Origin of the sequence: Cryptosporangium sp. NPDC051539 (assembly GCF_044454545.1) — a bacterium.
Lineage (GTDB): Bacteria > Actinomycetota > Actinomycetes > Mycobacteriales > Cryptosporangiaceae > Cryptosporangium.
The window spans coordinates 1-57,671 of sequence record NZ_JBITDV010000003.1 but is presented as its reverse complement, the minus strand read 5'-3'; the positions used below and the strand labels follow the sequence as shown (position 1 = coordinate 57,671).

General features: G+C 71.4%; 48 protein-coding genes and 1 pseudogene (1 of these 49 running past the window's edge). 26 read left to right on the top strand and 23 right to left on the bottom strand.

What is annotated here, in order from left to right:
- Positions 1-311: the 5' end (the start) of a hypothetical protein gene (locus ACIBZJ_RS10570; RefSeq protein ID WP_395927904.1), read on the bottom strand. 601 nt of this gene lie to the left of the window's left edge; only the first 311 of its 912 coding nucleotides appear in the window; its start codon is at positions 309-311; its stop codon lies off the left edge, out of view.
- A 133-nt stretch (positions 312-444) separates the two neighbouring features.
- Between ACIBZJ_RS10570 and ACIBZJ_RS10565 the strand changes: the two genes are divergently transcribed.
- Both ACIBZJ_RS10565 and ACIBZJ_RS10560 read left to right on the top strand, forming a co-directional pair.
- Positions 445-1,752, top strand: a complete 1,308-nt coding sequence (locus tag ACIBZJ_RS10565) for a M20/M25/M40 family metallo-hydrolase (protein ID WP_395927902.1) — start codon at positions 445-447, stop codon at positions 1,750-1,752.
- Positions 1,753-1,765: 13 nt separating this feature from the next.
- Positions 1,766-2,476, top strand: a complete 711-nt coding sequence (locus tag ACIBZJ_RS10560; RefSeq protein WP_395927900.1) for a hypothetical protein — start codon at positions 1,766-1,768, stop codon at positions 2,474-2,476.
- Here the strand turns inward: ACIBZJ_RS10560 and ACIBZJ_RS10555 are convergent, their stop codons facing one another.
- Entirely contained in the window at positions 2,477-2,680 is a 204-nt protein-coding gene (locus ACIBZJ_RS10555; protein WP_395927898.1) for a DUF5703 family protein, read from the bottom strand.
- 40 nt (positions 2,681-2,720) lie between these two features.
- A complete protein-coding gene (locus tag ACIBZJ_RS10550; protein ID WP_395927896.1) occupies positions 2,721-3,689 on the bottom strand; it encodes an aldo/keto reductase in 969 nt (322 codons plus the stop codon).
- A gap of 90 nt (positions 3,690-3,779) precedes the next feature.
- On the opposite strand from ACIBZJ_RS10550, the gene ACIBZJ_RS10545 reads away from it, so the two are divergent.
- The 6 genes and pseudogenes from ACIBZJ_RS10545 to ACIBZJ_RS10520 all read left to right on the top strand — a co-directional run.
- Positions 3,780-4,844 carry an LLM class F420-dependent oxidoreductase gene (locus ACIBZJ_RS10545; RefSeq protein ID WP_395927894.1) on the top strand — a complete coding sequence of 355 codons (1,065 nt, stop codon included), beginning with the start codon at positions 3,780-3,782 and terminating at the stop codon, positions 4,842-4,844.
- The gene (locus ACIBZJ_RS10540; protein WP_395927892.1) at positions 4,841-5,677 is read left to right on the top strand and encodes an undecaprenyl-diphosphate phosphatase; all 837 of its coding nucleotides are present in this window, start codon (positions 4,841-4,843) and stop codon (positions 5,675-5,677) included. Before ACIBZJ_RS10545 ends, ACIBZJ_RS10540 begins: the two co-directional genes overlap by 4 nt.
- 41 nt (positions 5,678-5,718) lie before the next feature.
- Complete coding sequence (locus ACIBZJ_RS10535) at positions 5,719-6,432, top strand: histidine phosphatase family protein (RefSeq protein WP_395927890.1); 714 nt, start codon at positions 5,719-5,721, stop codon at positions 6,430-6,432.
- Between the two features lie 52 nt (positions 6,433-6,484).
- Complete coding sequence (locus ACIBZJ_RS10530) at positions 6,485-7,012, top strand: DUF3090 family protein (protein ID WP_395927888.1); 528 nt, start codon at positions 6,485-6,487, stop codon at positions 7,010-7,012.
- 101 nt (positions 7,013-7,113) lie between these two features.
- Positions 7,114-7,911, top strand: coding sequence for an SCO1664 family protein (locus ACIBZJ_RS10525; RefSeq protein ID WP_395929078.1), 798 nt, complete (start codon positions 7,114-7,116; stop codon positions 7,909-7,911).
- 118 nt (positions 7,912-8,029) lie between these two features.
- Positions 8,030-8,383 (top strand): annotated as a pseudogene (locus tag ACIBZJ_RS10520) (LysR family substrate-binding domain-containing protein); the annotation flags it as partial.
- Here ACIBZJ_RS10520 and ACIBZJ_RS10515 read toward each other — a convergent pair.
- On the bottom strand, positions 8,380-9,819 hold the full coding sequence (locus ACIBZJ_RS10515; RefSeq protein WP_395927885.1) for an amidohydrolase family protein: 1,440 nt from the start codon (positions 9,817-9,819) through the stop codon (positions 8,380-8,382). The pseudogene ACIBZJ_RS10520 and the gene ACIBZJ_RS10515 overlap by 4 nt on opposite strands.
- A gap of 176 nt (positions 9,820-9,995) precedes the next feature.
- Here ACIBZJ_RS10515 and mshC point away from each other — a divergent pair, with 176 nt between their 5' ends.
- Positions 9,996-11,219: a cysteine--1-D-myo-inosityl 2-amino-2-deoxy-alpha-D-glucopyranoside ligase gene (mshC, locus tag ACIBZJ_RS10510; RefSeq protein ID WP_395927883.1), complete on the top strand. Its 1,224-nt coding sequence runs from the start codon at positions 9,996-9,998 to the stop codon at positions 11,217-11,219.
- 73 nt (positions 11,220-11,292) lie between these two features.
- Here mshC and ACIBZJ_RS10505 read toward each other — a convergent pair whose 3' ends face one another.
- The 5 genes from ACIBZJ_RS10505 to ACIBZJ_RS10485 form a co-directional block, all read right to left on the bottom strand.
- Positions 11,293-13,809: an FtsX-like permease family protein gene (locus tag ACIBZJ_RS10505; protein ID WP_395927881.1), complete on the bottom strand. Its 2,517-nt coding sequence runs from the start codon at positions 13,807-13,809 to the stop codon at positions 11,293-11,295.
- Positions 13,809-14,549 (bottom strand): ABC transporter ATP-binding protein, encoded by a 741-nt coding sequence (locus ACIBZJ_RS10500; protein ID WP_395927879.1) that lies wholly within the window; start codon positions 14,547-14,549, stop codon positions 13,809-13,811. The genes ACIBZJ_RS10505 and ACIBZJ_RS10500 overlap by 1 nt, the downstream gene beginning before the upstream one ends.
- A 79-nt stretch (positions 14,550-14,628) precedes the next feature.
- Positions 14,629-15,279: a response regulator gene (locus ACIBZJ_RS10495; protein ID WP_395927877.1), complete on the bottom strand. Its 651-nt coding sequence runs from the start codon at positions 15,277-15,279 to the stop codon at positions 14,629-14,631.
- A complete protein-coding gene (locus ACIBZJ_RS10490) occupies positions 15,276-16,496 on the bottom strand; it encodes a sensor histidine kinase (protein WP_395927875.1) in 1,221 nt (406 codons plus the stop codon). The genes ACIBZJ_RS10495 and ACIBZJ_RS10490 overlap by 4 nt, the downstream gene beginning before the upstream one ends.
- A 77-nt stretch (positions 16,497-16,573) precedes the next feature.
- Complete coding sequence (locus ACIBZJ_RS10485; RefSeq protein ID WP_395927873.1) at positions 16,574-17,446, bottom strand: PAC2 family protein; 873 nt, start codon at positions 17,444-17,446, stop codon at positions 16,574-16,576.
- A gap of 112 nt (positions 17,447-17,558) precedes the next feature.
- On the opposite strand from ACIBZJ_RS10485, the gene metH reads away from it, so the two are divergent.
- The 4 genes from metH to ACIBZJ_RS10465 all read left to right on the top strand — a co-directional run bounded on the left by metH (position 17,559) and on the right by ACIBZJ_RS10465 (position 24,596).
- Positions 17,559-21,122: a methionine synthase gene (gene metH / locus ACIBZJ_RS10480; RefSeq protein ID WP_395927871.1), complete on the top strand. Its 3,564-nt coding sequence runs from the start codon at positions 17,559-17,561 to the stop codon at positions 21,120-21,122.
- The gene (locus tag ACIBZJ_RS10475; RefSeq protein WP_395927869.1) at positions 21,119-21,784 is read left to right on the top strand and encodes an HAD family hydrolase; all 666 of its coding nucleotides are present in this window, start codon (positions 21,119-21,121) and stop codon (positions 21,782-21,784) included. The genes metH and ACIBZJ_RS10475 overlap by 4 nt, the downstream gene beginning before the upstream one ends.
- A gap of 131 nt (positions 21,785-21,915) precedes the next feature.
- Positions 21,916-22,638, top strand: a complete 723-nt coding sequence (locus ACIBZJ_RS10470; protein WP_395927867.1) for a hypothetical protein — start codon at positions 21,916-21,918, stop codon at positions 22,636-22,638.
- Positions 22,639-22,928: 290 nt separating this feature from the next.
- Positions 22,929-24,596, top strand: a complete 1,668-nt coding sequence (locus ACIBZJ_RS10465; RefSeq protein WP_395927865.1) for a heme peroxidase family protein — start codon at positions 22,929-22,931, stop codon at positions 24,594-24,596.
- A gap of 163 nt (positions 24,597-24,759) precedes the next feature.
- On the opposite strand, the gene ACIBZJ_RS10460 is transcribed toward ACIBZJ_RS10465, so the two are convergent.
- From ACIBZJ_RS10460 to ACIBZJ_RS10435, 6 genes are all read right to left on the bottom strand, one after another.
- Positions 24,760-27,303, bottom strand: a complete 2,544-nt coding sequence (locus ACIBZJ_RS10460; protein WP_395927863.1) for an ABC transporter permease — start codon at positions 27,301-27,303, stop codon at positions 24,760-24,762.
- Positions 27,303-28,076, bottom strand: coding sequence for an ABC transporter ATP-binding protein (locus tag ACIBZJ_RS10455; RefSeq protein ID WP_395929076.1), 774 nt, complete (start codon positions 28,074-28,076; stop codon positions 27,303-27,305). Before ACIBZJ_RS10455 ends, ACIBZJ_RS10460 begins: the two co-directional genes overlap by 1 nt.
- A 178-nt stretch (positions 28,077-28,254) precedes the next feature.
- Positions 28,255-28,986, bottom strand: a complete 732-nt coding sequence (locus ACIBZJ_RS10450; RefSeq protein ID WP_395927861.1) for a Clp protease N-terminal domain-containing protein — start codon at positions 28,984-28,986, stop codon at positions 28,255-28,257.
- A 50-nt stretch (positions 28,987-29,036) separates the two neighbouring features.
- On the bottom strand, positions 29,037-29,720 hold the full coding sequence (locus ACIBZJ_RS10445) for a response regulator (RefSeq protein WP_395927859.1): 684 nt from the start codon (positions 29,718-29,720) through the stop codon (positions 29,037-29,039).
- Positions 29,717-30,985: a sensor histidine kinase gene (locus ACIBZJ_RS10440; RefSeq protein ID WP_395927857.1), complete on the bottom strand. Its 1,269-nt coding sequence runs from the start codon at positions 30,983-30,985 to the stop codon at positions 29,717-29,719. The genes ACIBZJ_RS10445 and ACIBZJ_RS10440 overlap by 4 nt, the downstream gene beginning before the upstream one ends.
- A 520-nt stretch (positions 30,986-31,505) precedes the next feature.
- On the bottom strand, positions 31,506-32,372 hold the full coding sequence (locus tag ACIBZJ_RS10435; protein ID WP_395927855.1) for a RecB family exonuclease: 867 nt from the start codon (positions 32,370-32,372) through the stop codon (positions 31,506-31,508).
- A 159-nt stretch (positions 32,373-32,531) separates the two neighbouring features.
- Between ACIBZJ_RS10435 and ACIBZJ_RS10430 the strand changes: the two genes are divergently transcribed.
- Positions 32,532-33,581 carry a tRNA (adenine-N1)-methyltransferase gene (locus ACIBZJ_RS10430; protein ID WP_395929074.1) on the top strand — a complete coding sequence of 350 codons (1,050 nt, stop codon included), beginning with the start codon at positions 32,532-32,534 and terminating at the stop codon, positions 33,579-33,581.
- On the opposite strand, the gene ACIBZJ_RS10425 is transcribed toward ACIBZJ_RS10430, so the two are convergent.
- Entirely contained in the window at positions 33,578-33,868 is a 291-nt protein-coding gene (locus ACIBZJ_RS10425) for a ferredoxin (protein WP_395927853.1), read from the bottom strand. The two genes, ACIBZJ_RS10430 and ACIBZJ_RS10425, sit on opposite strands and share 4 nt — an antisense overlap.
- Before the next feature lie 364 nt (positions 33,869-34,232).
- Between ACIBZJ_RS10425 and arc the strand changes: the two genes are divergently transcribed.
- The 8 genes from arc (at position 34,233) to ACIBZJ_RS10385 (ending at position 44,338) form a co-directional block, all read left to right on the top strand.
- Positions 34,233-35,948, top strand: coding sequence for a proteasome ATPase (gene arc, locus ACIBZJ_RS10420; RefSeq protein WP_395929072.1), 1,716 nt, complete (start codon positions 34,233-34,235; stop codon positions 35,946-35,948).
- A 135-nt stretch (positions 35,949-36,083) separates the two neighbouring features.
- Entirely contained in the window at positions 36,084-38,636 is a 2,553-nt protein-coding gene (locus ACIBZJ_RS10415) for a hypothetical protein (protein ID WP_395927851.1), read from the top strand.
- Between the two features lie 9 nt (positions 38,637-38,645).
- The gene (dop, locus tag ACIBZJ_RS10410) at positions 38,646-40,169 is read left to right on the top strand and encodes a depupylase/deamidase Dop (RefSeq protein WP_395927849.1); all 1,524 of its coding nucleotides are present in this window, start codon (positions 38,646-38,648) and stop codon (positions 40,167-40,169) included.
- A 60-nt stretch (positions 40,170-40,229) separates the two neighbouring features.
- Positions 40,230-40,442, top strand: coding sequence for a ubiquitin-like protein Pup (locus tag ACIBZJ_RS10405; RefSeq protein ID WP_395927847.1), 213 nt, complete (start codon positions 40,230-40,232; stop codon positions 40,440-40,442).
- A 160-nt stretch (positions 40,443-40,602) separates the two neighbouring features.
- Positions 40,603-41,442, top strand: coding sequence for a proteasome subunit beta (gene prcB, locus ACIBZJ_RS10400; RefSeq protein ID WP_395927845.1), 840 nt, complete (start codon positions 40,603-40,605; stop codon positions 41,440-41,442).
- A gap of 30 nt (positions 41,443-41,472) precedes the next feature.
- Complete coding sequence (gene prcA / locus ACIBZJ_RS10395) at positions 41,473-42,324, top strand: proteasome subunit alpha (protein WP_395927843.1); 852 nt, start codon at positions 41,473-41,475, stop codon at positions 42,322-42,324.
- Positions 42,325-42,336: 12 nt separating this feature from the next.
- Complete coding sequence (locus tag ACIBZJ_RS10390) at positions 42,337-43,347, top strand: helix-turn-helix transcriptional regulator (RefSeq protein ID WP_395927841.1); 1,011 nt, start codon at positions 42,337-42,339, stop codon at positions 43,345-43,347.
- 58 nt (positions 43,348-43,405) lie between these two features.
- Complete coding sequence (locus ACIBZJ_RS10385) at positions 43,406-44,338, top strand: hypothetical protein (RefSeq protein ID WP_395927839.1); 933 nt, start codon at positions 43,406-43,408, stop codon at positions 44,336-44,338.
- Here the strand turns inward: ACIBZJ_RS10385 and ACIBZJ_RS10380 are convergent.
- Positions 44,335-45,873 (bottom strand): FAD-dependent monooxygenase, encoded by a 1,539-nt coding sequence (locus tag ACIBZJ_RS10380; protein ID WP_395927836.1) that lies wholly within the window; start codon positions 45,871-45,873, stop codon positions 44,335-44,337. The genes ACIBZJ_RS10385 and ACIBZJ_RS10380 overlap by 4 nt on opposite strands.
- A 52-nt stretch (positions 45,874-45,925) precedes the next feature.
- Here ACIBZJ_RS10380 and ACIBZJ_RS10375 point away from each other — a divergent pair, with 52 nt between their 5' ends.
- Positions 45,926-46,543, top strand: coding sequence for a TetR/AcrR family transcriptional regulator (locus tag ACIBZJ_RS10375; protein ID WP_395927834.1), 618 nt, complete (start codon positions 45,926-45,928; stop codon positions 46,541-46,543).
- A gap of 34 nt (positions 46,544-46,577) precedes the next feature.
- Here ACIBZJ_RS10375 and ACIBZJ_RS10370 read toward each other — a convergent pair whose 3' ends face one another.
- Positions 46,578-47,570 carry a sporulation protein gene (locus ACIBZJ_RS10370; protein ID WP_395927832.1) on the bottom strand — a complete coding sequence of 331 codons (993 nt, stop codon included), beginning with the start codon at positions 47,568-47,570 and terminating at the stop codon, positions 46,578-46,580.
- A gap of 125 nt (positions 47,571-47,695) precedes the next feature.
- Positions 47,696-49,108 (bottom strand): amidase, encoded by a 1,413-nt coding sequence (locus tag ACIBZJ_RS10365; protein ID WP_395927830.1) that lies wholly within the window; start codon positions 49,106-49,108, stop codon positions 47,696-47,698.
- A 188-nt stretch (positions 49,109-49,296) separates the two neighbouring features.
- On the opposite strand from ACIBZJ_RS10365, the gene ACIBZJ_RS10360 reads away from it, so the two are divergent.
- The gene (locus ACIBZJ_RS10360; RefSeq protein ID WP_395929070.1) at positions 49,297-49,701 is read left to right on the top strand and encodes a VOC family protein; all 405 of its coding nucleotides are present in this window, start codon (positions 49,297-49,299) and stop codon (positions 49,699-49,701) included.
- 6 nt (positions 49,702-49,707) lie between these two features.
- Here the strand turns inward: ACIBZJ_RS10360 and ACIBZJ_RS10355 are convergent, their stop codons facing one another.
- The 3 genes from ACIBZJ_RS10355 to xylA form a co-directional block, all read right to left on the bottom strand.
- Positions 49,708-50,133: a hypothetical protein gene (locus ACIBZJ_RS10355; RefSeq protein WP_395927828.1), complete on the bottom strand. Its 426-nt coding sequence runs from the start codon at positions 50,131-50,133 to the stop codon at positions 49,708-49,710.
- Positions 50,134-50,178: 45 nt separating this feature from the next.
- Positions 50,179-51,636: a dihydrolipoyl dehydrogenase family protein gene (locus tag ACIBZJ_RS10350; RefSeq protein WP_395927826.1), complete on the bottom strand. Its 1,458-nt coding sequence runs from the start codon at positions 51,634-51,636 to the stop codon at positions 50,179-50,181.
- A 126-nt stretch (positions 51,637-51,762) separates the two neighbouring features.
- On the bottom strand, positions 51,763-52,950 hold the full coding sequence (gene xylA, locus ACIBZJ_RS10345) for a xylose isomerase (protein ID WP_395927824.1): 1,188 nt from the start codon (positions 52,948-52,950) through the stop codon (positions 51,763-51,765).
- 178 nt (positions 52,951-53,128) lie between these two features.
- Here xylA and ACIBZJ_RS10340 point away from each other — a divergent pair, with 178 nt between their 5' ends.
- Positions 53,129-54,499, top strand: a complete 1,371-nt coding sequence (locus tag ACIBZJ_RS10340) for an ROK family protein (RefSeq protein WP_395927822.1) — start codon at positions 53,129-53,131, stop codon at positions 54,497-54,499.
- Here ACIBZJ_RS10340 and ACIBZJ_RS10335 read toward each other — a convergent pair.
- Positions 54,489-55,589 carry a TetR/AcrR family transcriptional regulator C-terminal domain-containing protein gene (locus tag ACIBZJ_RS10335; protein ID WP_395927820.1) on the bottom strand — a complete coding sequence of 367 codons (1,101 nt, stop codon included), beginning with the start codon at positions 55,587-55,589 and terminating at the stop codon, positions 54,489-54,491. The genes ACIBZJ_RS10340 and ACIBZJ_RS10335 overlap by 11 nt on opposite strands.
- Positions 55,590-55,831: 242 nt before the next feature.
- Here ACIBZJ_RS10335 and ACIBZJ_RS10330 point away from each other — a divergent pair, with 242 nt between their 5' ends.
- Positions 55,832-57,541 (top strand): MFS transporter, encoded by a 1,710-nt coding sequence (locus ACIBZJ_RS10330; protein WP_395927818.1) that lies wholly within the window; start codon positions 55,832-55,834, stop codon positions 57,539-57,541.
- The last annotated feature ends 130 nt before the right edge of the window (positions 57,542-57,671 follow it).

Genomic DNA, 57,671 nt, shown 5'->3' with positions numbered 1-57,671 from the left:
AGGAACCAGGTGAACGTGTTCGCGTTGCCGTCGGCCCTGGCGATGCCGACCGTCTCCGAGCCGTCACCGTTCCAGTCACCGACGACCGGGACGTCGAGGGCGCTGCCACGCCGGCCGAAGCTGAACGACCGGTCGGCCGAGCCTCCGGAGGGTGTGTCCTTCTCGTACCAGAGGCCCCGGTCGTAGACGACCGGTCCGCTCGGGCCGTCCGGCGTCGCTGCCGACGCCGCCGGAGGCGCGGCCACCGCCGCGGTGACCAGCCCGGCCGCACAGACTGCGGCGGCGAGAGTCCGCCGCAATTTAGTAGTCATATCCCCACCTAGACGTTGGTTTGTGCAGTGCGTGAGCCGGTGTATCCCGATACCGAGAGTGATTCCCAGTCACGGTCCGCATCCGGACAGGTCTGTAACAGCGTGTCTTCGGCCGGACTGGTATCAAGGGCGCATGAGCCCCAACGCCGAAGACGAGGTAGTAGACCTCGCGCGGGACCTGATCCGGATCGACACCACGAATACCGGGGAGACCGCGACCAGCGCGGGGGAGAGGGCCGCGGCCGAGTACGTCGCCGCGAAGCTCGACGAGGTCGGCATCGCCGCCGAGATCTACGAGAGCGAGCCCGGCCGGGCCACCGTCGTGGCGCGCATCGAGGGATCCGACCCCGACCGCGGCGGCCTGGTACTGCACGGTCATCTGGACGTCGTTCCCGCGAACGCCGCCGACTGGGCCGTCGATCCGTTCTCGGGCGAGCTGCGTGACGGCTACCTCTGGGGCCGGGGCGCCGTCGACATGAAGGACATGGACGCGATGATCCTGGCGGTCGTGCGCCGCTGGGCCCGGGAGGGGATCAGGCCGCCGCGCGACATCACGCTCGCGTTCTTCGCCGACGAGGAGGCCGGCAGCACGCACGGCGCGCACTGGATGGTCGACCATCACCCGCAGTGGTTCGAGGGCTGCACCGAAGCGGTCAGCGAGGTCGGTGGGTTCTCGCTCACGGTGACCGACGACCTGCGGCTGTACCTGGTCGAGACGGCCGAGAAGGGCATCGAGTGGCTCCGGCTGACCGCCACCGGCAAGGCCGGCCACGGCTCGTTCACCCACGAGGACAACGCGATCACCACGCTGTCCGAGGCGGTGTCCCGGATCGGGCGGCACCGGTTCCCGCTCGTCCTCACCGACACCGTCCGGCGCTTCCTCGACGAGGCGAGCGACGCCCTGGGCATCGAGCTCGACCCGGACGAGCCCGAGCAGGTCATCGCGAAGCTCGGCCCGATCGCCCGCATCATCGGCGCGACGCTGCGCAACACCGCGAACCCGACGATGCTCGACGCCGGCTACAAGGTGAACGTCATACCCGGGCAGGCCACCGCGGCGATCGACGGCCGGGTGCTCCCCGGCCAGGAGCAGGAGTTCCTGGCGACGATCCGCGAGCTGGCCGGTCCGGACGTCACGGTCGAACCGACGATGGAGCAGATCCCGCTGGAGACGACGTTCGACGGCGCCCTCGTCGACGCGATGGCCGACGCGCTGCGGCACGAGGACCCGGGTGCTCGCGCGGTCCCGTACATGTTGTCCGGTGGCACCGATGGCAAGGCGTTGTCGCGTCTGGGCATTCGATGCTTCGGATTCGCCCCGCTGCGGCTGCCCGCCGATCTCGATTTCGCCTCGCTGTTCCATGGTGTCGACGAGCGCGTGCCGGTCGACGGCCTACAGTTCGGTGTGCGTGTGCTCGATCGGTTCTTGTCGCGTAGCTGAGGAGCCCCAGGCGATGTCTACGGAAGCTCAGATCGACGCGGCGCTCGACGCAGTCGTGGTCGCCGCCCGGCACCACCGCACCGTGCTGCAGGCCGGTGCGGCGGAGGAACAGGTCTGGCGCGCCTACGTCGCACTGAACAACGCGACCGTGCGGTACGACGACCTGATCAGCGACGTCTACGACGAGGTCACCCCGTGGGACTGCGAGTACCTCGAGACCGACGAGGCCGTGGCGGCGGCGTCGGCCGGCGGCAGCGTGCCGACCGGCAGCGCTCCGGTCGGTGACGGTGCGCTGATGGTCTCGGTGCGGCACCGCCGTGACTACGTGATCCCGGAGCCGTCCCGGCTGCTCGCACTGGCCACCGAGACCCGCCGGACGTCGTGGGCCACTGTCGATTCCACTCATGCCGCGCGGCCGGTCACCGACCTCGGCGAGGCCGTGAACGAGCTGGTCCAGGCCGGCGACGGCACGGTGGCCGCGCTCGACGCCTACCCGGAAGACCTGGTGCCCGGTAACGGCGTCCTGCTCGTGAACGCGGTCCGGCGTCCGCTCACGTTCTCCGACGGTCCCGACGGCGCCGACCCGTTGCTGCTCGGCCCGGACGAGGAGCAGCTCTACCGGATGGACGAGGAGATCGTCGACGAAGACACGGTGGAACCGGTCAGCGACTACCCGGCGCCGCGGGGCCCGCTCGTCGATCCCACCGCCAGCAGCCTCTGGTAGTTACGTCGCCAGTGCCGGGGCGGCGGTGCTGTCGGGCCGCCGCCGCCGGCGAAGGACGACCTTCCGGGTGCCGTCGGGGTACAGCCGGACGCGCGCCAGCTCCCAGCCGCCGTACTCGGCCCGGATCGTCAACTCCACCTGTGCCGACACCCGGTCGGTGCCGGGCGGCAACCGCAGTGGCGCGTACTCGTAATCTGGGGGCACCTAGCCATAGTGCCTCAATCCTCGCGGCGAGGCCCTGAACTCAACCACCGTCACGTTCCGGGTACCCGAATTCGGGCGCGGAGACGTCGTCGAGTGCCCGCCGGATCTCGGCCGGGAGGGTGAGCGCCTCGGTCTGCAGCGACTGCGTCAGCTGGCCGACCGTTCGCGCACCGACGACCGGCGCGGCCACGCCCGGCCGGTCCCGGATCCACGCCAGCGACACGGTGAGCGGCGAGACGCCGAGCCCGTCGGCGGCCGTCGCCACCGCTTCGACGACCCGGGCCGAGCGGTGGTCGAGGAAGCGCCCGATGAACCGCTCGAAGTGCGGCGAGGCGCCGCGGGAATCGGCCGGTGTCCCGTGCCGGTACTTGCCGGTGAGCACCCCGCGGCCCAGCGGCGACCAGGGCAGCAGCCCGATCCCGAGATCCAGTGCGGCCGGCACGACCTCCCGCTCGACCCCCCGCTCCAGCAGCGAGTACTCCACCTGCGTCGAGATCAGCCGCGGCCGGCCGTGGGCCAGCTGCCAGGTCGCGGCCTTCGCGGTCTGCCACCCGGTGTAGTTCGACATGCCCACGTACCGCGCCCGCCCGGTGCTCACCGCGATGTCGACCGCGGAGAGCGTCTCCTCCAGCGGTGTGTGCGGATCCCAGGCGTGCAGCTGCCAGAGGTCGACGTGGTCGGTGCCCAGCCGGGCCAGCGAGGCGTCCAGCGCCGACAGCAGGTGCCCGCGCGACGCGTCCCGCCTGCGCAGCGCGGGTACCGCGACGGCTTTGGTCGCGATCTGCACCGCGGACCGCGGCACGACCGGCCCGAGCAGCTCGCCGAGGATCTCTTCGGCCCGGCCGTCGGCGTAGACGTCCGCCGTGTCGACCAGGGTTCCCCCGGCGTCGGTGAACGCCTTCAACTGCTCGGCGGCGTCGTCCGCTTCGGTGTCTCGCCCCCAGGACATGGTTCCCAGCGCGAGGCGGGACACCATCAGCCCGCTGTGGCCGAGGGCACGCAGTTCCATGGCAGCGGACGCTACCGTCGCCCCGGCCCACACCCGAGCACCGACCCGCCGTTACGCTGCGGCCTGACCTCATCCAGACGGGAGTATCAGGTGAAACTCGGGGTGAATCTCGGGTACTGGGGCGCCGGTAACGATGCGGCGAACCTGGCTCTGGCCCGGGAGGCGGACCGGCTCGGCTGGTCCTCGGTCTGGGTGGCCGAGGCCTACGGTTCCGACGCCGCCACGGTGATGGCCTGGGTCGCGGCGCAGACCGAGCGGATCGACGTCGGATCGGCCGTGCTCCAGATCCCGGCCCGAACGCCGGCGATGACCGCGATGACGGCCGCGACGCTCGACACGCTCTCCGGCGGCCGGTTCCGGCTCGGCCTGGGGGTCTCCGGTCCTCAGGTGTCCGAGGGCTGGCACGGCGTCCGCTTCGACAAACCGCTGGGCCGGACGCGGGAGTACGTCGACATCGTCCGGATGGCCCTGGAGCGCAAGCGACGGGTGAAATACGACGGCGCGCATTACCGGCTGCCGCTGCCGGACGGGCCGGGCAAGGCCCTGATGCTCACCGTGCACCCGGTGCGGGACTACATCCCCACCTACCTCGCCGCGGTCGGGCCGAAGAACCTGGAGCTCGCCGGCGAGATCGCCGACGGTCTGCTGGCGATCTTCTTCTCGACCGACTTCGGGCCCGAGCAGCTCGAGATCGTCGCGCGCGGCCGGGAGAAGGCCGGGAAGACGATGGACGGGTTCGACGTCGTCGCGACCGTGCCGGTCGTCGTCGGGGACGACCCTCTCGAGTGCGCGCGGGCGGTCCGCGGTTACACCGCGCTCTACGTGGGCGGGATGGGCAGCCGGGAGAAGAACTTCTACAACCGGCTCGCGGTGCGGATGGGTTACGCCGACGCGGCGGCCGAGGTGCAGGACAAGTACCTGCGGCGCGACTACGAGGGCGCGATGGCCGCGCTGCCGTTCGAGTTCCTCGACCGGACCGCGCTGCTCGGCCCGGTCGACCGGATCGCCACCGGCCTGCGGGCGCTGGCCGACGCCGGTGTCACGACGGTCGCGGTCGCGGCTTTCCCCGGGAAACTCTCCGGGCTCCAGACTCTGCAGGCCGTGGACGAGGCTTACCGCCTCGCCGGATTCTCGAAGGACGCCCCGGCTCAGTGAACATCTTCGAAGCTGTCCTCCTCGGCGCCGTCGAGGGGTTCACCGAGTTCCTCCCCATCTCCAGCACCGGGCACCTGACGATCCTGGAGAAGCTGCTCGGCTACCGCATCGACGACCCGGACATCACCGCGTTCACGGTGATCATCCAGTCCGGTGCGGTGCTCGCGACGATCATCTTCCTGCGCGACACGATCTACCGGATCATCGTCGGGTTCTTCGCCGGGCTGTTCGGCAAGCGGCCGAAGAGCGATCAGGACTTCCGGCTCGGCGTCGCGGTGATCGTCGGTTCGATCCCGATCATCATCGTCGGGCTGCTCTTCCAGGACGCGATCGAGACGACGCTGCGCAGTCTGTGGTTCGTCGGCGCGGCGCTGATCCTCTTCAGCGGTGTGATGTGGTTCGCCGACCGGGCGGCCACCCAGCGTCGCCACGAGGAGCACATCACCTGGAAGGACACGCTGATCATGGGCGTGGCCCAGTGCGCGGCGCTGATCCCCGGCATCTCCCGGTCGGGCGCGACGATGTCGGCCGGTCTGCTGCGCGACATCGACCGGGTGACGATCACCAAGCTCTCGTTCCTGCTCTCGATCCCGGCGCTGACCGGCGCGAGCATCCTGCAGGGCGTCACCGAGTACGACCGGATCTCCGGTGGTGTCGGCTGGCCGGCCACGATCGTGGCGACGCTCGTCAGCTTCGTCGTCGGCTACGTCTCGGTGTCGTGGCTGCTGAAGTTCATCGCGAAGCACAGCTACACGGTCTTCATCATCTACCGGGTGATCCTCGGCACGATCGTGCTCCTGCTGGTCGGAACCGGCGTCATCTCCGCGACGTAGGGTTGGGCCTTCTGCTGTGCTGACGGGATGAGGTTGGACGTATGCCGACGCTGGTGCTGCTGCGGCACGGACGGAGCACCGCGAACACCAGTGGCGTGCTCGCCGGCTGGTCGCCGGACGTCAACCTCGACGACCACGGCCGCACGCAGGCCGACGCGGTCGCGGAGCGGCTGCGGCCGGTGCCGCTGGCCGCGATCGTCTCCAGCCCGCTCGACCGGTGCCAGCAGACGCTGGCGCCGGTCTGGGCCGACCGCGACCTCCCACCGGTCGTCGACGACCGGTTCGGGGAGTGCCGCTACGGCGACTGGACCGGCCGCAAGATCAACGACCTGGTGAAGGAACCGCTCTGGAAGGTCGTCCAGCAGCACCCGTCGGCCGCGGTGTTCCCGGGACCGGAGGGCGAGGGGCTCGCCGCGACCCAGGCGCGTGCGGTCGCGGCGGTCCGCGAGTGGGACGCCCGGGTCGAGGCGTCGCACGGCAAGGACGCGGTCTGGCTCGCGTGCAGCCACGGCGACGTGATCAAGGCGATCCTCGCCGACGCCTACGGAATGCACCTCGATCTGTTCCAGCGGATCGTCGTCGACCCGTGCTCGGTGAGCATCGTCCGGTACTCCGAAACCCGGCCGTTCGTGGTCCGGGTGAACGACATCGGCGGCGACCTGACCGGGTTGCTCCCGGCCCCGAAATCGCCCGGTAACGCGGACGAAGCCGACGCCTCGGACGCCGTCGTGGGCGGTGGCGCGGGCACCTCCTGACCGGGGGACCTCGTGGAGGCGGTACGCGTCAGGACCGCGTAGGGTCGGAGGTATGGCAGGTCAGGTTCACGCGTTCGAACGCCCCGAGAGGTTCGTCGCCGGCACGGTCGGAGAGCCCGGCGACCGCACGTTCTACCTGCAGGCCACCGATCAGAGCCGCACCGTCAGCGTCGTGCTCGAGAAGACTCAGGTGGCGCTGCTGGCCGAGCGTCTCGTCGAACTGCTCGACGAAGCACAGCGCCGGCTCGGCGCCGAAACCGGCGACGAGCCGGACGACGTCGACACCGAGCCGCTCGATGCACCGGTCGAAGAAGAATTCCGGGTCGGCACCCTGTCGCTGGCGTGGGACGCCGAGTCGTCCACGGTCATCGTCGAAGCCACCGCGCAGGCCGACGACGAGGAAGCACCCGAGGACGACCTCGACAGTCTCCGTGTCCGGCTGACCGCTGCCGAGACCCGGGCGTTCGTCGCCCGCGCGGTCCGGGTCGTGGCCGCCGGGCGTCCGCCGTGCCCGCTCTGCGGGTTGCCGCTGGAGGCCGGCGGGCACGTGTGCCCGCGTTCGAACGGGTACCGGCGCTGAGCACTGCGAGGCGGTCGGAGGCGGGTCGGTCGGGCGCGAGTCGGCGGGAGCCGGAGCAGCCCGAGGCAGAGCGGCCCGACGGGGAGCGGCCCGACGCGGGGGTGCTCGATCCGGCGGAGGCGCTCGTCCTGCTGGCCACCGGTGAGATGCAGATCGAGGGGCGTCTGGTCGACGCCAGCAACGCGACGCTGCTCGCGTCGGTCACTGCCGACGGGCTCACCGCGGCCTGCGTGTACAAGCCGGTGCGGGGCGAGCGTCCGCTCTGGGACTTCCCGGACGGCACGCTGGCCGGCCGCGAGGTCTCGGCGTACCTGGTCGACCAGGCGCTGGGCTGGGATCTGGTGCCGCCGACGCTGCTGCGCGACGGGCCGTTCGGGCCGGGGATGTGCCAGCTCTGGATCGAGTCGGAGCCGCTCGAGGAGCTCGTCGATCTGCTGCCGGAGAATCGCGTCCCCACCGGGTGGTTCCCGGTCTTCGGCGGCGTCGACGGCGGCGGCCGGGACGTCGTGGTCGCGCACGCCGACGACGTGCGGCTGCGGCGGCTGGCAGTGCTGGACGCGGTCACCAACAACGCCGACCGCAAGGGCGGGCACCTGCTGCTCACGGCCGAGGGCCACCTGTACGGCGTCGATCACGGCCTGTGCTTCCACGAGGAGAACAAGCTGCGGACGCTGCTCTGGGGCTGGGGCGGCGAGCCGCTCGCCGACGACGAGGTCGCGGCGCTGACCCGGCTGCGCGGCGAGCTCGCCGACGGTGAGCCGCTGGAGCAGGCGCTGTCCGAGCACCTCACGGTCACCGAGGTCCGCACCACGATCCGCCGCGTCGAACGCCTGCTCCGCACCGGCCGCCTCCCGAACCCCTCGGGCCACCGCCACGCCGTCCCGTGGCCTCCGTTCTAGCCGGGGTAGGCGGTGGAGACGCTCAGGTGCTCCCAGGTCGTCAGGTCGTCGGCTTGCCGGGTCTGATGGGCGCGGAGGGCGTCGACGGCGTCCCGGCCCAGGGGCAGCCGCGCGCACCACACTGCGGCTGGCCGATCTCGCCGACGAGCCCTGGGTCCTGACGCCCCGCGATTCCTGGCTGCCCTGGCACCAGAGGTACGACGCCGAGTACGCGGCCGCCGGCTACGAACCCCGGGTGGTGGCCGAGGGCAGCAGCGTGCAGAACCTGCTGGCGCTGGTCGCGGCCGGGGTCGGGGTGACCCGGCTGGCGGCGTCGTCGCGGAGCCTCCGGGGGAGCGGCGTGGTGTACGTGCCGCTGGAGGGCGCGGTCGCCGAGACGGTCGTGACCTGGCGCCACGAGACGCCGCTGATCCGCAACGTGGTGTCCGTGGCCGCGGACCTCGCCGCGACCACGGACCTCACCCGGGACTAGTTTCCGTGCGTCGAGCTGCTGCGGTAGTCGGTGTAGGTGTACGGGTTGTCCAGAACCTTGGTCTCCGGGACGTCGGGGTTCATGCCGGCGGCCCAGGCCTCCTGGCCCAGCGCACCCTGCAGGTACTCGACCGTGTTCTCGATCGCGGCCTTCGCCGCGCCCAGGTCGATCCCGACGAGCTTCCCGTCGTGCTTCACGACCTTCCCGTCGACGACGACGGTGTGGACGTCGCCTCGCTGGGCCTGGAACGCGACGTGGCCGTACGGGTTGAGGATCGGGAACATCACCGGTGAGTTGTCGTTCTTGATCAGCACGACATCGGCCTTCTTGCCGGGCGCCAGCTGACCGACGTGGTCCAGGCCGAGCGCGGCCGCCCCGCCCCGGGTCGCGTACTCGACGACCTGGTCCGCGCGCAGGTTGGCGTGGGTGACCGTGTCGCCGACCTTGTGCGCCTCGAGGTGTTCGCGGGAGCGGTCGGCACCGAGCGTCGCGCGCATGGCCGAGAACAGGTCGCCGCTCCACCAGACGCTGGTGTCCATCGACAGCGACACCGGGATGTTGTGCTTGCGCAGCGCCCAGGTGGGCGGGTAGCCCTGGCCGCAGCTCTGCTCGCTCTCGGTGGAGACCGACACCGAGCCGCCGGTCGCCGCGATCCGCTGGTACGAGTCGTCGGAGAGCGTCGCGGCGTGCACGTAGACCGTGCCCGGCGTCATGAAGCCGTTCTCGTACATCAGCCGGATGCCGTCGTCGTTGGTCGCGCCCCAGACCCCGGCGTGCGTCGTCACCGAGGCGCCCAGGTCGCGAGCGACCTCGAACGCGGCCTTCTCCGGGAACGCCGGGTCGCCGGTGACGTCGAACGCCATCTGGAAGCCGATCATGTCTTTCTTGCCCATCCGGCGGCTGACGAAGTCCCGGAACTCCGGCGTGGTGGCCCACTCCCAGGCGCCGGCCTGGATGTTGCCGTAGGCGAAGACGAACCGGCCCGGGACCGCTTCGAGCGCGTCGACGGCGGCGTCCGCGTGCTGGGTCGTGTGGTTGTTGTGCGACCAGTCGACGGTGGTCGTGACCCCGGCGTCCAGTGCCTCGATCGCGGAGAGCAGGTTGCCCGCGTAGATGTCCTCGGGCCGGAACGTCTTGCCGTGCTGCAGGTAGTAGAAAACGAAGTACTGGGTGAGCGTCCAGTCGGCGCCGTAACCGCGCATCGCGGTCTGCCACATGTGGCGGTGCGTGTCGATCATGCCGGGCATGACGATGCCGCCGGTGGCGTCGATCTCGGCGGTGCCGTCCGGCACGGTCAGCGACGGGCCGATGGCCTCGATCGTGTCGCCGACGACGAGCACGTCGGTGTTCGTCAGCACCGACTTCGCCGTGTCCATCGGCAGCACGGTGCCGCCTCGCAGCACGATCGGCCGTCCGGGCTGGAATTCATCGCTCATGAACTCGACTCCTTCGTCGCGTACAGTGTTTACGGACGGCTGTCCGCAGAGTGGGCGCGGCCGTGTGGGGGCAACACTCGTTCCGTGCGCTCCCGGTGTCAAGAGTCAACGCTTGACGGACGGTTGTCCGCACAGCGGACAACGCTATCCGGCCGCAGGGCAGATACGCTCGGCTCATGCAGAGCTGGCCGCATCCTGACGTCCCCGTCCTCCCCGGAACCGGCATCCCCCTGCGGCTGTACGACTCGGCGGCGCGCGAGGTGCGTGTCACCGCGCCCGGCCCGACCGCCCGAATGTACGTCTGCGGCATCACGCCGTACGACGCCACACACCTCGGTCACGCGGCGACCTACCTCGCGTTCGACCTCGTCAACCGGGTCTGGCGCGACGGCGGGCACGAGGTGGCGTACGTCCAGAACGTGACCGACGTCGACGATCCGCTGTTCGAGCGGGCCGAGCGCGACCGCGAAGACTGGATCGTGCTCGGCATGCGCGAGACCGCGTTGTTCCGCGAGGACATGACCGCGCTGCGGGTGATCCCGCCCGCGCACTACGTCGGGGTCGTCGAGGCGGTGGAGGAGATCGCCGAACTGGTCGAGAAGCTCGTGTCGCTCGGCGTCGCCTACCGGCTGGAGGACGGGTCCGGTGACGTCTACCAGGACCTGTCGAGCGCCGGCCGATTCGGGTACGAGTCCGGGTACGACGCCGGGACGATGCTGAAGTTCTTCGCCGAGCGGGGTGGAGACCCGTCGCGGCCCGGAAAGCGCAACGCGCTCGACCCGCTGATCTGGCGGGGCGCCCGGGAGGGCGAGCCGCGCTGGCCGTCGCCGGTCGGGCCGGGGCGTCCGGGCTGGCACGTGGAGTGCGCGGCGATCGCGGTGAACCGGCTCGGCATGGAGATCGACGTGCAGGGCGGTGGGTCCGACCTGATCTTCCCGCACCACGAGATGTCGGCGGTGCACGCCGAGGCGGCGGCCGACCAGTGGCCGTTCGCGCGGCACTACGTGCACGCCGGGATGATCGGCCTGGACGGCGAGAAGATGTCGAAGTCGCGCGGGAACCTGGTGTTCGTGTCGCGGCTGCGCGGCGATCGGGTCGATCCGATGGCCATCCGCCTGGCCCTGCTGTCCGGCCACTACCGGTCCGACCGCTCGTGGACCGCCGCGGTGCTGGACGAGGCCCAGGAACGGCTGGCCCGGTGGCGCGACGCGGTCGCGCGGGCTGCCGGCCCGTCGGCGGTGGAGCTCCTGGCGGCCGTCCGCGACCGCCTCTCCGACGACCTGGACACGCCCGGGGCACTGCGGGCCGTCGACGACTGGGCGGCGGCCACCGGCACCGAACCCGCCGCTCCCGCGCTCGCGCGTTCGACCGTCGACGCCCTGCTGGGGGTCGCGCTCTGACCAGCGCTCCCCGTGCGCCGGAACGAAGGTTCCGACACACGGGGAGCGCAAGGGCGCACGGGGAGCGCCGCGGTCAGGCGGTGGCCAGGGCCTCCACCGGAGCGGTCCTGGACGCCCGCCGGGCCGGCGGGAGAGCCGCCAGCACGCCGATCACGGCCGCTCCGAGCAGGACGAACACGATCGACAGCACGGGGACGCCGATCTGCAGGCCGTCCTGCCCGCCGAACGCGGCCAGCGTGCCCGCGATCCCCAGGCCGATCCCGAGCACGGTGCCCAGCACCGCCGCGAGCAGGGCCATGATCGCGCCTTCGAGCGTGAGCGTCGCGTAGAGCTGGCCCCGGGTGAGCCCGAGCGCCCGCAGTACCGCGATCTCGCGGCGCCGCTCCAGCACCGAGAGCGTCAGCGTGATCATCACGCCCAGTACGGCGACGATCAGGCCCATCCCGATCAGCAGCCCGCCGACCGCCAGGTAGCCGCTGACCTCGGACTTCAACTCGTCGAGCGACGAGGCCAGGTCCGCCACGTCGACGTCGGGCAGGTCGGCGATCGTGGTGTCGATCGCGGACCGGGCGTCGGCCGCGTCCACGCCGGGCTCGCCCCAGAGCAGGATGCCGGTGGAGGCGCTCTTGCCGTACCAGCGGTCGAAGTCGGCCGGGTCGAACGTGATCGGCCCGAACGGCGAACTGTAGTCACCGGTGACGACCGCGGCGACCCGGAGCGTGGTGTTCCCGACCCGCACGGTGTCACCCGCCCGGACCCCGCCGAGACTGGCCTTCGCGGCCTTGGTCGTGACGACGACGGTCCCCGGGCCGAAGTTCGCCAGGCTGCCCGACGTCACGAACTTCGACGGCAGGTGCGCCCGCAGGTCGTCCGGGGAGAGCGAGACACCGGTCAGCCCGGCGGTCGCGCCGCGCGCCTCGATCTTCTCGATGTCCTTCGAGCGGACCGGCACCGGCTTCTGCAGCTCGGGTTTCCCGCTCAGCGTTTTCGCGAGCCCGGCGGGCAGCGGGGTGTAGCTGCCGTCGGTCGACGGCGACACGCTGGTGAGCGTGTAGTCGGCCGGATAGCCGGCGGTGAGTTCGGCGTTCGCGGTCTTCTCCAGCGACGCGAACCCGACCAGCATGACGGTCGCGAGACCGATGCCGATCGTCAGCGCGTTCGTGACGGCGGCGGTCCGGCGGGGGTGCCGGGCGCCGTTCGCGGCGGCCAGGTGCCCGGCGGCTCCGGCCAGGCGTCCGGGGAAGCCGACCACGCGCACCAGCGGGCCGACGACGACCGGGCCGAGGGCGAGGAGCGCGAGCATGACCAGGAAGCCGCCGCCGATGCCGGCGTACGCGTCGTGCCGGGCGCCCGAGTACCAGGCCAGCGCCGCCCCCGTGGCCAGCAGGGCGACACCGGTGCCGGCCCGCAGCCACCCGATCCGCTTGTCGTCGATCAGTTCCGGCTGGTCACTCAGCGCCCGCACCGGCGCGACCCGGGTCGCCGACCAGGCCGGCAGCACCGCGGCCAGCAGCGACACGCTCAGACCCACCACCAGCGCGACCAGGGCCGCGGTCGGCGAGAACGTCACCGCCAGGCTGTCCGGCGCGACGCCGGTGGCGCGGGCCCCGATCGCGGCCGCCGTCGCCAGCGCCTGCCCGGCCACGTATCCGCCGATCGCGGCGGCGATGCCGACCGCCGCCGCCTCGACGATCGCGGCTCGGAACACCTGGCCCCGGCTCGCACCGACGCACCGGACCAGCGCGAGCTCGCGCTGCCGCTGGGCCAGCACGATGCCGAACGCGTTGTAGGCGACGGCCAGCGCGACCACGACCGCGACCCAGGCGAACAGCTGCAGCCCGCGGATGACGTCGGTGATCCCGCCGCCGAGTTTGTTCGAGGCCAGCTCGTCGGCGTACTCGGCCCCGGAGATGACCTGGGCCTTGCTGCCCAGCGCCGTGGCCACCGCGTCGGGCGTGACCGTGCCCTTGACGTCGAGCGCGTACCAGCCCCGCTCCTCGTTCGTTTGGAGCAGCGACGAATAGTCGGCCGGGAGCAGCCCGGCGGCGCCGTCGGCGACCGGGCTCTCGACCGTGCCGGTGATCGTGAAGTCGTGCTTGCCCCGGGCGGTGTCGAGGACCAGGACGTGCGCCCCGGGCTCGAGGTCCTGGTCCTTCGCCAGCTTCTCCGGGACGACCAGCTCGCCGGCCTTCGTCGGGTACGACCCGGCGGTCAGGTCGCGGTCGCTGAAGTCGGGGTCCACCGGCGCCACGAACGCGGTGAGCGTCGGTTCGCCCGGCGCCCGCACGACCTTGCCGTCCGGCCGCAGCAGCGTGATCGTGCCGAAGTCGATCCGCGGCTGGACGGCGGTCACGCCCGGAAGTTTCCGCACGGCCTGGACGTCCGCGTCCGTGAGCCGGTCCTGGGTCGCGGTTGCCCGGGCGGCGACGTGCTCGGCCTGAGCGGCGGTCTCCTGGTAGACGGCCGTCCGGATGGCGTCCCCCAGAGTGAAGGTCGCGGCGATGAACGCGACGGCGGCCGCCACCGCGAGCGAAACGAGCAACAGGGATCCGAACTGGTACCGGACCCGGGTGAGTGCGACACGCAGCATCAGGCGGCCCGCGTCTCGAGAGAGCCGACGCGCTCGAGCACCGTCTCCGGCGTGGGATGGGTCAGCCGGTCGACGATCACGCCGTCGGCGAGGAACACGACCTGGTCGGCGTAGCTGGCCGCCTTGGGGTCGTGGGTCACCATCACGACGGTCTGCCCGAGCTCCCGCACGCTGGCCCGCAGCAGGCTCAGGACCTCGGCCCCGGCGCGCGAGTCCAGGTTTCCGGTCGGCTCGTCCGCGAACACCACGGCCGGCTGGGTGATCAGCGCGCGTGCGCACGCGACCCGCTGCTGCTGTCCTCCGGACAGCTGGTTCGGCCGATGGTGCATCCGGTCGGCGAGCCCGAGCAGGTCGATCACCCGGTCCAGCCAGTCCCGATCCGGACGCCGGCCGGCCAGCCGCAGCGGCAGCAGGATGTTCTCGGCCGCGGAGAGCGTCGGGAGCAGGTTGAACGACTGGAACACGAAGCCGACGGCGTCCCGGCGCAGGCGGGTCAAGCGGCCGTCCCTCAATCCGCCCAGCTCCGCGTCGCCGATGCGCACCTGACCGCTGCTCGCGCGGTCGAGGCCGGCCAGGCAGTGCAGCAACGTCGACTTGCCGGAGCCCGACGGACCCATGATCGCGAGGAACTGGCCGCGGTGCACGGTCAGCGAGACTCCGCGGAGCGCGCTGACCCGGGTATTGCCGCTGCCGTACGTCTTCGTGAGATCCGTTGCCGTGACTGCCGGGGTTGTGGTCATGGCACTGACGCTAGGAAATCCGCGGTGGTGAATCGTCTGGCGCGGGAGGTGTTCCGAGGTATGACTTCCGGCTGATGCGCTACGACTCGAGGCCTACCAGCCCGGACTGGTAGGCGAGCACGACCGCCTGTACCCGGTCGCGGACGCCGAGCTTGGTGAGAATGCGGCTGACGTGCGTCTTCACGGTTCCCTCGCTGAGGAACAGGGCTTCGGAGATCTCCGCGTTCGAGAGCCCCCTGGCCAGCAGGACGAGCACCTCGCGCTCGCGGGCGGTCAGCTCCGTGAACGCGTCGGTCTTCTGTTCGGTCAGATGGGGCAGGAAGCGGTCGAGCAGGCGCCGGGTCGTGCTCGGCGCCACGACCGCGTCACCGTGGTGGACGGCCCGGATCGCGCTGACCAGCTCGGTGGTCGGGACGTCCTTGAGCAGGAACCCGGCCGCGCCGGCCTTCAGCCCGGCGAACGCGTACTCGTCCAGGTCGAACGTCGTCAGCAGCAGCACTTTGGGCGGCTCGGGGAGCGCGGCGATGCGCTCGGTCGCCCCGACGCCGTCGAGCCGGGGCATGCGGACGTCCATGACCACGACGTCCACCCCGCCGGCCCGGACCCGTTCGACGGCGGCCAGCCCGTCACCGGCCTCGTCGACGACGGCCAGCTCGTCCTGGGCGTCGAGGACCATGCGCAGCCCCGACCGGACCAGCTCCTGGTCGTCCACGAGCAGAACGCGGATCACTGCGTCACCACCGTTCGGCTGGGGAGCCACGCCCGGACGCTGAAACCGCCACCGGCTCTCGGCCCCGCGATCACCTCGCCGCCGACCGCGGCGGCCCGTTCCCGCATCCCGAGCAGACCGAGCCCGGCACCGTCGTCGGCCGCGCCGGCGCCTCGTCCGTCGTCCGTGATGACGACGGTCAGACCCTCGGGGCCGGCCTCGGCCGAGACGTCGGCCGTCACCCCGGGTCCGCCGTGTTTGACGGCGTTGGTCAACGCTTCCTGGACGATCCGGTAGGCCGACAGACCGGCGCCGGCCGGGACGGCGGAGAGGTCGCCGTGGACCGTCAGCGTCACCGGCAGGCCGGACGCACGGACTTGGCTGACCAGCAGCTCGAGCTGGCCGAGGTCGGGCTGGGGAGCGCGGGAGGCCGCCTCCGGGCTGCGGAGGACGCCGAGCAGGCGGCGCATCTCGGCGGTGGCCTCGCGGCCGGTGCGGCCGATCGCTTCGAGGGCGCGGTCGGCGCGTTCGGGGTCGTCGTGCAGGACGTGACGGGCGCCGTCGGCCTGCAGGACCACCACGCTCAAGCTGTGGGCGACGACGTCGTGCAGGTCGCGGGCGATCCGGCCGCGTTCCTCGACGACCGCGAGGCGGGCCAGCGCGTCCCGTTCGCTCTCCAGCCGCGACGCCCGGTCGAGGGCTTCCTGCAGGTACGCGTGGCGGGCGTGGACCACGCCACCCCAGAGCCAGGCCATGACCAGTGGGGCGCCGCAGAGCCCGGTGCTCAGTCCCAGCGCGAGGATCCGGTTCGGCAGGGTGAGTTCGTTGAGGGTGTAGCTCGTGCCGGTGAGCTCGAGGATCAGGTAGCCCCACTTGACGCCGCCGATGATCCCGAACGCGACGCACAGCGCGAGCGCGTACCGGGCGTGCTTGCGGGGGCCGTAGGCGTTCGCCGAGTAGGCCATGACGATGCCGGCGTAGAGGATCGCCGGGTGGGGGAACTGGAACGTGGCCAGCGCGAGCAGCCCGAGCGCGGCGGTGGCGTAGAGCACGCCGACCTGGTGGCGGCTGCGGAGGGCGACCGGGATGACGAACACGAGCGGGAAGGCGGCCTGCCAGTAGTGGCCGCTGCTGACGAGAGAGGCGAGCAGCAGCAGCCAGAAGAGCGCGACGGCGGCCGCCGCCAGCCCGTCGAACACGAGCGGGTGCGCTCTCAGCCACAGGTGCACGTGCCGCATGCCTGCCGAGGTTAGCGTCCTTCAGCTCCGGCGCCCGTCGAGGAGCCGGCCTCCTGCGCGGTGGGCTGGTGGATGGCTCAAACCGCGGGGCCGCCCGGGCCGGCGGTGCCGCCCCGCCGCCGGAGGTACTTCTCGAACTCCCGGGCCAGATCCTCGCCGCTGGCCTGCGGCAGTTCCTCGTCCCCGTCGCGCTGCTCCAGCGTCCGGATGTACTCCGCCATGTCCGCGTCCGACGCCGCCAACTCGTTCACCTGCGACTCCCACGCCGAGGCGCGCTCCGCCAGCTCACCCATCGGCACCCGCATGTCGAGCACGTTCTCCAGCGTGTGCAGCAACGCCAGCGTCGCCTTCGGGTTGGGAGCCTGGGCCACGTAGTGCGGCACCTGGGCCCAGTACGACAGCGACGGGATCTCGGCCCTGACGCAGGCGTCGTGCAGCACCCCGACGATGCCGGTCGGGCCCTCGTACTTCGTCTGCTGGACGTCGTACTTGTTGGCCATCTCCGGGTCGGACGCGCTGCCGGTCACCGGGAACTGCCTCGAGTGCGGTGTGTCGGCCAGCAGCGCGCCCAACAACACCACCTGCTCGACGTCGAGCGCGTGGAACAGTTCGAGGATCTCTTCGCAGAAGCCCCGCCACCGCATGTTCGGCTCGATGCCCCGCACCAGCACGACGTCGCGCTCGGCGCCGGGCGGTGTGCAGGTCGAGACCCGGGTCGTCGGCCACTCGATCCGCCGGCCGCTGGGGTCTTCGGACATCGACACGAGGGGCCGGTTGACCTGGAAGTCGTAGTAGTCATCGGGGTCGATCTCGGCGACCGGCTTGGCCTGCCACTCCAGCTCGAGATGTTCGACGACCGCGGTCGCCGCGTCACCCGCGTCGTTCCATCCCTCGAACGCGGCGATGACGACGGGGGAGCGCAGCACGGGTAGTCCGTCGAACTCGGTCACACCAACCACCCTACGGCGCGCGCAAGTCGAAGGTGGCGGAGCCGCCGACCGCACCCGATATGCCCCGATGCCTTTGCCGGAAGCACCCACCGTTCACGGTAAGCTTGACAACATGGTGTCCATCCTGCGGAGCACGCCGGCCACTGCCCTCACGTCTGCTCTGTCCGAGCGCGTCCTCGTTTCCGATGGAGCCATGGGCACGATGCTCCAGGCCGCGGACCTGACACTCGACGATTTCGAGGGTCTCGAGGGCTGTAACGAGGTCCTCAACGCGACCCGTCCGGACGTCGTCAAGAGCGTTCACGAGGCGTACTTCGCCGCCGGTGCCGACCTGGTCGAAACGAACACGTTCGGCGGCAACCTGGCGAACTTCGCCGAGTACGACATCGTCGATCGGATCTTCGACCTCAACGAGAAGGGCGCCCGGCTCGCCCGCGAGGTCGCCGACGGCTTCAGCACCCCCGACCGGCCCCGGTTCGTCCTCGGGTCGGTCGGTCCCGGCACGAAGCTGCCGACGCTCGGCCACGCGCCCTACGCGACGCTCCGCGACGCGTTCCAGCTCCAGGCCGAAGGCCTGCTCGCCGGCGGCGCCGACGCGATCATCGTCGAGACCTGCCAGGACCTGCTCCAGGCCAAGGCCGCCCTGATCGGCGCCCGCCGCGCCATGGCCAAGGTCGGCAAGCAAGTCCCCCTCATCTGCCACGTCACCGTGGAGACGACCGGCACGATGCTGCTCGGCTCCGAGATCGGCGCCGCGGTCACCGCGCTCGAGCCGCTCGGCATCGACTACCTCGGCCTCAACTGCGCCACCGGCCCGGCCGAGATGAGCGAGCACCTCCGCTATCTCTCCCAGCACGCGCGCACCGGCCTGAGCGTCATGCCGAATGCCGGGCTGCCCGAGCTCGGTCCGAACGGTGCTGTCTACCCGCTCCAGCCGGCCGAACTGGCCACCGCACTCACCCGGTTCGTCACCGAGTACGGCGCCGGCCTCGTCGGTGGCTGCTGCGGCACCACCCCCGAGCACATCCGCCAGGTCAAGCAGGCCGTCGAGAACCTCACCCCGGCGACGCGCCACCACGAATCAGAGCCGAGCGTCGCCTCCATCTACCAGGCGGTCCCGTTCCAGCAGGACGCCAGCGCGCTGATGATCGGCGAGCGCACCAACGCCAACGGCTCCAAGAAGTTCCGCGAGGCCATGCTCGACGGCCGCTGGCAAGACTGCGTCGAGATCGCCCGCGAGGCCACCCGCGACGGTTCCCACCTGATCGACCTCTGCGTCGACTACGTGGGCCGCAAGGGCGCCGTCGACATGCGCGAGCTGGCCGGCCGCTTCGCGACCGCGTCGACGCTGCCGGTCATGCTCGACTCCACCGAGGTCGACGTCATCGAGGCCGGCCTGGAGTCGCTCGGCGGCCGGTCGATCGTCAACTCGGTCAACTTCGAGGACGGCGACGGGCCGGAGTCCCGCTTCGCGAAGATCATGCCGATCATCCGCGAACACGGCGCCGCGGTCGTCGCCCTGACCATCGACGAGGAAGGCCAGGCCCGCACGGCTGCGGACAAGGTCCGGATCGCCGAGCGCCTGATCGACGACCTCACCCAGAAGTGGGGGATGGCCGAGTCCGACATCGTCGTCGACATGCTGACGTTCACGATCGCGACCGGCACCGAGGAGAGCCGCCGCGACGGCCTGGAGACGATCGAGGGCATCCGCCAGCTCAAGCAGCGGCACCCGAACGTCCAGACCACGCTCGGGCTGTCGAACATCTCCTTCGGCCTCAACCCGGCCGCCCGCCAGGTCCTCAACTCGGTCTTCCTGCACGAGTGCCGCGAAGCCGGGCTCGACTCCGCGATCGTGCACGCCAGCAAGATCCTGCCGATCAGCAAGATCCAGGAGGAACAGCGCGAGACCGCGCTCGACCTCATCTACGACCGTCGTCGCGACGGTTACGACCCGCTGCAGCACCTGCTGCAGCTCTTCGACGGCGTCGACGCCAAGTCCACGAGCGCCTCCCGCGCCGAAGAACTCGCGGCTCTGCCACTCGAAGAGCGCCTCCAGCGCCGGATCGTCGACGGCGAGCGCAACGGACTCGAAGACGATCTGGACGCTGCGCTGCAGCAGAAGTCGGCGCTCGACATCATCAACGAGACGCTGCTCTCGGGCATGAAGACGGTCGGCGAGCTGTTCGGGTCGGGCCAGATGCAGCTGCCGTTCGTGCTGCAGTCGGCCGAGGTGATGAAGACCGCGGTGGCCCACCTCGAGCCCCACATGGAACGTCATGAGGACGACGAGGGCAAGGGCACGATCGTGCTCGCCACGGTCAAGGGCGACGTCCACGACATCGGCAAGAACCTCGTCGACATCATCCTGAGCAACAACGGCTACAACGTCGTGAACATCGGCATCAAGCAGCCGGTGAACGCGATCCTCGACGCGGCCGAGGAGCACCGGGCCGACGTCATCGGCATGTCCGGCCTGCTGGTCAAGTCGACCGTCGTGATGAAGGACAACCTCGCCGAGATGAACACGCGCGGCGTCGCCGCGCGCTGGCCGGTGATGCTCGGCGGGGCGGCGCTCACCCGCGCCTACGTCGAGAACGACCTGGCCGAGATGTACGCCGGCGACGTGCGGTACGCCCGCGACGCGTTCGAGGGCCTTCGGCTGATGGACGCTCTGATGCTGGCGAAGCGGGGCGGGACCGCACCGGCCGACAGCGCGGAAGAGGCGCGCAAGGCGGCCGAGCGCAAGGCCCGCCACGAGCGCTCGGCCCGGATCGCCGCCGAACGCAAGGCGAAGGCCGGCCCCGAGATCTCGGTCGACGACGAGAGCGTCAAGTCCGACGTCGCCACCGACAACCCGGTGCCGACGCCGCCGTTCTGGGGCGACCGGGTCGTCAAGGGCATTCCGCTGGCCGACTACTCCGGCCTGCTCGACGAGCGGGCGACGTTCCTCGGCCAGTGGGGCCTGCGCGGCGCCCGCGGCGGCGAGGGACCGTCGTACGAGGAGCTGGTGGAGACCGAGGGCCGGCCGCGGCTGCGCTACTGGCTCGACCGGCTGCTCGCCGACCGGGTGCTCGAGGCCGCGGTCGTCTACGGCTACTTCCCGGCCGTCTCCGAGGGCAACCAGCTGATCGTGCTGGAGTCGTCCGACCCGACGTCGGCGGAGCGGGTCCGCTTCCGCTTCCCGCGCCAGGTCCGTGACCGCCGTCTCTGCCTGTCCGACTTCTTCCGGTCCCGTTCGGCCGCTCTGGACGAAGGGCGGGCCGACGTCGTCGCGTTCCAGGTCGTGACGATGGGCAACCGGATCGCGGAGTACGCGAACGAGCTGTTCGGCGCGAACTCCTACCGCGACTACCTCGAGGTGCACGGGTTGTCCGTGCAGCTCACCGAAGCGCTGGCCGAGTACTGGCACCAGCGGGTGCGTGGCGAGCTCGGCTTCGGCGACCAAGACCCGGGACGCGTCGAGGACTTCTTCGACCTGCAGTACCGGGGCGCGCGGTACTCGTTCGGCTATCCGGCCTGCCCCGACCTCGAGCAGCAGGAGCAGATGTTCGAGCTGGTGAAGCCGCACCAGATCGGCGTCAAGCTGTCCGAGGAGTTCCAGCTCCACCCGGAGCAGTCCACCTCGGCGATCGTCGTGCACCACCCCGAAGCCAAGTACTTCGCCGCGCGATGAACGACCTTCCCGATGCCGTCCTGTTCGACATGGACGGGACGTTGTTCGACAGCGAGAAGCTGTGGGACGTCGGTCTGGAGGAGCTGGCGCGCCACCTCGGCGGGGAGCTGTCGACGGCGGCGCGGACGACGATGATCGGCGCGCCGCTGGCGATGTCGATGGAGATCCTGCACACCGACCTCGGGCGGCCCGACCTCGACATCGCGACCAGCGGCGCGTGGCTCGAGGACTACATGCGCACGCTGTTCACGACGTCGCTGGTCTGGCGGGCCGGTGCCCAGGAGCTGCTCAAGGCCGTGCGGGCGGCGCGGATCCCGGCGGCGCTGGTGACCGCCACCCGGCGGAACCTGGTCGAGGTCGCGCTGGACACGCTCGGGCGCGAGAACTTCGACGCGGTGGTGTGCGGGGACGAGGTCACGCACTCGAAGCCGCACCCCGAGCCGTACCTGCGGGCGGCGTCGCTGCTGGGCGTGAACGCGGGGAACTGCGTCGCGATCGAGGACTCGGTGAACGGCACCGCGTCGGCCGAGGCCGCTGGGTGCCCGGTGCTGGTCGTGCCCAGTGAGGCGCCGGTGCCGGCCGGGCCGCGCCGGGTCCACCGCGACTCCCTGGTCGGCGTCGGCCTCCCGGAGCTGTCCGCGGTGCTGGCCGCCGTCGCCTGACCCGCGAGCGGCCGCTGGGCGCGAACCGGCCGAGTTCGGGTGCGGGCGCACCGGGTGGGGTAGCAACGGTTTACAGTGCCCCCCGGGCCGGATGCGGTCAGTGACGGCCACAGAGGCGACGGGGAGTCGTGATGCAACCTCAGGAGTACGGCGGTCAGGCGCCGTTACCGGCCTACGGGCAGCCGGTGAACGGGTACCAGAGCTACGGGCAGCCGGTGTCCACACCCCCGCACGTCTCGGGTCCGCCGCAGCCGGGCTACGCCCCGCCGGTGAGCTCCGCTCCCCAGCAGCAGTGGCCCGGCCAGCCCCCGCACGGTGCTCAGGCCACGTACGGGGCCCAGCCGGGTTACCCGCCCCAGCAGCAGGGATACCCGCCCCAGCAGCCGCCGTACGGTGGTCAGGCGCCGTACGGCGCTCAGCCGGGGTACCCGCCCCAGGGCGCTCAGCCGGGGTACCCGCCCCAGGGCGGTCAGCCGGGGTACCCGCCCCAGGGCGGTCAGCCGGGGTACCCGCCCCAGGGCGCTCAGCCCGGATACCCGCCGCAGGATGCTCAGGCGGGGTACCCGCCTCAAGGCGGTCAGCCGGGGTATCCGCCGCACGGCGGTCAGCCCGGGTACGGACAGCAGGGGCACGGGTTCGCTCCGCCCGGCGCCGCCACGGCCGCCGGGCTCTGGAACCGGCCCGGTACGAAGCTCGTCGTCGGCAGCGCCGCTCTGCTCGTCGTCGGCATCATCCTGACGATCGTCACGTACTCGATCGCCAACCCCGGTGGCCACTTCATCGTCGCGACCGGTCCGATGATCTTCGGCTTCATCGGCATCATCCGCGGTCTCATCCGGATGGCGAAGGGCTGACCCGCTGCCCCCACGCCGGCCCGCCGGGCGTAGGTCTGAAGGCCTTGACGGAAACCCGACAGCTGAGGGTTCGGCCGGGTTTGCCCGAGGGGGTTACATTCGCTGCCACGGTGCGGCAGAGAGCTACCGCCGCCCGAGCTTCGGGAGTGGCGGCCTCGGTCTCATGAGGACCGTGCTCCCCGCGGAGGCGCCGCCGGGGGCGGTGCGCTCCGGCGGGCCGCGTTCCGGCGGCCCGGCTACACGCGGCCGCAGACGGGCCGCGGACCGCCACGGCCGTTTACGGGGAAACCATGAAGCGACACACACGCGAAGAGTTCTACGTCCTGGGCGAGGGCATCCTCTCCCAAGAGGACGGCAAACCGACCTGCCACCGACCGTCCACAGCGGCCTCGCTGCGGAAGTTCCGGTTCTCACGGCTGGGCCCGCAGGGTGAGGCGACCAGCCCGGGCCTGATCGGCAAGCTCGCCACGGCGATGACCGCCGGGCCCGAGCAGGGTGACGACCACACCGCGAACCGCATCCCGGCCGGGTACACCTACCTCGGCCAGTTCGCCGACCACGACCTGACGATGGACGTCACCCGGGCCGCGCTCGGCACCGACGTCAGCGTCGACGAGCTGTTGCAAGGCCGCTCGCCGGCGCTCGACCTGGACTCGGTCTACGGGCGCGGTCCCGACTCCGACGACCGGATCTTCTACGACTCGGACGGCGTCCGGCTGAAGATGGGCGGCACCGAACCCGCGCCGTTCCCCGGCACGGGCCTGCCGCTGGACGACTTCGACCTGCCCCGGCACGGCATCGGGTCGACCCACCGGGAGCGGCGCGCGCCGCTGATCCCGGACGAGCGCAACGACGAGAACCTGATCGTCGCGCAGACCCATCTGGCGTTCCTCCGGTTCCACAACACGGTGGTCCGCGATCTGGCGTCCGGCGGGATCTCGCTCGACCGCCTGTTCGGCATGGCGCGCGAACGCGTCGTGAAGCACTACCAGTGGATGCTGCGCACCGACTTCCTGCCGAAGGTCGTCGACCCGGCGATCGTCGACGACGTGTTCACCAACGGGCGGAAGTTCTTCGAGGTGGCCGGTGGCGCCGGGGCCGCGGGGCAGGCCGGGCTCACCGAGTCGATCCCGGGCGACCGGCCGACGATGCCGATCGAGTTCTCGGTCGCGGCCTACCGCTTCGGGCACAGCATGATCCGGACGAGTTACCAGTGGAACCGCCTGTTCCGGGCCGGTGGGGTCACGCCGGCCAGCCTGTTCCTGCTGTTCGTCTTCACCGGCATGAACGGCAACTTCAACCCGGGTGCCACGTTGTCCGATCTGGACGACCCGAACTCGGGCACGGTCGACCGGCTGCCCACGAGCTGGATCGCGGACTTCCGCCGCCTGTACGACCTCGGCCGCCCGGAGCTCACCGCTCCGGACGGCGAACTGAACCTCGCCCGTCCGATCGACACGCTGCTGGTCGACCCGCTGTCGAAGCTGCCGTCGGGCGCGTTCGGTCAGCGTGGGGCCGGCCCGGTCGCGCCGATCGAGCGCAACCTCGCGTTCCGCAACCTGATGCGGGGCACGATGGTGAAGCTGGCCTCCGGCCAGCAGCTCGCCGCGCTGTTCGGCGTCGAGGCGCTCAAGCCGGACGACCTGCGGACCGGCAACGGCGGCGCGGTCGTCACCGGGCTCAGCCCGGACGAGGACGCGGAGCTGACCACCCGCACGCCGCTCTGGTTCTACGTGCTGCGGGAGTCGGAGATGAACGGCGGACGCCTGACCGGCGTCGGCGGCCGGATCGTCGCCGAGGTGTTCCACCGGGCGATGGAGGGCAGCCGGCACTCGATCGTGCGCGACCCGTTCTGGCGGCCGTCGCTGGGTCCCAACCCGGGGGAGTTCACGATGCCCGACCTGCTGCGGTACGCGTTCGACGATCGTCCCGAGCTGCTGAACCCGCTGGGGGACTGAGACACGGCGGCCGTCCAGGCGCGAGGGGTGCCCGGACGGCCGCCGCCTTCTCCGATGCCGGGCCGCCCGCCCGGACCGGTGGGTGGGCCGGACAGGCGACGGCCGGGCGGGGAAGGGGATCCCGCCCGGCCGTCGTCATCGTGCCGGAAACAACCTCTGCGACCTACTCGTAGGAGATTGCCGCCAGCACGTTCAATCGGGCCGCACGCAGCGCCGGCAACAGCGCCGCGATCACCCCGACCAGCACGGACGACACCAGGTAGAAGCCCATCTGACCCCACGGCAGCGCGAACTGCGAGAGCCCCTGCGACTTCAGTGCCTGCACCACCGCGGCGCCCAGACCGACGCCGACGACGATGCCCAGCAGCGCACCGAACACCGAGATCACCACCGACTCCACGGTGATCATCCGGGTGGTCTGCGACCGCCGCAGACCGATCGCCCGCAGCAGCCCCAGCTCCCGCGTCCGCTCGATCACCGACAGCGCCAGCGTGTTGATGATGCCGAGGATCGCGATCAGGATCGCCAGGATGAGCAGGACCTGCACGAACAACAGGATCGTGTCGAACTGGCTGGTGATCTGGTCGATGAACGCGCTCTGGTTCTGCACCGTGACCTCGGGGCTGTCGGCGAGCAGCACCTTGATCTCGGCCTCGACCTTGTTCACGTCGGCCCCGTCGTCGACCTTGATGAAGGCCTGCGACGGCTGCGCGATCTGGAAGTTCTTCGCCGCGTCCTCGGAGGCCAGGAAGCCGGTGAACGCGCTGTTCTTCTCGTAGATGCCGGTGATCCGGTACGACTCCGCATTGCCGCGGACCTGCTGGACCTGCACGGAATCGCCGAGCTGGAGGTGCTGGTCCTTCGCGGTGTCCTCGTCGACGATCAGCTCGTTCGGGCCGACCTTGTCGATGACACCGGACTTCACCTTCAGGCCGAGCGTGTCCTTCGTGGCCTGCGGGTTGGTCATCGCGGCCAGGAAGGTCTGGTCGTTGTTGATCCGCGCCGGGCCGGTGTAGAACGCGGCGACTTGCTTGACGCCTTCGGCCTGCTCCATCTTGTCGAGCGTCGCGACGTCGAACGTCGGCGGCTGCGCGCTGGTCTGCTGACCGGCGACGATCAGCTCGGCGTTCAGCTGGTTGCCGATCGCGTCCGTGACGCTCTTGCTGGCCGACGCGAGCACCGTGCTGACGCCGGTGACCAGCGCGATGCTGACCATCAGCGCGGCCGCGGTGATCGCGGTCCGCCGCGGGTTGCGGGCGGAGTTGCGCCGGCCGAGCTGGCCCGGCACCGACCAGGCGAAGATCCGCCCGAGCAGTCCGACGACCGGCCGGCTGATGATCGGCGTCAGCAGGGCGACGCCGATGAACACCAGCAGGACGCCGGCCAGCAGACCCCAGAGCGTGTTGTCCGCGTCGGCGAACAGGCCCCAGGACATGATCGCGGCGCCCAGCACGAAGATCGAGCCACCGACGATCGTGATCCGGGTGAGCGGCTTGTCGGGCGTGGCGGCGTCGCGCATCGCGGCGATCGGGGGGATCCGGGAGGCCCGGATCGCCGGGAAGAGCGCCGCGATCAGCGTCACGCCGACACCGACGACGAACGAGGAGATGACCGCCGACAGCGGCACCGAGAGCTGCAGGTCGATGTTCGCGCCACCGAGGTTGCTGAGCAACGAGCCGAGGATCGCCCCGATACCGATGCCGACCGCCAGGCCGATCACCGACGCGACGAGACCGATCACCAGCGCCTCGAACAGCACCGACCAGATGACCTGGCCGCGGGCAGCGCCCATGGCCCGGAACAGCGCGAGCTCCCGGGTCCGCTGGGCGACCAGCATCGAGAACGTGTTCAGGATCAGGAAGATGCCGACGAACAGCGCGACACCGGCAAAGCCCAGGAAGATGTAGTTGACGAAGTTCAGGGCCTGCTGGATGTCCTTCGAGTTGGCCTCGTTGACCTCGTCACGCGTCTGCACGACGTAGGTCCCGCCGAGCGTGCCTTCCAGCGTCTTCTTCAGCTCGGTCTGGCTCACGCCGGCGTCCGCCACGACCTGCAGGTCGGTGTAGACGTCCTTCTCGCCGAGCATCAGCTCCTGGGCGACCGGGAGCGTGAACGCGACGACCTGCGAGCCGCCGAGCGTGTCCCGGTCACCGCTGTAACCGAAGATGCCGACGAGCTTGAACTCCTTCTTCGGCTGCAGGGTGAGGACCCCGATCGTGTCGCCGACCTTGAAGTTCAGCGACTTCGCCATCGCCGCGTCGATCGCGACCTCGTTGTCCGCGGTCGGGCCCTTGCCCTCACGGAGCTGGATGAGGTCGTCCTCGCCGGTCCAGTTGCTGCCGAACCGGGGTGCGAACGACGGCGCGACCTTGCCGTCCTTGCCGATCACCCGCGCGCCGTCGGCGAACACGTCCGCGGTGACCTTGGAGACGCCCGGCGCCGATTCGACCTTCGCCACCTCGGAGGCCGGGATCGTCGCGGCGATCGCCTCGCCGCCGTTGCCCCCGTTGTCGAGCTTCGGCTTCGCCGTCACCTGGACGTCGATGTTCTTGTTGATGCCCGCGAACATCGCGTCGTACGACTTCGCCATCGACGACGTCAGGACGAACGAGCCCGCGACGAACATCACGCCGAGGACGACGGCGAACGCGGACAGCCCGAGCCGCAGCTTCCTCGAGAGCAGGCTCTTGATCGTGGCCCGGAACATCAGGCGGCCCCGAGCGCGTCCAGCGACTTCATCTTCTCCAGCACGCGGTCGCTCGTCGGCTCGAAGATCTCGTCGACGATCTGACCGTCGGCGAGGAAGACCACCCGGTCGGCATAGGACGCCGCACCCGGGTCGTGCGTCACCATGACGATCGTCTGTCCGAAGTCGCGGACCGAGTTCTGCAGGAACTGCAGCACCTCGGCACCGGACCGGGAGTCGAGGTTACCGGTCGGCTCGTCCGCGAAGACGACGTCCGGCTTCGACACCAGCGCCCGCGCACAGGCGACCCGCTGCTGCTGGCCGCCGGAGAGCTGCGTCGGACGGTGCTTGAGCCGGTCGCCGAGGCCGACGGTCTTGATCACCGTGGCCATCCACTCCGGGTCGGGCTTCCGCTTGCCGATGTTCAGCGGCAGCGTGATGTTCTCCTCGGCCGACAGCGTCGGCAGCAGATTGAACTGCTGGAAGATGAAGCCGACCTTCTCGCGCCGGAGCAGGGTGAGGCCCTTGTCTCCGAGCGTGTCGACCCGGGTGTCGCCGATCCAGACCTCGCCGCGCGAGATCGAGTCGAGTCCGGCCAGGCAGTGCATGAGCGTCGACTTGCCGGACCCGGAGGGCCCCATGATCGCGGTGAACTTGCCCCGCTCGAACTCCGCGGTCACGCCGGCCAGCGCGTTGACCCGGGTGTCCTCGGTGGTTCCGTAGACCTTCCAGACATCGACCGCACGCGCGGCGGCGTTACTGCTGACCGCGTCGTTGGTCGACGAGTCGGTCATCGGCGTCGTCACAGCCTTCTCCGTCTCTGTATTAACCCCGTTGGCTGGTGGTCGCCAGCCTCCACCCCAACGTAGGGGCAGACTCAAGGGCTATTCGTCGTCGCGTAGGTGGGTTCTCGCGTACGACCTAGGGGGGACACCGAACCCTGGGCCACTCTCAGGGTTCCCCTGAGGTGTACTACGTGGGTTGCGCCGGCTGCGCGGCGGCAGTCACCCTCTGGAGTACGAGCGGCTCGACCGCGCTCCTCGTGAGGCCCAGACCGGCCAGGACGCCCTGCCCGTCCTCCTGCTCGATCAACGCGAGCAGGAGGTGTTCGGTTCCGACGTAGTTGTGCCCGAGCCGCAGCGCCTCCCGGAAGGTCAGCTCGAGGACCTTCTTCGAATCGACGGTGTACGGGATCAGGTCCGGCACCGGTTCGGCCGCCGCCGGCAGCGTCGGAGCGACCGCCGCGCGGATCGCCTCCGCCGTGACGCCCCGCTCGGCGAGGACCTGCGCCGCGATCGCCTCCGGCTCCGCGAGCAGCCCGAGGACGATGTGCCCCGGCCCGATCTCGCGGTTGCCGGCCCGGCGCGCCTCCTCCTGCGAGGCGACGACGACGCTGCGGGCGCGCGTGGTGAACCGGGCGAAGCCCGCGGCCGGGTCCATCCCGCCGTCCTTGGGGTCCTTCGGGACGAAACGCTTCTGGGCGGCCTGCTTGGTGACGCCCATGCTCCGGCCGATGTCGGTCCAGGACGCACCGGCGCGGCGGGCCTGATCGACGAAGTGCCCGATCAGGTGGTCGGCGGTCTCGCCGAGCGCCTCCGCGGTCATGACCGCGGTCTGGAGCTGGTCGAGCGGGTTGTCGTGGACCTTCTTGATGCCGGCGATGAGGGAGTCGAGACCGATGGCCGGGGGGAGTGGTGTGCTCATGCGTCAACCCTAGGTTGACGACCGGCGTGGCGTCAACCTTTGGTTGACGATCAGGCCTGGGGGCGGACGAGACCCGTCTCGTAGGCGAGGATGACGGCCTGCACGCGGTCGCGCAGGCCGAGCTTGGTGAGCACGTGACCGACGTGCGTTTTCACCGTGGTTTCGCTGACGAAGAGCTCGCGGGCGATCTCCCCGTTGGACCGGCCCCGGGCCATCAGCGTCAGGACCTCCTGTTCGCGCTCGGTGAGGACGGCCAGCGGACGGCGCCGGTCGACCGCGGGGTCGGGCAGCCGGTCGGCGAACTGGGAGAGCAGGCGCCGCAGGATCCGGGGTGACACCACCGCGTCGCCGGCGGCCACGGTCCGGATCGCGGTGATCAGCTCCTCCGCGGGCACGTCCTTGGACAGGAACCCGCTCGCGCCGGCCCGCAGCGCCCCGACGACGTACTCGTCCAGGTCGAACGTGGTCAGCACCAGCACCCGGGCCGGCAGCCCGGCCGCGACGATCGCTCTGGTCGCGGCCACGCCGTCGAGCCGGGGCATCCGGATGTCCATCAGCACGACCGACGGCAGCAGCCGCCGGGTCAACTCGATCGCCTCGACGCCGTCCCCGGCCTCGCCGACGACGTCCAGGTCGGGCTCGGCGCCGAGCACCATCCGGAAGCCGGTGCGCAGCAGCGGCTGGTCGTCGGCCAGGAGGACCTGGATCCGTTTCGGTTCCCCCGTGTCGGTCACGCACGTCCTCCCAGTTCCGGTAACTCGCTCGGTTCGCCCTTCGGCGGCGGGGTGGTGCCGTCCGGGGGCAGGCGGGCCCAGACGCGGAAACCGCCCCCGGGCCGGGCACCCGTCCGCAACGTGCCACCGTAGAGGGCGACCCGTTCCCGCATGCCCACCAGCCCGTGCCCGAGATGCCGGACGCCCGGCGCCGGGCCGTGACCGTCGTCGGTGACCGACACCCGCACGCCGTCGACCGCGAACTCCAGCGTCACCCGGGCGCTCCCCGCGTCGGCGTGCTTGAGCGCGTTCGTCAGCGCTTCCTGCACCACCCGGTAGATCGTCAGGTCGAGTCCCGGGTCCAGGTCGGGCGCGACCCCGATGACGATCAGGTCGACCGGCAGCCCGGCCTCGCGGACCTGCTCGGCCAGCCGCTCGAGCCCCGCGACCCCCGGCTCGGGCGGAGGCTCGTCGGGCGCGTGCTCGTCGTCCGCACGCAGGACGTCGAGCAGGCGGCGCATCTCGCGCAGGCTGGTGCGGCCGGTGTTCTCGATCGTCCGGAGTGCCTCGTCGGCGGCGTCCGGATCGCGTCGGAGCGTCCGGCGGGCCCCGGTGGCGAGCACCCCCATGACGCTCACGTGGTGGGCGACCATGTCGTGCAGCTCGCGGGCGATCCGGCGACGCTCGTCCAGGACCGCCTGGTGCGCGGCGGTCTCCCGGTTGAGCTCGGCCGCGCGGGCCCGCTCTTCGAGCGCCGCGGTGTACGCCCGGCGGGTGTAGACCGTGCGGCCGAGGAACAGGCACGCGAGCAGGGCCAGGAGTCCCGCGGTCACGCTGGCGACCCGGGGCCCGCTCGGTTCCGGCCCCAGGAGCGTCACCGCGGCTCCACAGGCGCCGAGCGCCAGCGTGGAGAGCACCGCTTGACGCAGTGGCGCCAATGCCCCGCGCGTGTAAGCGACGATCAGCGCCGCCACCGCCGCGACGCCGATGCCGGCGTCGCGCCACTCGCTGAGCAGTAAGACCGCGCAGACCAGCCCCACCGAGGTCACCGGTGCGACCCGGCGCAGCGCGATCGGCGCGGCCCCGGCCCCCGCCAGCCCGACCACCCACCAGGCCCCGCCCTCGGCGTCGAGCATCAGCGGATCGGCCGGCCCGGCGACGACGGCGAACAGCAGCAGGACCGACAGCGCCAGCCCGGAATCCACGCCCAGCGTGCGCCAGCCCCCGCCCACCTCCGGCGGCGGCGGCCCGGGCCGACCCACCGCACCAAGCCAGGGAACGCGCATGATCCGCATTATCCCGGCGACGCGCGTCGCCCGGTCCGAGTGCCCGCCCCTGATCGGAGACCGGTGCGGTCACGGCCGCCCGCCTCGATGAGGCGGAACCCCGCCGCCCGCGCCCGCACCTGCCGACCGGCCCGACACCCGGCACGGCGCGGTGGGGCTGCAACAGGCTCGCCCGAGCGCTGCCCGGCATGTCCGTCGCCCGGCAACGGCGCGGTGAGGGCCGCGGCGCGCCTGCACGAGCGCTGCCCGGCAAAACCCGCACCCGGCCACGGACCACCACCCCACCCGGCCCAGGCCCCGCGCCCCACCCGGCCCACCCGGCCCGCCTGACCAGGCCTCCCGTGCCCCCGCCCGGCCCGCCCCGCCCGGCCGGCCCCGCCCGGCCCGCCCGGCCCGCCCGGCCCGGCCCGCCCGGCGCCCGGCCCGCCCGGCCCGGCCCGCCCGGCGGCCCCCGGCGCCCGGTCCCGCCCCGGCCCGCGCGCCCCGCGCGCCCCGCGCTCCGCGGCGCCCACGGGCGGAGTCAGTCTTCGGCTGCCGGTCCCAGGACCGGCTCGCCCACCACCCCGACCGCCTCCGGGAACGGCGGCAGCGTGCCACCGTGCGCCGGGCACAGGCCTTGGTGATCGCACCACCCGCACAACGGGCCCGGGTTCGCCTGGAAATCCCTGGCCTCGGTCGCCCGGTCGATCGCCGCCCACAGGGCCTGCAGCGTCCGCTCGAACCGCACCAGCTCGTCGGCATCCGGCACGTAGTCGAGCACCTCGCGGTCGCCCAGGTACAGCAACCTCAGCAGGCGCGGGACCACGCCCCGGGTCCGCCAGATGACCAGCGCATAGAACTTCAGCTGGAACATCGCCTTGCCCTCGAACGACTCGCGGGGGGCGGCACCGGTCTTGTAGTCGACGACGCGGATCTCGCCGGTGGGTGCCACGTCGATGCGGTCGACGAAGCCCCGCAGCCGCAGCCCGGAATCGAGCACGACCTCGACCAGGCGTTCGCGCTCGGCCGGCGCCAGACGGTTCGGGTCTTCGAGCGTGAAGTACCCCGACAGCAACCCGCGGGCCGACGCGAGCCACTCGGCCAGCGCCTCGGGCGTGCCGAACAGCTCGGCGAGCTCGGGCACGTCGGTGACGAGCCGCTCCCACTCCGGTTCGAGCAGCGCCTCGGCCGCGGCGGGGGAGCGCTGCCCGGGCGGCAGGTCGAACAACCGCTCGAGGACCGCGTGCACCAGCGTGCCCCGCGTCGCCGCCGCGTTCGGGCGCTGGGGCAGCCGGTCGATGCTGCGGAAGCGGTAGAGCAACGGGCAGGTCTTGAAGTCGGACGCCCGCGACGGCGAGAGCGAGCCCACGATCTCGAGCGTCGGCCGCCCGTCCGCTGTGATGCTCATGCGCGACAGATTAGGGCAGCCGTCCGACAGTCCGCCGCACTCACCCCGCACCGGTGGACAACTCCCGCCGTGCTTCCACCGGCCGGGGCCGATTAGAGTCGAGCGCCGTACCAAGCGAAGGAGATACTGGTGACGGCACCGGTCCCGGACGGGACGACAATGACGGACGTGGCTTCCGAGCCCATCCCGACCGACGGTGTGACCGACACCACTGGCGCCGAGATCGCGGCCTCCCGGCCGATCGGCGCGTCCCGGCGCGGCCCGTTCGCGGCCGGCGACCGCGTGCAGCTCACCGACCCGAAGGGTCGCCTGCACACCGTGCTGCTCGAGCCCGGCCGGTCGTTCCACACCCACCGGGGCGCGCTGGCGCACGACGACCTGATCGGCAAGCCCGAGGGCATCGTCGTGGCCGCGACCTCCGGGACGCAGTACCTGGCGATCCGTCCGCTGCTGTCGGACTTCGTGCTGTCGATGCCGCGCGGCGCGCAGGTGATCTATCCCAAGGACGCCGCGCAGATCGTCGCGATGGGCGACATCTTCCCCGGCGCCCGGGTGCTCGAGGCCGGTGCCGGTTCGGGTGCGTTGACCTGCTCGTTGCTGCGGGCGGTCGGCGAGCGGGGCGCGGTGTACTCCTACGAGCGGCGCGAGGACTTCGCCGACATCGCCCGTACCAACGTCGAGCGGTTCTTCGGCGGGCCGCACCCGGCCTGGTCGCTGACCGTCGGAGACGTCGCCGACGCCGACGCCGGTGAGGTCGACCGGGTCATCCTCGACATGCTGAGCCCGTGGGAGGTGCTGCCCACGGTGGCGAAAGCCCTGATACCGGGCGGCGTCCTGATCGCCTACGTGGCGACGACCACCCAGCTCTCCGCCACGGTCGAGGCGCTGCGCGAGCACGGGAACTTCACCGAGCCGCGGTCGTGGGAGACGCTGGTGCGCGACTGGCACGTCGACGGGCTCGCGGTGCGGCCCGATCATCGGATGGTGGCGCACACGGCTTTCCTGATCAGCACCCGCCGTCTCGCCGACGGTGTCGTCGCGCCGCGCCGCCAGCGCAAACCGTCCAAGGGAGCCGAGGCCTACCTGGCCCAGCGCCTCGGCAAACCCGACCCCTCGGCGCCTGCGGCCCCGGCCCCGAACACCGCCGAGGCCCCCCAAGCCCTCGAGCCCCCGAAAATCCCGGAAGACCCGGAAACCCCGGAGAGCTAAGCCGACGGGCCGGCGATCTCCACCCCGTCGTCGGCCCGGACGACGTGGATGCAGTCGCCGGGGCACTCCTTGGCCGAGCCGATCACGTCCAGCCGAAGCTTCGACGGCACCGGCACCTGGGAGCCGGCGTCCGTCCGCAGCTCCCCGTCGTCACCCTTGACGTAGGCGAGGCCGTCGATGTCGAACTCGAAGACCTCCGGCGCGTACTGGACGCACAAGCCGTCTCCGGTGCAGAGGTCTTGATCGACCCAGACCCGCAGCGGCGCGTCCGCGGCAGTGTCCGACACGTGTCCTCCCTAAAAATTCTTTCAGCGCCGCCAGCGTAGGCACGTTTCAACCCCGACGCCCAACGGGGTTCTCGTCCGAGTGACCCTGAATGCCACAAATTTCACAACCGGCTACTGGGATCGCCCGAACCGCCACTCTGGGTGAACAGGGAGTGTCCTCCTTCCCGGTCGCGACGGCGAATGAGTGAACGGGACAAAGTTTCCCTTCTGTGACGCGGACATCGACTGCACGACGGGTTTGCGGGGGACTCGGTACTGTTGGTGCACCGATCACCGGGGGAGGTGGCCGCTCGTGAACACAGATCCGAACGACGCGCACGGCAGCGCGCGGCGCGAGGCGGAGGTCCGCGATCTCACGGCCCAGGTGGACTTCCTCCAGGAGGAAGTCCAGCTCCTGCGCCGCAAGCTCACGGAAGGGCCCCGGCATGTCCGGACCCTTGAGGATCGTCTTGCCACCGCGCAAGCAACGATCTCTCGCCTCACCGAACAGAACGACAAACTGGCCTCGACTCTCAGAGAAGCGCGTACGCAGATCGTGGCGCTCAAGGAGGAAATCGACCGGTTGGCCCAGCCGCCCAGCGGCTACGGGGTCTTCCTGGTCGCACACGACGACGGAACCGTCGACGTGTTCACCGGCGGGCGCAAACTCCGCGTCGCCGTCTCCCCGTCGGTGGAGGTCGAAAGCCTCGCCCGCGGTCAGGAGGTCATGCTCAACGATGCCCTCAACGTGGTGCAGGCCCTCGGTGTCGAGCGGGCCGGTGAGGTAGTCACCCTCAAGGAGATCCTCTACGACGACGCGGGCGTCAAAGACCGCGCGCTGGTGCTCTCCCGCGCCGACGAAGAGCGGGTCGTATACCTGGCGCACACGCTCGACGACGTGCAGCTGCGGGCCGGCGACGCGCTCCTGCTCGAACCCCGTTCGGCCTACGCCTACGAGCGCATCCCGAAGTCGGAGGTGGAGGAGCTCGTCCTGGAAGAGGTGCCCGACATCGACTACACGTCGATCGGTGGCCTCTCGTCCCAGATCGAGCAGATCCGGGACGCCGTCGAGCTCCCGTTCCTGCACGCCGACCTGTTCCGCGAGCACGAGTTGCGGCCGCCGAAGGGCGTCCTGCTCTACGGCCCGCCCGGGTGCGGCAAGACGCTCATCGCCAAGGCGGTGGCGAACTCGCTGGCCAAGAAGGTGGCCGAGGTGCGCGGCGACACCGGCTCGGATGCCGGCAAGTCGTTCTTCCTCAACATCAAGGGCCCGGAGCTGCTCAACAAGTACGTCGGCGAGACCGAGCGGCACATCCGGCTGATCTTCCAGCGGGCGCGCGAGAAGGCGTCGAACGGCACCCCGGTGATCGTGTTCTTCGACGAGATGGACTCGATCTTCCGTACCCGTGGCTCCGGCGTCTCCTCGGACGTCGAGAACACGATCGTTCCCCAGTTGCTGTCGGAGATCGACGGCGTCGAAGGCCTGGAGAACGTGATCGTGATCGGTGCCTCCAACCGCGAGGACATGATCGACCCGGCGATCCTGCGCCCGGGCCGGCTCGACGTGAAGATCAAGATCGAGCGTCCGGACGCCGAAGCGGCCAAGGACATCTTCAGCAAGTACATCACCGGCGGGGTGCCGATCCACGGCGACGACATCGCCGCCAACGGCGGGTCGCGTCAGGCGACTCTGGACGCGATGATCCAGGGCGTGGTGGAGCGGATGTACACCGAGACCGAGGAGAACCGCTTCCTCGAGGTGACGTACGCCAACGGCGACAAGGAAGTCCTGTACTTCAAGGACTTCAACTCCGGCGCGATGATCCAGAACATCGTCGACCGGGCGAAGAAGATGGCGATCAAGGACTTCCTGACGCTGAAGCAGAAGGGCGTCCGGATGCAGCACCTGCTGGATTCGTGCGTCGACGAGTTCCGGGAGAACGAAGACCTCCCGAACACCACCAACCCGGACGACTGGGCCCGCATCTCCGGCAAGAAGGGTGAGCGGATCGTCTACATCCGTACGCTCGTCTCCGGCGGCAAGGGCAGTGAGGCGGGCCGGTCGATCGAGACCGCGAGCAATACGGGACAGTACCTCTGACCCGCCGGCGGCGGGCCGTCCGACGGCCCGCCGCCCGTTCCAACGACCACGGGACCGTACCTCGAAGATGACGCACACAGGCGCCGGACGGCGACGTTGAGGACGGTCTATCGACGTCTCCTGACGGCACTCCCGGTGCGCGCCTGGATACTCCTCGCGCTTCTTTACGTCCTCGCGGTCGTTCTCGCGCTGATCACCAATCCGCAGTTCGGGCCGGACTCACGCATCTATCTGGCTTGGACCTACTGGTACCTCGGGCACCCGCAGGCCGAGGCGGCGCAGCTCTCGTACAACTACCTGTGGAACAACGGTGGCCTGACCGACTGCTGGTCCTGCTGGCCGGACGACTACCAGCAGAAGTTCTTCACCGGCCAGTACGCGGCCGTCGTCGGGCCACGCGTGCTGCTGCCGTTCCTCTCCGCGCCGTTCGTCGCGCTGATGGGGCCGATGGGCATGCTCGTCGTGCCGATCGTCGGCTACGCGATCGCGGTGATCGCGACCGTGATGCTGGCGTCCCGGCTCTGGGGCCAGCGCTGGGCCCTGCTGTCCGGTGCGGTGCTGCTGCTCCCCGTGTACGTGTCCCGGTGGAGCGTGGTGGCGCACACCGAGGGGCCGGCGTTCGCCCTCCTCGCCGTGCCACTGCTGCTCCTGCCGCTGGCCCGACGCACGACCCGCAAGCACCTGGTCTGGTACGTCGTGCTGGTCGCGGTCGGCATGCTCAACCGCCAGTTCGCGATCGCGCTACCGGCCGCCGTCGGCAGCGCGTGGCTGCTGGTCGCGATCCGCGACCGGGCGTTCCGCAACGTCTGGCTGCCGTTCGCGTTCTGGGGCAATCTGGTCGGCTTCGGCATCCTGATCGCCCAGATGGTGATCACGCCGATCATCTTCGGCGGCGACGAACTCTCGCTGACCGCGCAGTTCAACGCGCTGGCCCAGCAGTACTTCCAGACCGAGGGGCTGGCCGCGATCCCGGCCGTCACCTGGAACATCATCACGTCCGACCTGCTGCGCGTGCGGTACGACCTCGGGCTGATGGCGCTGCTGGTGATGCTGACCGTCGCGGTGATCTGGCGGTTCCGCAGCGAGCTCTCGGCGATGGCGGTCGGCGCGTTCGTGACGGTCAGCGCGATCAACGTCATCGAGTTCTGGCCGGCCTCGTTCCGCTATCACGCGCCGATCGTCCCGCTGCTCGTGCTGGCCACGGTCGCGCTGCTGAACGACCTGTGGGGCCCGATCCGAGCCCGGCCGTCCCGGTCCACCGAAGCCGTGCCACGGGCTCCCGCCAACCGCCTGCGCGCCACGGCCGTCCGCGCGGCGATCGCCGCCTCGACCGCGAAAGCCGCCAGAACGTGGAAACCCACGGTCAGAGGGCTCCGCTGGGTCGGCGCGCTGCCCCTGCACGCCTGGCTGACGATCAGCGTCCTCGTCGTGGTGACGTTCGCCGAACTGCAGGACCGGACCTGGCACTACGGCCCGACCAGCATCTACAGCCTGGCCTGGGCCTACCGGGTTCTCGGGTACTCGCCGGCCGGCGCTTCGATGAAGACCTACGACGACCTGCACATGATGCCGTTCTTCGACAACGGCTGCGGCGGTCCCTGCTGGGAGTACGGCAACACCTGGATCTACCAGCACTCGACCTCGGCCGACCCCAACGTCGTGTACCCGGTGCTCTCGGCGCCGTTCGTCGCGCTGTTCGGGTACAGCGGGCTACTGGTCGTCCCGGTGGTCGCGCTGCTGGTCGCGACCGTGCTGATCACGATCTTCGCCCGGCGTCGCTGGGGTGCCGCGGCGGCGACGCTCACCGCCGTGATGTTCCTGCTGACCGACCGGATCGCGGTCGCCGGCCTGGCCGGCACCGCCGACATGCTGGCGATCGCATTGTCGATCGGCTGCCTGTTCACGCTCCCGATCGACGGCCCGCGCAACCGCCGGGCGCTGGCCACGTTCGGGCTGCTGATCACGCTGGCGCTGGCCAGCCGGTCGACGTCGATCGCGCTGGTGGGCGCCGTCGGCATGGCCTGGCTGTGCGCCTGCTGGACGGCCCGGACCCCGCTGAACCGCTGGCTGCCCTACGCCGCCACCGCGGTGACCTCGCTGGTCGGCGTCGTGGCGCTCGGCCAGATCATGCCGATGGCCGACGCCCGCTATCTCGGCCGGGCCCGTGAGGTGATCTCCGAGGGCACCGGCGGGGTCTTCGGGTCGATCGCCGACCGGATCCACGAGGCGACCCAGGTCGACGGCACCTACATCGCGGCCGACGCGCTGCTCTGCGCGGTGCTGCTGATCACGGTGTTCGCGGCCCCGCTGCGGGCGATCCGCGACCCGCTGGCGGCGCTCGCGTTCGGCGGCGGCCTGGTCAGTGCGTTGCTCGGGCTGCTCGTCGGGGTCCCCTCCGGCGCCCGCCAGTTCAGCGTCGTCTACCCGCTGTTCCTGCTGGCCTCGATCGGCGTCCTGGTGCCGCTCACCGGCCGGTTGAGGCCCCGGATGCCCGACCCTCCCGCCGAGCCGGGAGACCGGCCGTTCCCGGCGCTACCGGCCCTCGAACAACCCGCGGCCGACGTCGTGCCGGAACCGGTTCCGGCGGCGCTGGTGGCGGCCGAATCGGAATCCACGGCGGCCGACGACGGCCGGGTGTCGCGCAATCGCCCTGGGCCAGGCCGGGCGGTCGCGGCGCGAGGTACGTAGGCTTCACTCATGAGCGCGCGACGAATCATGGGCACCGAGGTGGAGTACGGCATCTCGGTTCCCGGCCAGCCCGGCGCCAACCCGATGGTCACCTCGTCCCAGATCGTCAACGCGTACGGGTCGCGCAACGACCCGTCGCGCAACGGCCGGGCCAGATGGGACTACGAGGAGGAGTCGCCGCTGCGCGACGCGCGCGGGTTCAACTACGGCGGTGCGCTCTACGACCCGGCCGAGGCGCTGGCCGACGAAGACCTGGGGCTGGCCAACGTCATCCTCACCAACGGCGCCAGGCTCTACGTCGACCACGCGCACCCGGAGTACTCGACGCCCGAGGTCACGAACCCGCGAGACATCGTGCTGTTCGACAAGGCGGGCGAGCGGGTGATGGCCGAGGCGTCCCGCCGGGCGGCCACCGTGCCCGGCGCGCCGCCGATCAACCTGTACAAGAACAACACCGACAACAAGGGCGCCTCCTACGGTGCGCACGAGAACTACCTCATGCGCCGACGGACGCCGTTCAGCGAGATCGTCATCCACCTGACGCCGTTCTTCGTCACGCGCCAGGTGGTCTGCGGCGCCGGGCGGGTGGGCATCGGGCAGGACGGGTCGGGCACCGGGTTCCAGATCAGCCAGCGCGCCGACTTCTTCGAGGTCGAGGTCGGGCTGGAGACCACGCTCAAGCGTCCGATCATCAACACCAGGGACGAGCCGCACGCCGACGCCGAGAAGTACCGCCGGCTGCACGTGATCATCGGCGACGCGAACCTGTCCGAGATCTCGACGTACCTCAAGGTCGGCACGACCGCGCTGGTGCTGAGCCTGATCGAAGACAAGGTGCTGCCGTCCGATCTGGCGCTGGCCGAGCCGGTCACCGATCTGCGGTCGGTCTCGCACGACCCGGCCCTGCAGCACAAGGTCAGCCTCCGCGACGGGCGGAAGATGACCGCGCTCGACATCCAGGAGATCTACTGCGAGCGGGCCCGGACGTACGTCGAAGACCGTCTGGGTGACGACGTCGACCCGATCACCGCCGACGTGCTCGACCGATGGGAGTCGGTCCTTCAGCGCCTCCGGCAGGACCCGATGCTCTGCGCCACCGAGCTCGACTGGGTGGCCAAGCTGCGGCTGCTCGAGGGTTACCGCGACCGCGACGGCCTGGGCTGGGACTCGCCCCGGCTGGCGCTGGTCGACCTGCAGTACTCCGACGTCCGGCCGGAGAAGGGTCTCTACCACCGGCTGGTCGCCCGCGGCGCGATGAAACGCCTGCTGGAGGACGACGAGGTCACCCGCGCGATGCTCAAGCCGCCGACCGACACCCGCGCGTACTTCCGCGGCCGGTGCCTGGAGAAGTACGGCGCCTCGGTGGTGGCCGCGAGCTGGGATTCGCTGATTTTCGACGTCGGCCGGGAGTCGCTGGTACGGGTGCCGATGCTCGAACCCGAGCGCGGCACGTTGCAGCACGTCGGTAACCTGCTCGACCGGTGCGACAGCGCCACCGAGCTTCTTGATGCGTTGACGGGTCCGGGACGTTAACAGCGGTCCAAACCGCCCGAAGGGGAGGTACCGTCGACATGCGAACCGAGGGGAGACGCCATGAGCACCAGGGACAGCGGCGGTCAGTCGCAGAGCAGTCGGGCCCGGCAGGACGTCGACGAGGTCGAGGCGGTAGAGGCGAATCCTGAGGTCGCCGAGCGGGTCGAGGAGATCACCGAAGACGTCGACGCGATGCTCGACGAGATCGACTCGGTCCTCGAAGAGAACGCGGAGGAATTCGTCCGCGGATACGTGCAGAAGGGCGGCGAGTAGCCCCGGGCACGAAGGCCGCCGGGCTGGTCCGGCCCGCACACTCCGCCCACCCACCCGAAAATCTGAGGCCGAAGGCCGCCTGGCCCTTGCCGGGCGGCCTTCGGCGACCTGACGGTAGGGTTGCGGCAAGCTCAACGCGTACGTACGAGAGAGGATCCAGGTGGCAACGGGTCTTGGTGCTTCCGGCCGTTTCTCGAACCTGTTCACGGCCCCGGGGGGCTCGTCGTTCACCGATTTCCTGAACCAGGCGGCGCCCGAACTGCTGCCGGGGCGGCGTCCGTTGCCGCCCGGTGACCACGGCGCGGTGGCCCCGCACGGCACGACGATCGTCGCCGCCACCTACCGGGGTGGCGTGGTCATGGGTGGTGACCGCCGGGCCACCCAGGGCAACATGATCGCTCAGCGTGACATCGAGAAGGTGTTCCCGACCGACGCGTACTCGGTTGCCGGCATCGCCGGTACCGCCGGTATCGCGATCGAGATGATCCGCCTCTACCAGGTCGAACTCGAGCACTACGAGAAGATCGAGGGCACGGCGCTCACACTCGACGCCAAGGCCAACCGGCTGTCGATCATGATCCGCGGCAACCTCGGCGCCGCCCTGCAGGGCCTCGCGGTGATCCCGCTGTTCGCCGGCTACGACGTCGACGCGGTCGACCTCGAGAAGGCGGGCCGGATCTTCGGGTTCGACGTCACCGGCGGGTGCTGGGAGGAGATGGGCTACTCCTCGGTCGGCTCCGGCTCGGTGTTCGCCAAGTCGTCGCTGAAGAAGCTCTGGAAGCCCGCGATGGACGAGGCCGGTGCGATCCGCATCCTGGTGGAGTCGCTCTACGACGCGGCCGACGACGACTCGGCCACCGGTGGTCCCGACCTCATCCGCAAGCTTTTCCCGATCCTCGCGGTCGTCGACGCCGAGGGCGTCCGGCGGCTGACCGACGACGAGGTGGGGGCGGTCGTCGCCGAGGTGATCGCCGACCGTACCGCCAACCCGGGCGTCTGACGTCCGTCTAGCGAAGGGGCACCCAGCACCGTGGCCATGCAGTTCTATGCCTCTCCCGAGCAGCTCATGCGCGACCGCTCGGAGTTCGCGCGCAAGGGCATCGCGCGCGGCCGCAGCGTGGTCGTGCTCAGTTACGCCGGCGGCGTGCTGTTCGTCGCCGAGAACCCGTCCAAAGCGCTCCACAAGGTCAGCGAGATCTACGACCGCATCGGATACGCCGCGGTCGGCAAGTACAACGAGTTCGAGGCCCTGCGCCAGGTCGGCGTGCGCTACGCCGACCTGCGCGGCTACTCCTACGACCGGCGTGACGTCACCGCGCGCGGGCTGGTCAACGCGTTCGCGCAGCAGCTCGGCGCGATCTTCGGTGAGCAGTCCAAGCCCTTCGAGGTCGAGGTCTGCGTCGCCCAGGTGGGCACGTCCTCGAGCGGTGACGAGCTCTACCGCCTGACCTACGACGGTTCGGTCACCGACGAGCCGGGCTTCATCGCGATGGGCGGCCAGTCCGAGGCGATCGCCACCAACCTGCGCGAGAAGCACGACGCCGAGCACGACCTCCGGGCGGCACTCAAGGTCGCGGCAGACGCGCTCGCCTCCATCGGGGGCGAGAACGGCAAGCCGCGGACCCTGTCCGCGGCCCAGCTCGAGGTCGCGGTCCTCGACCGCGCCCGCCCGGGCCGGGCCTTCCGCCGCATCATCGGCGCGGCTCTCGAGGGGCTTCTCTCCACCCCTGAGGCGGACGCCACGGAGCCCGCGCCGCCGGACGAGTCCGCATCGTCGGACGGGACCGCATCGTCCGACGAGCCGGCGCCGTCGGACGCGACGGCATCGTCGGACGGGCCGGGGAAGAAGACCACGGACGAGAGCGACTCCTCGGAGTCGTAGCCGGGAAATACCGTGCGCGCCGACCGGCTGCTCTCGCTGTTGCTGCTGGTGCAGACGCGGGGGCGGATGACCGCACAGGAGCTCGCCGACGAGCTCGAGGTGTCGGTGCGCACGGTGTACCGCGACGTCGAGGCGTTGTCCGCCGCCGGGGTGCCGCTGTTCGCCGACCGCGGCCCGACCGGCGGCTACCAGCTCGTCGACGGCTACCGCACGAAGCTGACCGGCCTGACCGTCGACCAGGCCGAGTCGCTGTTCCTGGTGGGTTTGCCCGGGCCGGCCGCCGCGCTCGGGCTGGGCACCGAGCTCGCCGCGGCCGAGCTGAAGCTGCTGGCCGCGCTCCCGGCCGAGCTGCGCACCCGGGCCGAGCGCATGCGCGAGCGGTTCCACCTGGACGCGCCGGGCTGGTTCCGCGAGGCCGAGGACGTCCCGCACCTCGGCGTGCTCGCGGACGCGGTCTGGAACCAGCGCCGGATCCGGGCCCGTTACCGTCGCTGGCGGGCGCCCCGCGAGGTCGAGCGGGTCTGGGATCCGCTGGGCGTCGTGCTGAAGGCCGGGGTCTGGTATTTCGTGGCGCGGCCGGTGCCCGGCGAGGAGATCCGTGCCTACAAGGTCTCGCACCTGCTGGACGTCTCGGTGCTCGACGACCGCTTCGCGCGTCCGGAGGGCTTCGACCTGGCCCCGTACTGGCAGGAGTGGACCCGCCGCTTCGAGGCGAACTTGATCACGGCCGAGGCCGAGGTCCGGATCTCGCCGCGCGGCCTCGAGTACCTGCAGCACCTGCTCGGCGGCCCGGCCATGGTGGCCGCGGCCGGCCGGAACGCCGGCCCGCCGGACGAGGACGGCTGGGTCCGCACCACGATCCCGATCGAGCGGATCCGGAAGGCCCGGGCCGACTTCCTGGCGCTCGGCGCCGAGGTCGAGGTGCTCGGCCCGCCGGAGCTGAGGTCGCTGGTGGCCGAGGCCGCACGTGCGGCCTCCGGCTTTTATGCCGACGCCACACCCGCACCGGTTACCCGGATCTAGTACGGTGCGTACCGCTCGCCTGAAACGGACATAGCGGGCGGTGCGGACGGGGGTTGCGGTGGCAACGGGGCGGCGGACCCTCGCGGTACGGGCCGGGTGCGTGGCGGGCGTGATCGTGGTCGCGGTGGCGGCCGGATTCACGGCGCCGGCGGCCGAGGCGCACGCGGGCGCCGGAGCGGCCGCACAGCCGATCGCCGGCCGGCCGGCGACGCGGTGCGTGGTCGCGGATCAGCGGCTCGGGCAGATCAGCGGGCTGGTCGAGCGTCCGGGCGGGTTCTCGGTCGTCAACGACACCGGGCCGGTGATCTGGCGGCTCGACCATTCGTGCCGGGTGACCCGCCGGACCGTGCTGAAGCCGCCCGCGGCGCACGACCCGGCGGCGGCCCCGCTCGGCGGCAAGCGGTTCGACACCGAGGATCTCGCGCTGGACGGGTCGGGTGCGTTCTGGATCGCCGACATCGGCGGCAACACCACCCGCCGGACCGCGGTGTCGTTGTTCCGGTGGCGGGTCGGGACTCCGGCGACCGCGGTGACCCGGTACGACCTGCGCTATCCGGACGGGCCGCACGACGCCGAGGCGCTGCTGCTGAGCCGGAGCGGTCGGGTCGCGATCGTCACGAAGACGATCGAGGCACCCGGGGTCTACGTCGCCGACGCTCCGCTCCGGCCGTCCGGGACGTTGCGCCTGGCCGGGCGGCTGCACGTCCGGCGCTGGTGCCCGTCCTGCCGGTACCGCAGCCGGCTGGTGACCGGGGGAGCGGTGTCCCCCGACGGCAAGCGGGTCGTGCTGCGGACCTACGACCGGGCGTTCGAGTGGGACGCCCCGACCGGTGACGTCCTCCGGGCGATGGTGTCGGAGACTCCCCGGCAGATCGTGCTGCCGGAGAGCCGCCAGGGTGAGGCGATCGCCTACACCCACAATGCGGACACCCTGCTCACCGCCACCGAGCGCATCCCCGCACCGATAGCGGCGGTCCCGCTGCGCCGTTAGGCGGGCACGACGGCCGGGAGACCGAACCACGTGCGCAGAGCGGCTTCCAGGCCGTCGGCGCCGCCGTCGGACGCCCAGGCCACCGCGCCGTCGGGACGAACCAGCAGGGCGGCCGGGCCGTCGACCGCCGACGCGGTGACGACCCGCACGCGGTCCGGGTAGCCCGCGGCCGCGTCCCGGACGGCCGGGTCGTCGGCCAGGTCGAACAGCACGCCGGTCCCGGCCGTGCAGTGTTCGGCGAGCCGGGACCCGTCACCCAGCACCAGGTCCGGCGCCTCGGCCCCCACCAGCGGATGCGAGCCCTCCAGCGGATACCGGTTCAGCACGCCCGAGAGGCGCTTCACCAGGTACGTCGTCCCGTCGGTGGTCGCCGCGAGATCCGCGACCACGGCCCGGATCGCGTCGGCCCACGGATCCGGCCGCATGATCGCGATCTGGGCCCGCGTCCAGTCGAGTACGCGCGCGCCGAGCGGATGCCGCTCGGCGGTGTAGGTGTCGAGGAGCCCGCCGGGTGCCCAGCCGTTGATCACCGCGGCCAGCTTCCAGCCCAGGTTCACCGCGTCGCCGATGCCGAGGTTGAGGCCCTGGCCGCCGAACGGCGAGTGGACGTGGGCGGCGTCCCCGGCGAGCAGGACCCGGCCGCGCCGGTAGTCGGTGGCCTGCCGGGCGTTGTCGGTGAACCGGGTGATGCTCGACATCCCGGTGACCGTCACGTCGGCGCCGGTGACCCGCCGGATCGCGCCCTGCAACTCCTCGGCGGTGACCGGGGTGTCGCGGTCGGCCGGTGGGCCGTCGAACTCGACCGTGAGCACGCGGCCGGGGAACGGCCCGAACGCGTAGACGCCCCGGCTCGACCGGTTCCAGCCCGGCCGGAGCCCCTCGGTGCCGGTCAGCTCGGCGAGGGCCTGGTAGCCGGTGATCTGCGGGGGTGTGCCGGGGAAGTCGAATCCGGCGCTCTTGCGGACCACGGACCGGCCTCCGTCGCAGCCGACGAGCCAGGCGGTGCGCAGCCGTTGGCCGCCCGCGGAGATCGTGACCCCGTCGGCGTCCGCCTCGACGGTGGTGACGGACGTGTGGCGACGGACCTCGACCCCGAGGGACGCGGCCCGGTCGGTGAGGATCTTCTCGATGTCCTGCTGGGGGACGAGACCGACGTCGGCCGACGGGCCGGCGCCGGCGAACGCCGGGTCGTCGGCGTCGAAGTGATCGCCGCTGAGCATGAGCGCGGCGAAGTGGCCGACGAACTTCGGCGGGGTCTTGACCGGACCGGCGGGGGCCGAGCCGGTCTGCTTCGCGACGAAGGCGCGGATGCCCGCCAGCCCGCGCTCCTGGGCCGCGGCCAGGTCGGGGAGAAGCCCGCGGCGGTCGAACGCGGCGGCCGTGGGAGCCGTGATCGATCCGGCCTTCATCGTCAGGTCGGGTTCGCCGAGCCGTTCGAGGACCAGGACGTCCACGCCGGCGAGGCGCAGTTCGCAGGCGAGCATCAGTCCGGTGGGTCCGGCGCCGACGAGGACGACATCGTGTTCGGGAGTCATGGTTCGAGAATATGTACCGAGTCAAAGTTTTGGCTAGGTATATCGTTGCGCCATGGGGCTGCGCGACCGGAAAAAGGCCGAGACGCGACAGCGGATCTCGGACGAGGCGACGCTGCTGTTCGTGACGCGGGGGTTCGACGCGGTGACGGTCGCGGAGATCGCCGAGGCCGCGAACGTGTCGAAGATGACGGTCTTCAACTACTTCCCGCGCAAGGAAGACATGTTCTTCGACCGGCTGCCGGAGGCGCGGGAGCTGTTGCTCTCGGCGATCGACCGCCGGGCGGCGGGGGTGTCGCCGGTCGAGGCGATCCGCGACCTGGCGCTCGACCTGCTCCGGCGGGACCATCCGCTCGGTGGGGCGGGCGACCACCGGCAGTTCTGGCGGACGGTGCTGGCGTCACCGGCGCTGCGGGCGTGGCTGCGGGAATCGGTCGAGGAGCTGGAGAGCACGCTCGCGGGCGTGCTGCTCGAGGCGTCGCCCTCGGCGGGCGCGATGCGGGCGCGGTGGACCGCGGCCCTGGTGATGGCCGCGCTCCGGACGATGCGCCAGGTGACGGCGCAGCGCATTCTGGCCGGCGAGGACGCGGCCGTGGTGGGCGCGGAACAATCCGCGCTGGTGAACGAGCTGTTCGACGGCATCGAACGCGCGCTGGCGGGCCCGCCGGCCTGACCGCGGCGACCGCGGTCAGGCGAGGCGTGCGTCGCTAGAAGAAGCCGTCGTCGTCGCCTCCGTCGTCGTCGAAGACCTCCTCGAAGACCTCGCCGGCGACGATTCCGCCGACGAAACCGGCCGCGGCGCCGCCGGCGACCGCGCCCATCCCCAGGCCGCCGCGGTGGCGCCGGTGCCCGTGGTGGCCGCCGTGGCTCCCGTAGCCGCCGTGGCCGTACGCGGCGTGGCCGCCGTGCCCGCCGCCGTAGCCGTGGGCGTTCGCGAGCAGCTGCTGGAGCCACCCGTCGAGGTACCCGGCCCAGTCGGTCTGGCCCGCGGTCGCGTAGTCGATCCGCAGGTGGTGGAACGTGTCGGCGCCGCCGCTGAACAGCCCGCCGCGCTTGTCGACCTCGAGAACGACGTCCACCGCCTGCGGACCGGCCACGAACGTGACCTCGAGCTCGTTCAGCCGGCCCGCGTACTGGGGCGCCGGGAAGAACTCGATCTCCTGGTAGAACGGCATCTGCTGCGGGACGCCGCGCAGGTGTCCGTACTCGACGTCGGCGGTACGGAACGTGAAGCCGAGCCGGGCGACCGCGTCGAGGAACAGCTCCTGCGCCGGCAGCGGGTGGATCGCGACCGGGTCGAGGTCTCCGGCGTCGATCGCCTTGGCCACCGCCACCTCGGTCTTGAGGCCGACCGCCATACCGCGCAGCGGCTGGCCGAACACCGCGGTGACCGGCGCCTCCCACGGCACCGGGAACTGGAACGACAGCGCCCGGTCGGCGTGTTCCGGCAGTTCGAACCGCCCGGAGAGCGGCAACCGCGCGAACTCGACCCCACCGGCCTGCTCGTGCTCGCCGCCCTCGAACTCCACGCGGGTGACGAGACCGAGCTCGATGCGCTCGATCGTCACGGTGCGGTCGCCTCCGCGCAACCGCACCTCGCCGCGGAGCAGCTCGCCGGGACGGCAGTCGCTGCGTTCGAGCACGGTGTCGACGGACGGCCCACCGGCGCCGAACGCGTGCATCAACTTCCGAAAGACCACAACATCTCCTCGGATGGCTGGTCAGGCGATAGTTACTGGTGTCCGGACAAACGCGCAGCGTAACGGCGTAGTTCCCGGACGGGGCCGGCCGCGCCGCGGTTCTGCGGCTCCATCCCGGACGGACGCTAGAGCGCCGGTGCGGTCCTCGCGTAGCCGGTGGCGGCCTCGAACGCGGCGGCCACCTGGAGCGTGAACAGGTCGGAGCGGGGCCTGGTGACGATCTGCAGGCCGACCGGAAGGCCCTCGGGCGTGAAGCCGGCCGGAACCGAGATCGCCGGGGCGCCGAGCGTCGTGACGTGGTAGGCGGCCCGCATCCAGTCCAGGTAGGAGTGCTGTTGTTCCCCGGCGACGACGTGCGGGTACTCCTCGTCGACGTCGAAAGGGACGACCTGGGTGACCGGTGTGATCAGGACGTCGTACGTCTCGAAGAATCGGATCCCGGCCTGGAAGACCCGCGAGAGCGCGGCGGTGGCGCGGCCGACGTCGGCGCGGCTGAGCTTGCGGCCCTGCTCGATGTTCCAGGCCAGCGCGGGCTTGAACGCGTCCGGGCGCTCGTCGAAGGACTCCCCGAATCCGACGTCGAACGCGTTCGCGCGCAGCGTCCGGAACGCGAACTCGGCTTCGGAGAGGTCGGGGGTGGCTTCCTCGACGGTCGCGCCCAGGTCTTTCTCGAACGTCACCGGTGCCGCGGCCAGCACCGCGGCGATCGCCGGGTCGATCGGCAGGCCACCGAGCGTGGGGCTCCAGGCGACGCGCAGGCCGTTGAGGTCGCGCTCGGGGACGGTACGGAAGGCCTCGCCCGGTGTCTCGAACGCGAGGGGCGATCGAGGGTCGGGGCCGGCGATCGCGGAGAGCAGCAGTGCGACGTCGGCGACCGTGCGGGCCATCGGGCCGGACGTGCCGAGCGTGTCCCAGAGGTTGTCGCTGGGCACGGTGGGCACGCGGCCGGGCGTCGGGCGGAACCCGACGACGTTGCAGAACGCGGCCGGGTTGCGCAGCGAGCCGCCCAGGTCGCTGCCGTCGGCGATCGGCTGCAGGCGGGCCGCCAGCGCCGCGGCCGCGCCACCGCTGCTGCCGCCGGCCGAGCGACCGAGGTCGTAGGGGTTGCGGGTGGGTCCGAACAGCGTGTTGAACGTGTGCGACCCGGCGGCGAACTCCGGGACGTTGGTCTTGCCGATCCGGATCGCCCCGGCGGCCAGGATGCGCGCCACGACCAGCGTGTCCTCGGTCGGGACGTTGTCGGCCAGCAGCGGAGAGCCGTAGGTGGTGCGCATACCCGCGGTGTCGTGGGTGTCCTTGAACGCGATCGGGAGGCCGTGCAGCGGGCCGGCCGGAGGCGCGTCGTCAGCGGCGGCGGCCGCGGCCAGGGCGCCCTCCGGATCGAGCGTGACGATCGCGTTCACCGCCGGATTGACCCGCTCGATCCGGTCGAGGTGGGCTTCGACGACGTCCCGGGCCGAGAGCTCGCGGGCGTGCAGCCGCTGGGCCAGGTCGGTTGCGTCCAGGGCGCAGAGCTCGTCAGCGTCTCGGGTCTCCATCCCCCGAGCGTCGCGGAAGCCGGGCGGTCTGTCACGGACCGACCCTGCCGCGCCGGGAGACCGGGAGACGGCAGGTTCTGCCAGGGCACGGGCTTGCGTCCGGGGCGGAAATGCGTCCGGAAACCGGGCGGATCCTGTCCGGTATGAGTTCTAGCGTTCGGGGTCCGATCCACTTCCCGGAGGTACTCGTGAACTTCGTTTCCGTCCGCGTCGTCACCACCGACGTCGCCCGGCTCGTCGGCTTCTACGAGCGGGTCACCGGCCTCGACGCGACCTGGTCCACCCCGGACTTCGCCGAGATCGCCACCGGCGGCGCCACGCTCGCGATCGGGAGCACGCGCACGGTCGCGATGCTGCCGCCCGGCGCGGTCACCGCCGGTGCGAACCGTTCCGCGATCGTCGAGTTCCTGGTCGACGACGTCGACGCCCTGCACGAAAAACTCGACGTCGACGTGGTCCTCGCGCCCACCACGATGCCGTGGGGCAACCGCTCGCTGCTCGTCCGCGACCCCGACGGCAACCTCGTCAATCTCTTCACCCCGGTGACTCCGGCCGCCGTCCACAAGTTCAGTGGGCACGTCGCGCCGGAGTAGGGGCGTCTACTTCTTCCGGCTGGTGAGGCTCTCCAGCACCAGGCCGGCGCCGATCCCGAACATCCAGACGTCCTTCGCGATCGGCGTCCCGGCCTGGGTCGGGCGCAAGCTGCCTTCCTCGCGCAGCCCGGGCGTCTTCAGGTACAGCCCGAGCAGACCACCGGCGAACGCGGCGAGCCCGGCCCCGGCCACCGCGGCCGGAACGATCGGCACCAGCAGTGCGGCGCCCAGCGCGATCTCGGCGGTCGAGAGGTACTTCGCGAACTGCCGCGGCTCGATCCCGGCCAGGAACGGGTAGGTGCCCGCCGCCATCCCGTGCATGCCGGCCGCGGCCTCGTCGTCGGCGTTCCGTTTCGACAGGCCGGAGTTCAGGATGTACGCGCCCGTCGCAAGACGAGGTGGCAGCTGGCTGAGCCGACCGAGGAACCGCATAGGTACTCCCGTAGACGAGTTACCGGAATGTCTGAATCGTAACCCTTACTTCCCCCTCCGTTGCGAATCAATCGTCTCCAGGAGCCGGAGCCACACTTCGCTGACGGTCGGGTAGCTCGGCACCGCGTGCCAGAGGTCGGCCAGCGGAATGCGGCCCTGGATCGCGACCGTGGCCGAGTGCACGAGTTCGGCGATGCCGGTGCCGACGAACGTGGCGCCGACCAGGACGTCGCCGTCGAGGACCAGCTTCGCCCGGCCGCGGTAGTCGTCGCGCACCAGGTACGTACCGGCCAGCGCGGCCATGTCGTACTCGGCGACCCCGACGTCGAGCCCGGCGTCGCGGGCCTGGGCCTCGGTGAGACCGGCCGAGCCGACCTCGGGGTCGGTGAACGTCACCTGGGGCACGACGGCGCGGTCCCGCTGCGGCGGCGGGTCTCCGGCGGCCCGGGCGGCGATCACGTCACCGGCGATCCGGGCCTGGTACTTGCCCATGTGCGTGAGCAGCGCTTTGCCGTTGAGGTCGCCGACCACGTACAGCCAGTCGAACCCGGGCACGGTGAGGTACTCGTCCACGGCGACGAAGCCGTGCGGCTCGAGGCCGACGCTCGGCAGGCCCAGGTCGTCGCTGTTCGGGGTGCGGCCGGCGGCGACCAGGATCTCGTCCGCCCGCAGGACCGAACCGTCGGAGAGCGTGACCGTGACCTCGCCGCCGTGGATCAGCCCCTCACCGGCGTCGTTGACCTCCGGCCGGGAGACGGCGGTGACGCGGGTCCGGGTCTTCACGGTCACGCCGGATGCGGTGAACGCCTCGGCCACCAGGTCGCCGGCGAACGGCTCGTTCTTCGAGAGCAGGCGCTCGGAACCCTCGACGATCGTCACCTCGTCGGCACCGAGGCCGCGGAGCCAGGTGGCGGCCTCGCAGGAGACGACCCCGCCACCGACGATCACGACCCGGTGCGGAACGACGTGCAGGTTCGTGGCGTCGCGGGACGTCCACGGGCGGGCCTCGCGCAGACCGTCGATCGGCGGGACGTTCGCCCTTGTCCCGGTGGCGAGCACGACGGCGTGGCGGGCCGTCAGCGTCCGCCCGTCGACGGTCACCGTCTTCGGGCCGGCCAGGCGTCCGCGGCCGCGGATCACGTCGATACCGGCCCCGGTGGCCCAGGTGATCTGGGAGGTGTCGTCGTGGTGGTTGACGATCTTGTCCCGGCGGGCCAGGACCGCGTCGACGTCGACGCGGGCGCCGGTGACACCGGCCAGGTCGGCCGAATTGGCGACGAGCTCGACCGGCCGGAGCAGCCCCTTCGACGGCATGCAGGCCCAGAACGAGCACTCACCGCCGAGAAGTTCCTGTTCGACGATCACGGCGTCGAGGCCGGAGAACTGGGTGGCGTACTGCGCGACGACCTCACCGGGCGGGCCGCCGCCGACCACGATGACGTCCCACTCCGACCGGTCCGGGTTCAGCTGAGCGCTCACGGGACCAGTCTGCCTGCTGTGCATCTGCGCCCTGCACACCCCCGCCCGCCGGAGGGTGGGCGGGGCGCCACGCACGGACCGGCGGGACGTTTCGGCCGCCGGGACCGGCGCCGGATCCGGAAGGAACCGGCGCCCGCCCGGCAGGCGTACTCAGCGTGCGTGCAGAAGGTGTTCGATGGCGAGCTGGTCCAGGCGGATGGCGCCGGAGCCCTTCGCCGCGGCCGCGGCGACGTCGAAGTCTTCGAACGCGGAGCGGTCGGCGAGCAGGTCGGTGATCGACTCGCCCTCGTTGAGGGTGGGCTGCGCGAGCCCGGTGACGCCGTGCTCGGCGAGCGCGGCCTGCACCTCGGGGTCGGCGCGGAAGGCCTGAGCGCGCTCCTTGAGCAGCAGATACGTGCGCATGTTGGCGGCGGCCGAGTTCCAGACGCCGGTCATGTCCTCGTTGCGGAAGGGCTTGTAGTCGAAGTGGCGCGGGCCGTCGTAGGTGGGGCCGCCACCGAACGGGCCGTGCTCGAGCAGGTCGACCAGGAAGAACGCGCTGATCAGGTCACCGTGACCGAAAACCAGGTCCTGGTCGAACTTCGGACCGTGCTGGCCGTTCAAGTCGATGTGGAACAGCTTGCCCTGCCAGAGCGCCTGGCTGATCGCGTCGACGAAGTTGAGGTTCGACATCTGCTCGTGGCCGACCTCGGGGTTCAGCCCGACACGATCGGCGTGCTGGAGCATCGAGATGAACCCGAGCGCGTGACCGACCGTCGGGAGCAGGATGTCGCCCCGGGGCTCGTTCGGCTTGGGCTCGATCGCGAACTTGAGGTCGTAGCCCTGGTCGAGCGAGTACTGGACGAGCGTGTCGATCGCCTCGGCGTAGCGGGAGAGCGCGGCGTGCACGTCCTTCGCCGCGTTCGTCTCGGAGCCCTCACGACCGCCCCAGCAGACGAACGTGTGCGCGCCCAGTTCGGCGGCCAGGTCGATCTGGCGCATCGTCTTGCGCAGCGCGAACCGGCGCACCCCGCGGTCGTTGCTGGTGAACGCGCCGTCCTTGAACACCGGGTGGGTGAACAGGTTCGTGGTGGCCATCGGCACCTGGAGGCCGGTTTCCTTCAGCGCGTCCTTGAAGCGGCTGATGTGCTTCGCGCGGGCGTCCTCGTCGGCCTCGAACGGGATCAGGTCGTTGTCGTGGAACGTGACGCCGTAGGCGCCGAGCTCGGCCAGCTTGTGCACGGACTCGACCGGGTCGACCGGGGCGCGGGTCTCGTCACCGAACGGGTCGCGGGCCTGCCAACCGATGGTCCAGAGCCCGAACGTGAAGTGGTCGGCGGGGGTCGGCTGCGCTGCCATGGGTTGTACCTCCGTGCGGTTGGTGATTAGTTCAGGCCGTTAACATATCGGCCTACGGCCGATTTCGGGAGAGGTGCGGGCGGTGCAACGTCCCTTGTTCGAGGATTACGCTATGCGGCTGGGTACCGCCGGACGTCCTGCTCGAACCGGGTCGGTGCGGGCTCATAATTTGGCGCTGGTGCTCAGAGCGGTCGCATCGGCCGGGGTGCCGCTGTCGCGGGCCGACGTGGCCACGGCCACCGGGCTGACCCGGGCGGCGGTGTCGGGGCTGGTGGATGCGCTGGCCGTAGGGCGTCTGCTGCGGGAGACCGGGGTGCCGACCCGGACCGGCGTGGGGCGGCCTTCGACCGGGCTGGTGCTGGACGGCGAGGGGCCGGCCGGCCTCGGCATCGAGTTAAACGTCGACCATCTTTCGGTCTGCGTCGTGGACCTGACCGGCACGGTGCGGGTGCGCCGGGTGCTGGGTCTGGAGGGCGGGCTCGAAGGTGGGGGCTCCCCGGCAGCCGAGGCCTGGAGCGCAGCGGTCGCCGGGGCCGGGCCGGAGGGCGGGTCCGGGCCGGCGGCCGAGGCGGGGCTGGTGGCCGGTGGCGGGCCGGCGAGTGGGGGCGGGCTGGTGGCCGGGGCCGAGGGGCGGGGTGCGGTGCTGGCGGCGTTGTCGAGCGAGGCGGCGGCCGAGGCCGCCGCGCTCGGGCTGACGCTGTCCGGGGCCGCGCTGGCCGTGCCCGGGCTGGTCGACCCCTCGACCGGTGCGCTGCTGGTCACGCCGAACCTCGACAGCGCCGGGCCGCTCGAGGCGCTGGCGCGTCTCGGCTCGCTGCGGAGCGTCCCCATCGTGGTGGAGAACGAGGCGACGCTCGCGGCGCGCGCCGAACAACGGGCCCTCGGCGCCGCGGCCCCGAGGTCGTTCTTGCAGGTCTCGGGGGAGGTCGGCATCGGGGCGGGGCTGGTGCTCGACGGGCAGCTCTACCGCGGACGCCACGGCTGGAGCGGCGAGCTCGGGCACGTGACGGTCCGTCCGGGCGGCCGGCCGTGCGCCTGCGGCAGCGACGGCTGCCTGGAGCAGTACGCGGGCCTGCGGGCGATTTCCCGAGCGGCGGGGGTGGGCGCGGAGGAGTCCGGGCGGCCTGGAGGCGGCCGGCCGGGGCGCGGTGGGTCTGGGGTCGGTGGGTCTGGGGTCGGCGGGTCTGGGCGCGGTGGGTCTGGGGGTGGCGGGTCGGGGGTTCGGGCGATCGCGGCGCGGGCGGCGGCGGGGGAGCCGGCGATGCTGGCGGCGCTCGCGGACGCCGGAGAGGCGCTCGGGCTGGCGCTCGCGGCGGCCCTCAACCTGCTGGACCTCGACGCCGTGGTACTCGGCGGCGCGCACGCGGAGCTGGCGCCGTGGCTGGTCGGGCCGATCGAGGCGCAGCTCTCGCGCCGCCTGGTCGGCGCGGCGGTGTCGCGGCCGGTCGTGCAGGCGTCGGTGCTCGGCACGGACGCCGCGGCCCTGGGGGCGGCCTGGTCGGTGCTCGACCGGGTCCTGGACGACCCGGCGGCCTGGCTCAGCCGCTGATCAGCACCTCGACGCCGTCGAGATAGCGGGCCAGGCCGAACTCGAACATCGACTCGATCGAGAAGGCGTCGTCGGGAATCGAGCTGACCGCGGCCATCATCGGGAACTGGCCGGTGGCCAGGACCTGCACGAAGTAGTCGTCCTGGCCGTCCATCCACTCGCCGGCGTCCATCCCGGTGTCTTGCTGGTTGCGTAGTTCCTCGTCGTGGACGAGCGCGACGCTCCGGACGTGGTTGAACAGGCAGACGGCCACGTGCAGGAGTTGGGCGGGCGCGAGCCCGGTGTCGTTCATCGCGGCCATCGCGTACTCGGTGTGCACCATCCCGCGCGGCACGAGCTGCGGGCGCGAGAACGAGAGCGCTCCGGCCATCCAGCGGTGCTGCCGGTAGACGTCCCACTGTTTGCGGGCCACCGACTCCAGCTTGGCGCGCCAGCCGGCCGGCTCCGGGTCGGGGATCATCGAGACCTCGCCGAAGACCGCGTCGAGCATGTGGATGACCAGGTCTTCCTTGCTCGGGACGTACCGGTAGAGCGCCATCGTGGCGACGCCGAGGTCGGCGGCGACGCGGCGCATCGAGAGCTCGGCCATGCCGTCGGCGTCGGCGATCGCGAGGGCCGCGGCGATGACGCGTTCGCGGGTCAGGGGTTCGTCGGTGGGCCGGCGGCGACGGCGGGGCGGGTCGGGGAGCCCGAGCACCGGTTCCAGCCCGTGGGCGGGGTGGAGGGGGTCGGGGTCGGGGTGACCGTGGGTTGGGTGACCGTGGGTTGGGTGGTCGCGGGGTGGGGTGAAGCCGGAGGCCGGGCCGGGGGGCGGTAGTTCCTTGCCGGAGCCGGAGCCGGAGCCGGAGCCGGAGCCGGGGCCGGGGCCGGGGCCGGGGCCGGGGCGGACGACCGTGCCGACGCCGGGCACCGCGTCGACGAGACCGGCGTGACGGAGTGCGGTGAGCACCTTGGTCGCGGTGGCCATCGCGACGCCCCACTGACTGGTGATCTGCCGGGTCGACGGCAGCCGGTCGCCGGGCCGCAGATCGCCGCTCTCGATGCGACGGCGTAGCTCGCCGATGATCCGGGCCGAGGGCGTCTCGCTCATCGTCACCGTTCCTTCCGAGAATTTCTGTACTAGTGCACCACAGGGCGCCGGTACCGGCCAGGCGGGGGCGGGCGGCCCTGACCTCGGCGGGGCCGGGTGCGCTAGTGCACTAGCGGGCGGTAGTGCGCTTCCAGCAGCGAATATACCCTCTTGTGTACGGCGTCCGGGGTGCGCTTCAATTCCGGTGAGCGGCGCGTACGACGTACACGGGCCGCACTACCTGCCCTTCCGAGGAGCGCATCATGTCTGGTGAGTACACCGTCCGCGCGGGCCGGAAGGAGTGGATCGGCCTGGCCGTACTCCTCCTGCCGCTGCTGTTCGTCTCGATGGATGTCTCGGTTCTCTACTTCGCGGTGCCGTTCTTGAGCGTCGAGCTCGAGCCGACCAGTACGCAGCAACTCTGGATCTTCGACGTCTACGGCTTCGTCCTGGCCGGCCTGCTGATCCCGATGGGGGCGATCGGCGACCGGATCGGGCGGCGCCGGCTGCTGCTGATGGGCGCCGTCGGGTTCAGCCTCGCGTCCGTGCTGGCGGCCTACGCGCCCAGCGCCGAGCTGCTGATCGCGGCGCGGGCGATTCTCGGGGTCGCCGGCGCGACGCTGATGCCTTCGACGCTCGCGCTGATCCGGAACATGTTCCACGACGAGCGTCAGCGGGGCACGGCGATCGGTATCTGGACCGGCGCCACGGCCGGCGGGATCGCGCTCGGGCCGGTGCTGTCCGGGGTGCTGCTCGAGCATTTCTGGTGGGGCTCGGTGTTCCTGATCAACCTGCCGTTCATGGTCGCTCTGCTGGTGCTGGCCCCGGTTCTGGTGCCCGAGTTCCGCCACCCGGGCGTCGGGCGGTTCGACTGGGCGTCGGGCTTCCTGTCGCTGGCGACCGTGCTGCCGGTCATCTGGGGCGTGAAGGAACTGGCCCAGATCGGCGGCGGGGCGTCGGGGTCGGTGGTGTGGCCGGTGGTCTCGGTGGTGGCGGGGCTCGTCGTCGGTGCGGTGTTCGTCCGGCGGCAGCTGCGGCGTTCGGACCCGATCATCGACATCGCGCTGTTCCGGCGGCGGGCGTTCGGCGGCGCGGTGGCGCTGAACGTCGTCGCGATGTTCGGGGTAGTCGGGTTCGCGCTGTTCGCCACCCAGTACCTGCAGTCGGTACTCGGACTGAGCCCGCTGCGGGCGGCACTGTGGAGCGTGGCGCCGTCGATTCTGGTCGGTGGGGCGGCGCCGCTGGCGAATGCGCTGGCCCGGGTCGTCGACCGGGCGTATCTGATGGCGGGCGGGTTCACGATCGCGGCGATCGGGTTCCTGCTGACGACGCAGGTGAGTCCCGGCCGCGGGCTGTGGATCGTGCTGGCCGCGGCCACCACGTACGCGGTCGGGCTGGTGACCGTGATGTCGGTGGTCACCGAGGTGGCGCTGGGCGTCGCACCGCCGGAGCGGGCCGGGTCGGCGTCGGCGTTGCTGGAGTCGGGATCGGAGCTCGGCGGGGCGCTCGGGATGGCGTTGCTGGGGAGCCTCGGGAGCGCGATCTACCGGCACGGTGTCTCGGCCGGGGCTCCGGAGGGCGTGCCGTCGGCGGCGTTGTCGGAGGTCCGGGAGACGCTGGGCGGGGCCACGGCGGTGGCGGCGCAGTTGCCGGGTGACGTCGGAGACGCGGTGCTGCGGGTGGCCCGGGACTCGTTCACCGACGGGCTGCACGCGGCCGGGGTGGCGGCGGCCGTGGTGATGGTGATCGCGGCGGTGGTGGCGGCGACGCGTCTGCGTGGGTTGCGGATCACCCCGGCGGTGGATCCGTCGGCCGCGCCCGCGGTGGATCCCTCGGCGGCGCCGGCGGAGGTCCCGTCGGCCGTGTCGGCGGTGATTCCGTCGGCCGTGTCGGAGGGGGTTCCGTCGGCCGTGTCGGCTCCTGGGAGCCGGCCGGGCGGTGGGGTGGGTGAGGTGAACGCGGCGGAGGTGTAGGGGGCGGAGTTCCTCGCAGGTCGGGGGGGGGGGGGCGCCCGCCCCCCCCCCCCCCCCGGGGGCGCGAAAGATGCCCCCAGGAGGGGCGGGGGGCCCGCGGGGCGGGGTGCACACCGCTAAGCACCGCCCC

Excerpts from the sequence above, each read along its gene's own strand:
- ACIBZJ_RS10450 (WP_395927861.1), bottom strand. The coding sequence starts at position 28,986 with ATGAGCACACCACTCCCCCCGGCCATCGGTCTCGACTCCCTCATCGCC.
- ACIBZJ_RS10530 (WP_395927888.1), top strand. The coding sequence starts at position 6,485 with ATGGCAGGTCAGGTTCACGCGTTCGAACGCCCCGAGAGGTTCGTCGCC.
- ACIBZJ_RS10535 (WP_395927890.1), top strand. The coding sequence starts at position 5,719 with ATGCCGACGCTGGTGCTGCTGCGGCACGGACGGAGCACCGCGAACACC.
- ACIBZJ_RS10350 (WP_395927826.1), bottom strand. The coding sequence starts at position 51,636 with ATGCACAGCAGGCAGACTGGTCCCGTGAGCGCTCAGCTGAACCCGGAC.
- ACIBZJ_RS10490 (WP_395927875.1), bottom strand. The coding sequence starts at position 16,496 with ATGCGGCACGTGCACCTGTGGCTGAGAGCGCACCCGCTCGTGTTCGAC.
- ACIBZJ_RS10355 (WP_395927828.1), bottom strand. The coding sequence starts at position 50,133 with ATGCGGTTCCTCGGTCGGCTCAGCCAGCTGCCACCTCGTCTTGCGACG.
- ACIBZJ_RS10380 (WP_395927836.1), bottom strand. The coding sequence starts at position 45,873 with ATGACTCCCGAACACGATGTCGTCCTCGTCGGCGCCGGACCCACCGGA.
- ACIBZJ_RS10335 (WP_395927820.1), bottom strand. The coding sequence starts at position 55,589 with ATGAGCGAGACGCCCTCGGCCCGGATCATCGGCGAGCTACGCCGTCGC.
- ACIBZJ_RS10470 (WP_395927867.1), top strand. The coding sequence starts at position 21,916 with ATGCAACCTCAGGAGTACGGCGGTCAGGCGCCGTTACCGGCCTACGGG.
- metH (WP_395927871.1), top strand. The coding sequence starts at position 17,559 with ATGGTGTCCATCCTGCGGAGCACGCCGGCCACTGCCCTCACGTCTGCT.
- ACIBZJ_RS10465 (WP_395927865.1), top strand. The coding sequence starts at position 22,929 with ATGAAGCGACACACACGCGAAGAGTTCTACGTCCTGGGCGAGGGCATC.
- ACIBZJ_RS10375 (WP_395927834.1), top strand. The coding sequence starts at position 45,926 with ATGGGGCTGCGCGACCGGAAAAAGGCCGAGACGCGACAGCGGATCTCG.
- dop (WP_395927849.1), top strand. The coding sequence starts at position 38,646 with ATGAGCGCGCGACGAATCATGGGCACCGAGGTGGAGTACGGCATCTCG.
- ACIBZJ_RS10430 (WP_395929074.1), top strand. The coding sequence starts at position 32,532 with ATGACGGACGTGGCTTCCGAGCCCATCCCGACCGACGGTGTGACCGAC.
- ACIBZJ_RS10475 (WP_395927869.1), top strand. The coding sequence starts at position 21,119 with ATGAACGACCTTCCCGATGCCGTCCTGTTCGACATGGACGGGACGTTG.
- ACIBZJ_RS10565 (WP_395927902.1), top strand. The coding sequence starts at position 445 with ATGAGCCCCAACGCCGAAGACGAGGTAGTAGACCTCGCGCGGGACCTG.
- mshC (WP_395927883.1), top strand. The coding sequence starts at position 9,996 with ATGCAGAGCTGGCCGCATCCTGACGTCCCCGTCCTCCCCGGAACCGGC.
- ACIBZJ_RS10365 (WP_395927830.1), bottom strand. The coding sequence starts at position 49,108 with ATGGAGACCCGAGACGCTGACGAGCTCTGCGCCCTGGACGCAACCGAC.
- ACIBZJ_RS10550 (WP_395927896.1), bottom strand. The coding sequence starts at position 3,689 with ATGGAACTGCGTGCCCTCGGCCACAGCGGGCTGATGGTGTCCCGCCTC.
- ACIBZJ_RS10455 (WP_395929076.1), bottom strand. The coding sequence starts at position 28,076 with ATGACCGACTCGTCGACCAACGACGCGGTCAGCAGTAACGCCGCCGCG.
- ACIBZJ_RS10405 (WP_395927847.1), top strand. The coding sequence starts at position 40,230 with ATGAGCACCAGGGACAGCGGCGGTCAGTCGCAGAGCAGTCGGGCCCGG.
- ACIBZJ_RS10560 (WP_395927900.1), top strand. The coding sequence starts at position 1,766 with ATGTCTACGGAAGCTCAGATCGACGCGGCGCTCGACGCAGTCGTGGTC.
- ACIBZJ_RS10440 (WP_395927857.1), bottom strand. The coding sequence starts at position 30,985 with ATGCGCGTTCCCTGGCTTGGTGCGGTGGGTCGGCCCGGGCCGCCGCCG.
- xylA (WP_395927824.1), bottom strand. The coding sequence starts at position 52,950 with ATGGCAGCGCAGCCGACCCCCGCCGACCACTTCACGTTCGGGCTCTGG.
- ACIBZJ_RS10460 (WP_395927863.1), bottom strand. The coding sequence starts at position 27,303 with ATGTTCCGGGCCACGATCAAGAGCCTGCTCTCGAGGAAGCTGCGGCTC.
- ACIBZJ_RS10505 (WP_395927881.1), bottom strand. The coding sequence starts at position 13,809 with ATGCTGCGTGTCGCACTCACCCGGGTCCGGTACCAGTTCGGATCCCTG.
- ACIBZJ_RS10330 (WP_395927818.1), top strand. The coding sequence starts at position 55,832 with ATGTCTGGTGAGTACACCGTCCGCGCGGGCCGGAAGGAGTGGATCGGC.
- ACIBZJ_RS10515 (WP_395927885.1), bottom strand. The coding sequence starts at position 9,819 with ATGAGCGATGAATTCCAGCCCGGACGGCCGATCGTGCTGCGAGGCGGC.
- ACIBZJ_RS10435 (WP_395927855.1), bottom strand. The coding sequence starts at position 32,372 with ATGAGCATCACAGCGGACGGGCGGCCGACGCTCGAGATCGTGGGCTCG.
- ACIBZJ_RS10500 (WP_395927879.1), bottom strand. The coding sequence starts at position 14,549 with ATGACCACAACCCCGGCAGTCACGGCAACGGATCTCACGAAGACGTAC.